The 57,671-nt window shown below is 21.8% G+C and carries 47 protein-coding genes, 6 tRNA genes, 2 rRNA genes, 1 other RNA gene and 1 pseudogene (1 of these 57 cut by a window edge); 30 read left to right on the top strand and 27 right to left on the bottom strand.

Annotated features, from left to right (window positions below):
* The first annotated feature begins 46 nt into the window (after positions 1-46).
* The 3 genes from GJT81_RS00015 (at position 47) to murB (ending at position 4,219) form a co-directional block, all read left to right on the top strand.
* Positions 47-2,983 (top strand): 23S ribosomal RNA (locus GJT81_RS00015).
* A 49-nt stretch (positions 2,984-3,032) separates the two neighbouring features.
* A 5S ribosomal RNA gene (rrf, locus tag GJT81_RS00020) occupies positions 3,033-3,148 on the top strand.
* A gap of 27 nt (positions 3,149-3,175) precedes the next feature.
* Positions 3,176-4,219 carry a UDP-N-acetylmuramate dehydrogenase gene (gene murB, locus GJT81_RS00025; RefSeq protein WP_169785324.1) on the top strand — a complete coding sequence of 348 codons (1,044 nt, stop codon included), beginning with the start codon at positions 3,176-3,178 and terminating at the stop codon, positions 4,217-4,219.
* 89 nt (positions 4,220-4,308) lie between these two features.
* Here murB and aroQ read toward each other — a convergent pair whose 3' ends face one another.
* Complete coding sequence (gene aroQ / locus GJT81_RS00030; protein ID WP_169785325.1) at positions 4,309-4,752, bottom strand: type II 3-dehydroquinate dehydratase; 444 nt, start codon at positions 4,750-4,752, stop codon at positions 4,309-4,311.
* Positions 4,753-4,909: 157 nt separating this feature from the next.
* On the opposite strand from aroQ, the gene GJT81_RS00035 reads away from it, so the two are divergent.
* The 3 genes from GJT81_RS00035 (at position 4,910) to GJT81_RS02515 (ending at position 7,317) form a co-directional block, all read left to right on the top strand.
* A complete protein-coding gene (locus tag GJT81_RS00035; protein ID WP_169785326.1) occupies positions 4,910-5,959 on the top strand; it encodes a rod shape-determining protein in 1,050 nt (349 codons plus the stop codon).
* Between the two features lie 23 nt (positions 5,960-5,982).
* Positions 5,983-6,798 (top strand): rod shape-determining protein MreC, encoded by an 816-nt coding sequence (mreC, locus tag GJT81_RS00040; protein WP_169785327.1) that lies wholly within the window; start codon positions 5,983-5,985, stop codon positions 6,796-6,798.
* A 333-nt stretch (positions 6,799-7,131) separates the two neighbouring features.
* The gene (locus GJT81_RS02515) at positions 7,132-7,317 is read left to right on the top strand and encodes a metallopeptidase TldD-related protein (protein ID WP_169785734.1); all 186 of its coding nucleotides are present in this window, start codon (positions 7,132-7,134) and stop codon (positions 7,315-7,317) included.
* A 481-nt stretch (positions 7,318-7,798) separates the two neighbouring features.
* On the opposite strand, the gene GJT81_RS00050 is transcribed toward GJT81_RS02515, so the two are convergent.
* Both GJT81_RS00050 and GJT81_RS00055 read right to left on the bottom strand, forming a co-directional pair.
* Entirely contained in the window at positions 7,799-8,092 is a 294-nt protein-coding gene (locus GJT81_RS00050; protein ID WP_169785328.1) for a TusE/DsrC/DsvC family sulfur relay protein, read from the bottom strand.
* A 56-nt stretch (positions 8,093-8,148) separates the two neighbouring features.
* Positions 8,149-8,233, bottom strand: a tRNA-Ser gene (locus GJT81_RS00055).
* A 101-nt stretch (positions 8,234-8,334) separates the two neighbouring features.
* Between GJT81_RS00055 and rsmI the strand changes: the two genes are divergently transcribed.
* Both rsmI and rnpB read left to right on the top strand, forming a co-directional pair.
* Positions 8,335-9,195 carry a 16S rRNA (cytidine(1402)-2'-O)-methyltransferase gene (rsmI, locus tag GJT81_RS00060; protein ID WP_169785329.1) on the top strand — a complete coding sequence of 287 codons (861 nt, stop codon included), beginning with the start codon at positions 8,335-8,337 and terminating at the stop codon, positions 9,193-9,195.
* A gap of 32 nt (positions 9,196-9,227) precedes the next feature.
* Positions 9,228-9,583, top strand: an RNA gene (gene rnpB, locus GJT81_RS00065) — RNase P RNA component class A.
* A 26-nt stretch (positions 9,584-9,609) separates the two neighbouring features.
* On the opposite strand, the gene folD is transcribed toward rnpB, so the two are convergent.
* The gene (gene folD / locus GJT81_RS00070; protein WP_169785330.1) at positions 9,610-10,461 is read right to left on the bottom strand and encodes a bifunctional methylenetetrahydrofolate dehydrogenase/methenyltetrahydrofolate cyclohydrolase FolD; all 852 of its coding nucleotides are present in this window, start codon (positions 10,459-10,461) and stop codon (positions 9,610-9,612) included.
* A gap of 90 nt (positions 10,462-10,551) precedes the next feature.
* Between folD and GJT81_RS00075 the strand changes: the two genes are divergently transcribed.
* Positions 10,552-10,625: transfer RNA gene (locus GJT81_RS00075), tRNA-Arg, on the top strand.
* Positions 10,626-10,664: 39 nt separating this feature from the next.
* On the opposite strand, the gene metB is transcribed toward GJT81_RS00075, so the two are convergent.
* From metB to GJT81_RS00090, 3 genes are all read right to left on the bottom strand, one after another.
* Entirely contained in the window at positions 10,665-11,828 is a 1,164-nt protein-coding gene (gene metB, locus GJT81_RS00080) for a cystathionine gamma-synthase (protein WP_169785331.1), read from the bottom strand.
* Between the two features lie 176 nt (positions 11,829-12,004).
* Positions 12,005-12,077, bottom strand: a tRNA-Lys gene (locus GJT81_RS00085).
* Positions 12,078-12,084: 7 nt separating this feature from the next.
* Positions 12,085-12,157 (bottom strand) — tRNA-Val (locus GJT81_RS00090).
* 145 nt (positions 12,158-12,302) lie between these two features.
* Between GJT81_RS00090 and gltX the strand changes: the two genes are divergently transcribed.
* Positions 12,303-13,721 (top strand): glutamate--tRNA ligase, encoded by a 1,419-nt coding sequence (gltX, locus tag GJT81_RS00095; RefSeq protein ID WP_169785332.1) that lies wholly within the window; start codon positions 12,303-12,305, stop codon positions 13,719-13,721.
* A 66-nt stretch (positions 13,722-13,787) separates the two neighbouring features.
* On the opposite strand, the gene hspQ is transcribed toward gltX, so the two are convergent.
* Positions 13,788-14,108: a heat shock protein HspQ gene (hspQ, locus tag GJT81_RS00100; protein ID WP_169785735.1), complete on the bottom strand. Its 321-nt coding sequence runs from the start codon at positions 14,106-14,108 to the stop codon at positions 13,788-13,790.
* 231 nt (positions 14,109-14,339) lie between these two features.
* Between hspQ and alr the strand changes: the two genes are divergently transcribed.
* The 5 genes from alr (at position 14,340) to GJT81_RS00125 (ending at position 20,791) form a co-directional block, all read left to right on the top strand.
* Complete coding sequence (alr, locus tag GJT81_RS00105; RefSeq protein WP_169785333.1) at positions 14,340-15,437, top strand: alanine racemase; 1,098 nt, start codon at positions 14,340-14,342, stop codon at positions 15,435-15,437.
* A 134-nt stretch (positions 15,438-15,571) separates the two neighbouring features.
* Positions 15,572-17,434 (top strand): ABC transporter ATP-binding protein, encoded by a 1,863-nt coding sequence (locus GJT81_RS00110; RefSeq protein WP_169785334.1) that lies wholly within the window; start codon positions 15,572-15,574, stop codon positions 17,432-17,434.
* A gap of 12 nt (positions 17,435-17,446) precedes the next feature.
* Complete coding sequence (gene gsiB, locus GJT81_RS00115) at positions 17,447-18,988, top strand: glutathione ABC transporter substrate-binding protein GsiB (protein ID WP_169785335.1); 1,542 nt, start codon at positions 17,447-17,449, stop codon at positions 18,986-18,988.
* 24 nt (positions 18,989-19,012) lie between these two features.
* Positions 19,013-19,933 carry an ABC transporter permease subunit gene (locus GJT81_RS00120; RefSeq protein ID WP_169785336.1) on the top strand — a complete coding sequence of 307 codons (921 nt, stop codon included), beginning with the start codon at positions 19,013-19,015 and terminating at the stop codon, positions 19,931-19,933.
* Positions 19,934-19,975: 42 nt separating this feature from the next.
* A complete protein-coding gene (locus GJT81_RS00125) occupies positions 19,976-20,791 on the top strand; it encodes an ABC transporter permease subunit (RefSeq protein WP_169785337.1) in 816 nt (271 codons plus the stop codon).
* 12 nt (positions 20,792-20,803) lie between these two features.
* On the opposite strand, the gene metG is transcribed toward GJT81_RS00125, so the two are convergent.
* The 6 genes from metG to ftsY form a co-directional block, all read right to left on the bottom strand.
* Positions 20,804-22,450: a methionine--tRNA ligase gene (metG, locus tag GJT81_RS00130; protein ID WP_169785338.1), complete on the bottom strand. Its 1,647-nt coding sequence runs from the start codon at positions 22,448-22,450 to the stop codon at positions 20,804-20,806.
* Between the two features lie 101 nt (positions 22,451-22,551).
* Positions 22,552-23,082 carry a metal-dependent hydrolase gene (locus tag GJT81_RS00135; RefSeq protein ID WP_169785339.1) on the bottom strand — a complete coding sequence of 177 codons (531 nt, stop codon included), beginning with the start codon at positions 23,080-23,082 and terminating at the stop codon, positions 22,552-22,554.
* A gap of 25 nt (positions 23,083-23,107) precedes the next feature.
* Positions 23,108-25,048, bottom strand: coding sequence for an exoribonuclease II (locus GJT81_RS00140; RefSeq protein ID WP_169785340.1), 1,941 nt, complete (start codon positions 25,046-25,048; stop codon positions 23,108-23,110).
* A gap of 66 nt (positions 25,049-25,114) precedes the next feature.
* Positions 25,115-25,639 carry a single-stranded DNA-binding protein gene (gene ssb / locus GJT81_RS00145; RefSeq protein ID WP_169785341.1) on the bottom strand — a complete coding sequence of 175 codons (525 nt, stop codon included), beginning with the start codon at positions 25,637-25,639 and terminating at the stop codon, positions 25,115-25,117.
* A 72-nt stretch (positions 25,640-25,711) separates the two neighbouring features.
* Positions 25,712-26,578 (bottom strand): RNA polymerase sigma factor RpoH, encoded by an 867-nt coding sequence (gene rpoH / locus GJT81_RS00150; protein ID WP_169785736.1) that lies wholly within the window; start codon positions 26,576-26,578, stop codon positions 25,712-25,714.
* A 45-nt stretch (positions 26,579-26,623) separates the two neighbouring features.
* Positions 26,624-27,592 (bottom strand): signal recognition particle-docking protein FtsY, encoded by a 969-nt coding sequence (gene ftsY, locus GJT81_RS00155; RefSeq protein WP_169785342.1) that lies wholly within the window; start codon positions 27,590-27,592, stop codon positions 26,624-26,626.
* 157 nt (positions 27,593-27,749) lie between these two features.
* Between ftsY and rsmD the strand changes: the two genes are divergently transcribed.
* Positions 27,750-28,310, top strand: coding sequence for a 16S rRNA (guanine(966)-N(2))-methyltransferase RsmD (gene rsmD, locus GJT81_RS00160; RefSeq protein ID WP_169785343.1), 561 nt, complete (start codon positions 27,750-27,752; stop codon positions 28,308-28,310).
* A 7-nt stretch (positions 28,311-28,317) separates the two neighbouring features.
* Here rsmD and GJT81_RS00165 read toward each other — a convergent pair whose 3' ends face one another.
* Positions 28,318-28,599, bottom strand: coding sequence for a sulfurtransferase TusA family protein (locus GJT81_RS00165; protein WP_169785344.1), 282 nt, complete (start codon positions 28,597-28,599; stop codon positions 28,318-28,320).
* Positions 28,600-28,691: 92 nt separating this feature from the next.
* Here GJT81_RS00165 and recA point away from each other — a divergent pair.
* From recA to GJT81_RS00190, 5 genes and pseudogenes are all read left to right on the top strand, one after another.
* Positions 28,692-29,681: pseudogene (gene recA / locus GJT81_RS00170) on the top strand (recombinase RecA); the annotation flags it as partial.
* An 87-nt stretch (positions 29,682-29,768) separates the two neighbouring features.
* A complete protein-coding gene (gene alaS, locus GJT81_RS00175) occupies positions 29,769-32,405 on the top strand; it encodes an alanine--tRNA ligase (RefSeq protein ID WP_169785346.1) in 2,637 nt (878 codons plus the stop codon).
* A gap of 166 nt (positions 32,406-32,571) precedes the next feature.
* Positions 32,572-32,757 (top strand): carbon storage regulator CsrA, encoded by a 186-nt coding sequence (gene csrA / locus GJT81_RS00180; protein WP_169785347.1) that lies wholly within the window; start codon positions 32,572-32,574, stop codon positions 32,755-32,757.
* Between the two features lie 80 nt (positions 32,758-32,837).
* Positions 32,838-32,929 (top strand) — tRNA-Ser (locus tag GJT81_RS00185).
* 10 nt (positions 32,930-32,939) lie between these two features.
* A tRNA-Arg gene (locus GJT81_RS00190) sits at positions 32,940-33,013 on the top strand.
* A 41-nt stretch (positions 33,014-33,054) separates the two neighbouring features.
* Here GJT81_RS00190 and metE read toward each other — a convergent pair.
* The 9 genes from metE to hisS form a co-directional block, all read right to left on the bottom strand.
* Positions 33,055-35,349, bottom strand: coding sequence for a 5-methyltetrahydropteroyltriglutamate--homocysteine S-methyltransferase (gene metE, locus GJT81_RS00195; protein WP_169785348.1), 2,295 nt, complete (start codon positions 35,347-35,349; stop codon positions 33,055-33,057).
* Between the two features lie 128 nt (positions 35,350-35,477).
* Positions 35,478-36,302 (bottom strand): 2,3,4,5-tetrahydropyridine-2,6-dicarboxylate N-succinyltransferase, encoded by an 825-nt coding sequence (gene dapD, locus GJT81_RS00200; protein WP_169785349.1) that lies wholly within the window; start codon positions 36,300-36,302, stop codon positions 35,478-35,480.
* 87 nt (positions 36,303-36,389) lie between these two features.
* Positions 36,390-38,408: an NAD-dependent DNA ligase LigA gene (gene ligA / locus GJT81_RS00205; protein ID WP_169785350.1), complete on the bottom strand. Its 2,019-nt coding sequence runs from the start codon at positions 38,406-38,408 to the stop codon at positions 36,390-36,392.
* A gap of 38 nt (positions 38,409-38,446) precedes the next feature.
* Positions 38,447-39,862 (bottom strand): cysteine--tRNA ligase, encoded by a 1,416-nt coding sequence (cysS, locus tag GJT81_RS00210; RefSeq protein ID WP_169785351.1) that lies wholly within the window; start codon positions 39,860-39,862, stop codon positions 38,447-38,449.
* 85 nt (positions 39,863-39,947) lie between these two features.
* Positions 39,948-41,363: a replicative DNA helicase gene (gene dnaB / locus GJT81_RS00215; RefSeq protein ID WP_169785352.1), complete on the bottom strand. Its 1,416-nt coding sequence runs from the start codon at positions 41,361-41,363 to the stop codon at positions 39,948-39,950.
* A 77-nt stretch (positions 41,364-41,440) separates the two neighbouring features.
* Positions 41,441-42,415: a tRNA dihydrouridine(20/20a) synthase DusA gene (gene dusA, locus GJT81_RS00220; RefSeq protein ID WP_169785353.1), complete on the bottom strand. Its 975-nt coding sequence runs from the start codon at positions 42,413-42,415 to the stop codon at positions 41,441-41,443.
* A 49-nt stretch (positions 42,416-42,464) separates the two neighbouring features.
* Positions 42,465-43,850, bottom strand: coding sequence for a ribosome biogenesis GTPase Der (gene der / locus GJT81_RS00225; protein ID WP_169785354.1), 1,386 nt, complete (start codon positions 43,848-43,850; stop codon positions 42,465-42,467).
* Positions 43,851-43,884: 34 nt separating this feature from the next.
* Positions 43,885-45,102, bottom strand: coding sequence for an outer membrane protein assembly factor BamB family protein (locus GJT81_RS00230; protein ID WP_169785355.1), 1,218 nt, complete (start codon positions 45,100-45,102; stop codon positions 43,885-43,887).
* Positions 45,103-45,264: 162 nt separating this feature from the next.
* Positions 45,265-46,551 (bottom strand): histidine--tRNA ligase, encoded by a 1,287-nt coding sequence (gene hisS, locus GJT81_RS00235; protein WP_169785356.1) that lies wholly within the window; start codon positions 46,549-46,551, stop codon positions 45,265-45,267.
* A 434-nt stretch (positions 46,552-46,985) separates the two neighbouring features.
* On the opposite strand from hisS, the gene tadA reads away from it, so the two are divergent.
* The 3 genes from tadA to GJT81_RS00250 are packed head-to-tail and all read left to right on the top strand — an operon-like array spanning position 46,986 to position 49,318.
* Entirely contained in the window at positions 46,986-47,450 is a 465-nt protein-coding gene (tadA, locus tag GJT81_RS00240) for a tRNA adenosine(34) deaminase TadA (protein ID WP_169785357.1), read from the top strand.
* A 24-nt stretch (positions 47,451-47,474) separates the two neighbouring features.
* A complete protein-coding gene (gene glyA / locus GJT81_RS00245; protein WP_169785737.1) occupies positions 47,475-48,728 on the top strand; it encodes a serine hydroxymethyltransferase in 1,254 nt (417 codons plus the stop codon).
* A 29-nt stretch (positions 48,729-48,757) separates the two neighbouring features.
* A complete protein-coding gene (locus GJT81_RS00250) occupies positions 48,758-49,318 on the top strand; it encodes a DJ-1 family glyoxalase III (protein ID WP_169785358.1) in 561 nt (186 codons plus the stop codon).
* A gap of 116 nt (positions 49,319-49,434) precedes the next feature.
* Here GJT81_RS00250 and nusB read toward each other — a convergent pair whose 3' ends face one another.
* From nusB to ribD, 3 genes are read right to left on the bottom strand one after another with little or no spacing between them, the layout of a single operon-like run.
* Positions 49,435-49,854: a transcription antitermination factor NusB gene (gene nusB, locus GJT81_RS00255; protein WP_169785359.1), complete on the bottom strand. Its 420-nt coding sequence runs from the start codon at positions 49,852-49,854 to the stop codon at positions 49,435-49,437.
* A complete protein-coding gene (gene ribH, locus GJT81_RS00260) occupies positions 49,854-50,348 on the bottom strand; it encodes a 6,7-dimethyl-8-ribityllumazine synthase (RefSeq protein ID WP_169785360.1) in 495 nt (164 codons plus the stop codon). The genes nusB and ribH overlap by 1 nt, the downstream gene beginning before the upstream one ends.
* Positions 50,349-50,375: 27 nt before the next feature.
* A complete protein-coding gene (gene ribD / locus GJT81_RS00265; RefSeq protein WP_211080529.1) occupies positions 50,376-51,479 on the bottom strand; it encodes a bifunctional diaminohydroxyphosphoribosylaminopyrimidine deaminase/5-amino-6-(5-phosphoribosylamino)uracil reductase RibD in 1,104 nt (367 codons plus the stop codon).
* Between the two features lie 366 nt (positions 51,480-51,845).
* Between ribD and leuA the strand changes: the two genes are divergently transcribed.
* The 6 genes from leuA to dapA all read left to right on the top strand — a co-directional run.
* Positions 51,846-53,402 (top strand): 2-isopropylmalate synthase, encoded by a 1,557-nt coding sequence (leuA, locus tag GJT81_RS00270; RefSeq protein ID WP_169785361.1) that lies wholly within the window; start codon positions 51,846-51,848, stop codon positions 53,400-53,402.
* A 29-nt stretch (positions 53,403-53,431) separates the two neighbouring features.
* Positions 53,432-54,526: a 3-isopropylmalate dehydrogenase gene (gene leuB / locus GJT81_RS00275; RefSeq protein WP_169785362.1), complete on the top strand. Its 1,095-nt coding sequence runs from the start codon at positions 53,432-53,434 to the stop codon at positions 54,524-54,526.
* Between the two features lie 8 nt (positions 54,527-54,534).
* Positions 54,535-55,932 (top strand): 3-isopropylmalate dehydratase large subunit, encoded by a 1,398-nt coding sequence (gene leuC, locus GJT81_RS00280; protein ID WP_169785363.1) that lies wholly within the window; start codon positions 54,535-54,537, stop codon positions 55,930-55,932.
* A 1-nt stretch (position 55,933) separates the two neighbouring features.
* Complete coding sequence (gene leuD, locus GJT81_RS00285) at positions 55,934-56,536, top strand: 3-isopropylmalate dehydratase small subunit (protein ID WP_169785364.1); 603 nt, start codon at positions 55,934-55,936, stop codon at positions 56,534-56,536.
* A gap of 15 nt (positions 56,537-56,551) precedes the next feature.
* Positions 56,552-57,208: a nucleoside monophosphate kinase gene (locus GJT81_RS00290; protein WP_211080530.1), complete on the top strand. Its 657-nt coding sequence runs from the start codon at positions 56,552-56,554 to the stop codon at positions 57,206-57,208.
* A 94-nt stretch (positions 57,209-57,302) separates the two neighbouring features.
* Positions 57,303-57,671, top strand: partial view of a 4-hydroxy-tetrahydrodipicolinate synthase gene (gene dapA / locus GJT81_RS00295; protein ID WP_169785365.1) — the start only. It continues 510 nt past the right edge of the window; only the first 369 of its 879 coding nucleotides appear in the window; it begins with the start codon at positions 57,303-57,305; its stop codon lies beyond the right edge, outside the window.

A 57,671-nucleotide genomic window follows, 5' to 3' on the forward strand; every position in this document is an offset into this window, starting at 1 on the left:
TATTAATTATAATATAAAATTATTTTAGACGATTGTGGTGTTGTAAGGTTAAGTAAATAAGCGTATATGGTGGATGCCTTGGCAGTCAGAGGCGATGAAGGACGTACTAATCTGCGAAAAGCATCGATGAGCTGATTTGAAGCGTTATTAGTCGATGATATCCGAATGGGGAAACCTAATGTATATTTTATACATTATCGTTATTTGAATTCATAGAATAACGAAGTAAACCAGGAGAACTGAAACATCTAAGTAACCTGAGGAAAAGAAATCAACTGAGATTTTCTTAGTAGCGGCGAGCGAAAAGGAAAAAGCCCAGAGAACTAATCAATTATTATATTAATAAAAATGTCTGGAAAGTCATACGAAACAGGGTGATAGTCCCGTATATTAAAATATATTAATTGTAATCTCGAAGAGTAAAACGGGACACGTAATATCTTGTTTGAATATAGGGGGATCATCCTCTAAGGCTAAATACTACTGACTGACCGATAGTGAACTAGTACCGTGAGGGAAAGGTGAAAAGAACCCCGGTTAGGGGAGTGAAATAGAACCTGAAACCATATACGTACAAGCAGTAGGAGCATTTGTTATTTAAAAATGTGACTGCGTACCTTTTGTATAATGGGTCAGCGAGTTATATTTTGTAGCAAGGTTAACTGTATAAGGGAGCCGTAGGGAAACCGAGTCTTAAAAGGGCGTTAAGTTGCAAGGTATAGACCCGAAACCCGGTGATCTAGCCATGAGCAGGTTGAAGGTTAGGTAATACTAACTGGAGGACCGAACCGACTAATGTTGAAAAATTAGCGGATGACTTGTGGTTAGGGGTGAAAGGCCAATCAAACCGGGAGATAGCTGGTTCTCCTCGAAAGCTATTTAGGTAGCGCCTCGTGTTATTCATATTCGGGGGTAGAGCTCTGTTTCGGTTAGGGAGTCATCCAGGCTTACCAATCCGATGCAAACTTCAAATACCGAATAATGTTATCACGGGAGACACACAGCGGGTGCTAACGTCCGTTGTGGAAAGGGAAACAACCCAGATCGCCAGCTAAGGTCCCTAAGTTATAATTAAGTGGGAAACGATGTGGAAAAGCATAAACAGCCAGGATGTTGGCTTAGAAGCAGCCATCATTTAAAGAAAGCGTAATAGCTCACTGGTCTAGTTTTTCTGCGCGGAAGATGTAACGGGGCTAAATTATACACCGAAGCTGCGACAATAGATTTATATTTATTGGGTAGGGGAGCGTTCTGTAAGTCGTTGAAGATAAATTGTGAAGTTTATTGGAGATATCAGAAGTGCGAATGCTGACATGAGTAACGATAAAATAGGTGAAAAACCTATTCGCCGAAAGACTAAGGGTTCCTGTCCAACGGTAATCGAGGCAGGGTAAGTCGACACCTAAGATGAGGCTGAAAAGCGTAATCGATGGAAAACAGGTTAATATTCCTGTACTCAGTGTTATTGCGAAGGGGGGACGAAGAAGGTTAGATTATCCAAGTGATGGTTGTCTTGGTTCAAGCGTGTAGATGAATTATCTAGGAAAATCCGGATAGTTAATAATAAAACATTGAGGCGTGATGACTAAGTGCTTTATTGTACTTAAGTAATTAATACCATACTTACAAGAAAATCCTCTAAGCTCTAGATAACATAGAATCGTACTCCAAACCGACACAGGTAGTCAGGTAGAGAATACTAAGGCGCTTGAGAGAACTCGGGTGAAGGAACTAGGCAAAATAGTGCCGTAACTTCGGAAGAAGGCACACTGATTGTAAGTAATAAAATTTACTTTTAAAGCTGAAATCAGTCTAAGATAACAGCTGACTGCAACTGTTTATTAAAAACACAGCACTGTGCAAACACGAAAGTGGACGTATACGGTGTGACGCCTGCCCGGTGCCGGAAGGTTAATTGATGAAGTTATCGTTTTACGAAAAGCTTTTGATCGAAGCCCCGGTAAACGGCGGCCGTAACTATAACGGTCCTAAGGTAGCGAAATTCCTTGTCGGGTAAGTTCCGACCTGCACGAATGGCGTAATGATGGTCAGACTGTCTCCACCCGAGACTCAGTGAAATTGAAATCGCTGTGAAGATGCAGTGTACCCGCGGCAAGACGGAAAGACCCCGTGAACCTTTACTATAGCTTGATATTGAATATTGAATATTAACGTGTAGGATAGGTGGGAGACAATGAAATATTGGCGCTAGTTAATATTGAGTCAACCTTGAAATACCACCCTTTAACATTTACTATTCTAACCTAGATCCGTTATCCGGATCAGGAACAGTGTCTGGTGGGTAGTTTGACTGGGGCGGTCTCCTCCTAAAGAGTAACGGAGGAGCACTAAGGTCAGCTAATCACGGTCGGAAATCGTGAGGTTAGTGCAAAGGCATAAGCTGGCTTAACTGTAAGAATGACGGTTCGAACAGATGCGAAAGCAGGTCTTAGTGATCCGGTGGTTCTATATGACAGGGCCATCGCTCAACGGATAAAAGGTACTCCGGGGATAACAGGCTAATACCGCCCAAGAGTTCATATCGACGGCGGTGTTTGGCACCTCGATGTCGGCTCATCACATCCTGGGGCTGAAGTAGGTCCCAAGGGTATGGCTGTTCGCCATTTAAAGTGGTACGCGAGCTGGGTTTAGAACGTCGTGAGACAGTTCGGTCCCTATCTGTCGTGGGCGCTGGAAGATTGAAAGGAGTTGCTCCTAGTACGAGAGGACCGGAGTGAACGCATCTCTGGTGTTCGGGTTATCATGCCAATGGTATTGCCCGGTAGCTAAATGCGGAAAAGATAAGTGCTGAAAGCATCTAAGCGCGAAACTTACCTTAAGATTATTCTTCCCAGGATATATTTGTTATTTAAATATATCCCTGAAGGGACGTTAAAGACTATAACGTTGATAGGCTGAATGTGTAAGCATAGTAATATGTTGAGCTAATCAGTACTAATAACCACCCGTGAGTCTTAACCTTACAACACCAGAATCGTTTTGAATAACTATTTATTATTAGTAATTTTAATCCTGGTATCAATAACGCAATGGTACCACCTGAATCCATTCCGAACTCAGAAGTGAAACATTGTAGTGCCGATGGTAGTATGAGATTTACTCATGTGAGAGTAGGAAAATACCAGGATTAATTAATGTTTTATAAAATAAATTAATGATTATTTATAAAAATTCTCTAAAAAGTTTTAATACTTTTGGTTTAGATGTTACTGCTTTAAAAATTATAAAAATAACAAACATTAACGAATTATATTATATATGGGAAAAATATTGTCAAAAATCTATACCATATATTATTTTAGGTAATGGGAGTAATGTTTTATTTTTAAATCATTTTAGAGGTATTGTCATAATAAACAGATTAAAAGGTATTTATATTAATGAAACTCAAAATCATTGGAATTTACATGTGAATTCTGGAGAAAATTGGCACCAATTAGTTAAATATACTATAAAAAAAGGTATTTTTGGACTAGAAAATTTAGCATTAATTCCTGGTTGTGTTGGTTCTGCTTCTATACAAAACATTGGTGCTTATGGTGTAAGTTTACAAAATTTTTGTAAATATGTAGATATAATGAATCTTTTAAATAAAAAAATAACACGTTTATCATGTATAGAATGTAATTTTCAATATAGAAATAGTATTTTTAAAAATTTTTATATGCATAATTATATTATTATTGCTTTAGGTATAACTATTTCTAAAAAATGGAAACCAAATATAAGTTATAAAGATTTAAATCACTTAAATTTGTATACAATTACTCCTCATGAAATTTTTAGTTATATATGTACAATAAGAAAAAAAAAAATTCCAAATCCTAAAATATATGGTAATGCTGGAAGTTTCTTTAAAAATCCTTTAGTATCTAATAAATTAGGAATACAATTATTAAAAACATTTCCTAATATGCCTTATATATTAAAAAATAATATATTTAAAATTTCAGCAGCATGGTTAATTGATCAATGTAATTTAAAAAGATATATTAAAGGTGGTGCTATGATTTATTCTAAACATTCATTAATAATTATTAATAAATGTAAAGCAAAAAGTAAAGATATATTATATATAGCAATAAAAATATATAATTGTGTAGGAAATAAATTTGGAATTTGGCTAGAACCTGAAGTAAGATTAATAGGATCTTTAGGAGAAGTTCATCCATCAAGTATTTTTTTTCATAATCATTAAAGAAATTAAATATATTAATCATTAAAAGTATTTATTTTATATATAAAATAATATATCTATAGATATAAATAAATATTTAATATAATATATTATAATTTTTTGATTATAAAATCTAAAGCTAAAAAATATCCATCTATTCCTAAACCAGATATTATTCCTCTTGAAATATCAGAAAAATAAGATTTTTTTCTAAAAGATTCTCTAGAAAAAATATTAGTTATATGTATTTCTATAAAAGGAATATCTATTGCTAATAAAGTATCACGTAATGCAATACTCGTATGTGTAAATGCTGCTGGATTAAAAATAATATAATTTACTTTTTTAGTAAAACTTATTAAATAATCTATTAATAAATGTTCAGAATTAGATTGAAAGTGACTTAGTTTTAAATTATTATTTTTAGCTTTTTTTATTAAATTATTGATTATTTTATCTAAAGATAAATATCCATATTTGTTAGGTTCTCTTTTACCTAAAAGATTTAAATTTGGTCCATTTAATATTAAAATATGATTTTTATATTCTACCATTTTTTTTCACTCATAAAATTTATATAAATAATTTACATAATTTATATTATATCTTTATAAAAGATATCTATATTTATTTTTAAAATAAATGTATATTAAATCAATAATTAATTTTTTATAATTATATAATAAAAATTTAAAATTAGGATTTTTTTATATGTTAAAGAAATTTAGAGGAATGTTTTCTAATGATTTATCTATTGATTTAGGAACAGCAAATACTTTAATTTATGTTAAAGGCAAAGGAATAGTTTTAAATGAACCTTCAGTAGTTGCAATTAGACAAGATAGATCAGGAACTTCTAAAAGTGTTGCTGCTGTAGGATACAGTGCAAAACAAATGTTAGGCAGAACTCCAGGAAACATAGCTGCAATTAGACCTATGAAAGATGGTGTAATAGCAGATTTTTTTATTACTGAAAAAATGTTACAACATTTTATAAAACAAGTTCATAGTAATAGTTTTATGCGACCTAGTCCTAGAGTACTTATATGTGTTCCTGTAGGAGCAACTCAAGTTGAAAGAAGAGCTATTAGTGAATCTGCTCAAGGTGCTGGAGCCAGGAAAGTTTTTTTAATAGATGAACCTATGGCGGCTGCTATTGGTGCTGGACTCCCAGTTTCTGAAGCTACAGGTTCAATGGTTATTGATATAGGTGGCGGAACTACTGAAGTAGCTGTAATTTCTTTAAATGGGGTTGTATATTCTTCTTCTGTAAGAATAGGAGGTGATAAATTTGATGAAGCTATTATTAATCATGTACGTCGAAATTATGGATCTTTAATTGGTGAAGCGACTGCTGAAAGGATAAAACATCAAATTGGATCTGCATATACAACTAATAATGATGAAGTATTAAAAATTGAAGTTAGAGGTCGTAATTTAGCTGAAGGAGTTCCAAGAAGTTTTACATTAAATTCAACTGAAATATTAGAAGCATTACAAGAACCATTAACAGGAATTGTTAGTTCTGTTATGGTTGCATTAGAACAATGTCCACCTGAATTAGCTTCTGACATTTCAGAAAGAGGCATGGTATTAACTGGTGGTGGTGCATTGTTAAGATATTTTGATAAATTACTTATAGAAGAAACCGGAATTCCTGTTTCTATTGCTGAAGATCCATTAACTTGTGTAGCTAGGGGTGGTGGTAAAGCATTAGAAATGATTGATATTCATGGTGGAGATTTATTTAGTGAAGAATAAATTATTATTTAAATAAAAAAATTATGAAAATTCTGTTTAGTAAAAAAATATCTTTAAAAACAAAACTGATTAGTGCTATATTATTTTTAGTATTTATATTAATAATAAATTATTTTATTAATTTAAAGTCTTATTTTAATACATTTATAAATCCTGTATATATATTTTTAAATAAATCTTATTTTATATTTAATAATATGATTGAAAATAAAAATATTAATAGCAATTTAAAAAAGCAAAATAAATATTTATTTATTCAATTATTAAAAAATAAATATGAAATTTTACAATTAAAACAATTAAAACATGATAATAAAGAATTGAGGAAATTATTAATTTTACCAATTGTAAATAAAGATAATATAAAAACAATATTTGCAGAAAAATTACCGATTTATTTTAATTTTGATTCTGATGAAATATTAATTAACAAAGGAAGTATAAATAACATTCATGTAGGACAATTAGTAATTAATGATCTTGGACTTGTTGGTCAAGTCATTTCTATAAATAAGTCAACAAGCCATGTCCGTTTAATATGTAGTACACAAAGTTTTATATCAGTACAATCAATTAAAACTAATATTAAATTTGCTATTAAAGGTAATGGTTGTAAATATAGTTTAATGTCAGAAATATTACCAAAAAATATCAATATAAATAAAGGAGATATATTAGTAATATCTGCATTATATGATAATTTGTTACAAGGATATCCTGTTGCTATAGTAACAACATCATCAAATACAAATTTTAAAAATATAAGATTAAATTATGTAAACGTTAGTCCTTTATTTAAAATATCAGAATTAAAATATTTATTACTTATATCTGATTAAATTAAAAATAATAATTAATTTTTATATTATTTATATTTTTATAATTCATTAAGTATGAAATATTAATTACAAATATTAAAATTTATTTTAAATATTATGTTTATAAAATTTTAATTTACTTTTTAAAAAGTATTATTTAATACTATTTAGTTTTTAAAATAATAAAAGGTAAAACAAATTATAATTCTATTATATTTATTGATAATAATAATCAAAAAAAATATATTAATATATATCATCTATACTATTATTATAGTAGCGGTAAATAATTTAAATTTAATTTAAGCACCATCTAGATTAATTACAGTTATATTAAGATATAGTTTTCCTTGAATATTATTACATGAAAATATAGATCATGGATTAGAAAAAGATTATAATTATTATAAAACTTCTTTTTTTAGTAATAAAATAGAAAAAAAATTTGCTTCAGAAATATGTACTATAGTAGATAATGAAACATTAAAAAATATAAATGGTTCACTTAATATTGACGATGAGGAGAGTACATCTACTTAATGTATAATATATTAGTTAAAAATGGTATATTAAAATAATATATAATAATTATTAACTTATTATAAAATAAAATCAATAGTAATTCAAGAAGATTTTTCTTACGATTTTTTTACCTATTCTTAAAATAACAAATACATATTTATTAAATGATAAAACAAAAACTACTAATATAATTAATATCGTTGAATAATACGGATTATATGTTTTTTTATTAAGCGAAGGTGTAAAGATATACTTCAGGAAATTTTATTTTTTCAACTTTTGAAGCTTTTTTAATTAAAAAATAAAATTTATAAAAAATACAACATTAATAAGATTTTCAAAAAATATTATGAAACAGATATCAATGATAGGAAATGATTTCAGTTTTAATGATAGAATATGAACATGTATAAAAAATAGTCAACCTATATCAGTAAGTGTAGGGTAAAATACTTTGAAAATAGATAAAATAGTTGTTGAAGATACTAAAAACATTTTATTATAAACATATATTAGTTTTAGGTAGTCCAGCAATCTTTGATGCTTGTTTTATTGGTCCTTTAGGAAATAAGTTAAATATATAAGTACTATCAAATTTTAAAAATCCGTATTTTTTATTTAAAGAAATCACTAACATTCGTAAATTAGGTACAGTATTAAATTTTTTATATAATATACGTAATAAATATATTATTTCCCAATGTTTTGTCGTTAATATTATACCTTCTTTAAAAGCTATTTTTTCTGCAAATTTTTCATTCCAAATAAAATATTTATGTTTTTTTTTATACATAATTTAAATATTTTCACTTATAATAACATATATATTATACAATAATTATTTATTTACGGAGGAAGAGAGATTCGAACTCTCGAATAGTTTCCTATTGCCGGTTTTCAAGACCGGTGCCTTTAACCACTCGGCCACTCCTCCAATATATTATTTTATTTTTTATAAAATAAAATTAACCAATTATACATTTTTTTAAAATTAAAAGTAAAGTTTTTTTAAAAAATATAAATCAGTGTGAATATATGAAAAAAAATCAAATAATATTAGGTAATTTATATATAGTTCCAACTCCAATAGGTAATTATAATGATATGAATCATCGATCATTAATGATATTAAAAAAAGTAGATTTAATCTTATCTGAAGATAAAAGAAAAACAGGAATTTTATTAAAATATTTTAATATTAAAAATAAATTATATTCATATCATGAATATAATGAAAAAAAAAAATCTAAAATAATTCTTGATAAAATAAAAAATGGTTATAATATAGCATTAGTTTCAGACGCAGGAACACCATTAATTAATGATCCTGGTTATAGAATAGTAAAATTATGTCGTTTAGAAAATAATACTATTAAAATTATACCTATCCCTGGGCCTTGTGCTGCTATTCTAGCATTATCTGCTTCTGGATTACCATCAAATAAATTTTGTTATGAAGGTTTTTTACCAAATAAAAAAAATAAAAGATTAAATAGATTAAATGAATTAAAATTGGAAAAAAGAACTTTAGTTATTTATGAAACTAAACATAAATTATTAAATAGTTTGTATGAAATTGAAAATATTTTTGGATCAAATAGATATTTAGTTTTAGCAAGAGAAATAACAAAAAAATGGGAATGTATTTATGGTAATACTGTTAAAAAAATTATCTTATGGATTAAAAATGATATAAATAGATTAAAAGGAGAAATAGTTTTAGTTATTGATGGATTTCATAATAATATTGATAAAACAATATCTAAAGAATCTTTTACAACATTACTAATGCTGAAAAAATATTTACCTTTAAAAAAAGCTATTAATATTACAGCTAATATTTATAAAATTAAAAGAAATATATTGTATACTTTTTTTTTAAAAAATAAATATTGATTATTATTTTATAAAAAGTATAATAATCTCATAAAGTTGATTGAATAGTCGCTTTTATTTTTATGTATAAAAGAGGAAAGTCCGGACTCCATAGGATTATGGTGCCAGGTAACACCTGGGAAGTGTAAACTTACGAAAAGTGCAACAGAAAAAATACCGCCATAATAAAATATTTGTGGTAAGGGTGAAAAGGTATGGTAAAAGCATACCGATATATTAGTAATAATATATGACAATGTAAACTCCACCAGGAGCAAGGCTAAATAAGGTTTGTATTAATCCGTACTGTTATAAAAACCTAGGTAAGCTGCTTAAAAATAATAAGTGATTATTATAATAGATAAATGACTGTTCAAGACAGAATCCGGCTTATAGATCAACTTTATTGATGATATAATTATTATGTTAAAATTTTTATTTTTTATAAATTTCATAGGCTTGTAAAGTATTTTGCATTAATGTAGCGACAGTCATTGGACCTACTCCTCCCGGAACGGGAGTGATATAAGAAGCTCTTTGTATTGCTGAATTAAAATTTATATCACCTATAATTTTATTATTTACTCTATTAATTCCTACATCTATTACAATAGCACCTAATTTTATCCATTCACCAGGTATAAAATTAGGTTTACCTATAGCTACTATTAATAAATCAGCATTTTTTATATAACTTTTTAAGTTTATAGTAAAACGATGAGTAATAGTAATAGTACAACCAGATAATAATAATTCCATACTCATAGGGCGACCTACTATATTAGAAGCACCTACAATAACAGCATTTAGACCAAAAATATTAATCCGATAATATTTTAATAATTTTATTATACCTAAAGAAGTACATGGACGTAATAAAGGTATACGTTGACATAATCTTCCTATATTATATGGATGAAATCCATCTACATCTTTACTAGGAGATATTCTTTCTAATATTTTACTTAAATTTAAATTTTTAGGTAATGGCAATTGAATTAATATTCCATCTATATTATTATTATTATTTAATGAATCAATAATTTTTATTATAGTATATTCATCTATATTTTCAGGTAAATTATAATCATAAGAAACAAAACCTAAATTTTTACATACTTTACGTTTATTTTGTATATAAATTTTAGATGCTATATTATTGCCAATTAAAATAACTCCTAATCCTGGTGGTCTATATCCTTGAAATAATTTATTATTTATTTTATTTATTATTTTAGTATATATTTTTTTAGCAACCATTTTACCATTAATGATTTTAGCTTGCATTTTAAAGAAAACTCATTTTTTTAAATAATTTTATTATTATGTTTTAAATTTATTTTAAATAATATAATATTGTGATAATATTAAGTTTTCGCGCTCTTAGCTCAGTAGGATAGAGCAATAGCCTTCTAAGCTATTGGTCACAGGTTCGAATCCTGTAGAGCGCATAAATTTTTTGATTTAATTTTATTTATTATATAAAAAGTTTAACGGTATTTATTAGCATAAAAAAATGCTTTATCTAAGTCCGATATTAAATCTTTTGAATCTTCAATACCTACTGATATTCGCAACAATAAATCAGAAATATTTGCTTGTAACATTTCTTCTTTTGTAATACATGCATGTGTCATAGTTGCCGAATGAGAGATTAAACTTTCTACACCACCTAGTGATTCTGCTAAAGTAAATAATTTTAATGAATTTAAAAATAAACTTAGCATTTTTTTAGAACCATTAAAATCAAAACTTAATATAGCTCCAAATCCTTTTTGTTGAATTTTTGCTATATTATGTCCAATATTACTACTAATTGATGGATGATATATTTTTTTTACTAATTTTTGAGTTTTTAAATATTTAATAATTATTAAAGCATTTTTTGCTGCGGTTTTTAATCTAGGATATAATGTTTTAATACCTCTAAGTAATAAATAACTATCAAAAATTGAACTAGTTACTCCTATATTATTACTCCACCAAGATAATGTTTCAATAAATTTTATATTTTTAGATATAATTGCACCTGCTATCATATCAGAATGACCATTTAAATATTTGGTACATGAATGAACTACTAAATCAGCTCCTAAACTTAATGGATTTTGAAAAACAGGACTAAGTAGTGTATTATCAATTACACTAATTGCTCCTGAATTACGTATTTTATTACAATAATCAGTAATATCAATTACATTTAATAATGGATTACTAGGACTTTCTATAAAAATCATTTTAGGTTTTTCTAATAATGCAGATAGTAATGCATTTTTATCATACATAGTAATAAACTTAACTTTATATATTCCTTTACTTAAAAAACTTTTAAATAATCTATAAGTACCACCATAACAATCGTTAGGACAAATTAATAAATCACCTGGATTTAATATTGATGTAATTATTAGATAAATTGCAGACATACCACTATTAGTAATAATTGATCCTGATCCATCTTCTAAAGACGAAATAACATTTTGTAATATATCTCGTGTAGGATTACTTTTTCTAGAATAATCATGTTTTCTAGGATTATTAAAACCATTAAAATTATAAGTAGTAGATAAATATATTGGAGGAATAACAGAACCATATTGTTTATCTGTATTTAAACCATTATGTATGGATACAGTTTTTTTATTATAATGCATAATTTTTTATAAATAATTAAAATTATTATTCAATGATTAATAATTTTAATCTAACATAAATTTAAATATAAATAAATGTAACTTATTTATGTATGTACTTTAAATATTTAATAAATATAATTATTTATAAATAAATTTAATAAATTTAAAATAATAAATTTTATTTAATAAATTTTTGGGTCGTGCAGGATTTGAACCTGCGACCAATTGATTAAAAGTCAACTGCTCTACCAACTGAGCTAACGACCCTTTATTATGGGTGATGACGGACTTGAACCGCCGACAACCTCCTTGTAAGGGAGGGACTCTACCAACTGAGCTAATCACCCTAATAAATAATATTTTATATTTTAATTAATAATAAAAATAAGTAGATATACTTTAATAAAAATTTAATAAAAAATCAAATTATATTTATTTATATAATATAATAATTAAATATTATAACTATAGTAACTACAAAATAAAATATTTATGATAATAAAAACTCGTTTTGCACCTAGTCCCACAGGTAATTTACATATTGGAAGTATTCGTACAGCTTTATACTCTTGGTTATTTGCTAAAAATAATTTAGGTAGTTTTATTCTAAGAATAGAAGATACTGATATTAAAAGATATAAAGAAAATTCTATTGAAAACATTATCAATGGATTAAAATGGTTAAATATTGATTGGGATGAAGGTCCTTATTTTCAAAGTAAAAGAATTGACAGATATAACCATATTATTAATAATATGATTAAAAAAAAATTAGCGTATAAATGTTATTGTTCTAAAGAAGAATTAGAAAAAAATAAAATAGAACAGACATTAATAGGAAAAAAAATAAAATATAATGGTAAGTGTAGAAATTTAACTAATTTTTTTAATAAAGATAATAAATCATTTGTAGTAAGATTTCGTAATCCTGATCATGGTATAGTAAAATTTAAAGATAAAATTCGTGGAACTATTATATTCAATAATAATGAATTAGATGATTTAATAATAAAAAGAACTGATGGTATACCAACGTATAATTTTTGTGTAGTTGTTGATGATTGGGATATGGGAATTACACACGTTATTAGAGGAGAAGAACATATAAATAATACTCCTCGACAAATTAATATCATTAAAGCTATAGGGGCTCGAATACCAATATATGCACATGTTTCTATGATTGTTAATAAATCAGGAGAAAAAATTTCCAAAAGATTTAATAATATAGATATTTTACAATATAAAAAATCAGGTTATTTACCAGAAGCATTATTAAATTATATTGTACGTTTGGGTTGGTCTTATGGTAATCAAGAAATTTTTTCATTAAATGATATGAAAAAGTTATTTAATTTAAATAATATTAGTAAGTCACCTAGTATATTAAATGTTAATAAATTAAATTGGTTAAATAAATATTATTTAAGTAAATTACCCAAACAATACATGATTAATTACTTAACTAATTTTTTTAAAAAAAAAAATATTAATATAAATAATGGTCCTAAAATAAATGATTTATATAATATATTTCATAATAGATGTAATACTTTAAAAGAAATAAATAATTTATGTTATATTTTTTATAATACTCCTAATTATTCAAAAGTTAATTTAATTAATAAATATTTAAATTTGGAAACAAAAGAAATTTTAAATAAGTTATTAAATAAATTTACATTAATTAATATTTGGTCACTATTAATCATTAATACTTCTATAAAAGAAATATCTATAGAATTAAATTTAAATTTTTCTGAGATAGCTATGCCATTAAGATTAGCTATAACAGGTATGGTTAATAGTCCTCCTATTGCTTATATAATATATTTAATGGGTCAAAAAAAAGTTTTAAAATATATTAATAACGCAATAAAATTTATATTAATAAATAATAAACATTATTAATTTTTTATTATAAAAATGATAGGCGGTATATTTTTCCGCTTATCTTTATCTCTTGATATTTTTTAATTAATTCCTTAATCTAGGTGTTATTAATTGTTTTTTAATAGAAGCTGCTAATTCATCTAATGATGAATGTTCAGGATGTTCATATTCTAATGGTTCTCCTGAAAGTTGTACTTCTGCTAAATATGTATGTATAGGTTGTCCTGTATCATCTTCCATTACTACATGATACCATGGTTTTTTACGTAATGTTATGCTATCAGCAACTTCATCAACTTTAGGATCTCTTAGTGAATATTCAGGATCAACATCAATTATTACTCCCAAAAAACCTAATAATTTATGTCTAACCTGTTGACCAATACCAAATTTACTGGTAATCATCATTGTAGCTCCTAATAAATATTTAAATAATTATTAACTTTATCAAAATATATTATAAATGTTTTTTAAGTTTATTTATCTTCAATAATAATTTTATTAAATTAACAAATTATAACTATATTGAAATCAAATTTATTTTAATATAACATATATATTTGTATTATTTAGATAATTTAAACTAATAAATATATTAATTTAATTTTTTTAATAAATTTTTTAGAGATATTATGAATGACTAGACCTATTTTTGCTGTTATCAACACTAATGCGTTAAAACATAATTTACAATTAATTAAAAATATAACATCTAAATCAAAAATCTGGTCAGTAATTAAAGCTGATGCATATGGACATGGTATTAAAAATGTTTGGAAAAGTTTAATACAAACAGATGGTTTTGCAGTATTAACTTTAGATGAAGCTATATTATTAAGAAAATATGGTTGTAATAAACCTATCTTATTATTAGAAGGAATTTTTCATCTGAAAGATTTAGATATAATATATAAATATAATTTTACAATTACTATACATAGTTATTGGCAATTAAACATGCTAATCTTAAATAAACCAAAATATCCAATTGATATATATATAAAAATTAATAGTGGTATGAATAGGTTAGGATTTAATATTAAAAATATTTCTAAAATAATAGATATTATTAAAATAATTAAAATAAAAAATATTACTTTTATGGCACATTTTGCTAATACATCTTATAAAAATTATAAAGTAATTAATAATATTATTAATACTATAAATAATAATATTATTAATACTATAAATAATAATATTATTAAATATAATTTTTTACGTTCATTTGCTAATTCTGCTGCCATATTATGGCATCCACAAACATATTATGATTGGGTTAGACCGGGAATAATATTATATGGCGCATCTCCTACTGGTAATTGGAATGACATAAAAAAAAATAAAATAATTCCTGTAATGACATTAAATAGTGAAATAATTAGTATACAAAAATTATTACCTGGAAATACTGTAGGATATAATGATGTATACCATACTAATAAATATCGTCGTATAGGAATTATAGCATGTGGTTATGCTGATGGATATCCAAGAAATATATCTAATAATACGCCAATATTAGTAGATGGACATGTTACAAAAATTTTAGGTGATATTTCTATGGATATGATTGCAGTAGATTTGATAAATATTCCAAATGCAAATATTGGAAGCAAAGTAGAATTATGGGGAGAAAATATTAAAATAGATGATATTGCTCAATCAGCAAATACTATTGGATATGAAATCATGTGTTCTTTATCTAAAAGAGTTCCTATTTTTATAAAATAGATATTTTTTTTATCTTTTTTAATAAATTCAATTATTTTATTAAAAAATCAATTAATAAAAATTAATTTAATATCTAAATATTTTAATTAAAATATTGTTAAAATAGATATTTCAATACTATTTTTAGAGGATATATGAATATTATTAGTGCATATAAAAATAAATGTGTACTAGAAGTAAAAAATCTTAGTGTTAATTTATTAAATAATAATAATAATTTAATTAAAGTAATTCATAATATATCATTTAATATTCATTCAAATGAAATACTAGCTATGATTGGTGAATCAGGTTCAGGAAAATCTATTACTTCATTATCTATAATGCGTTTAATTGAATTTTATGGAGGTAAAATTATTAATGGTAAAATTATTTTACATACAAAAAAAAATAAAAAATTAGATCTAATCAAATTAAAACCATTTGATTTATCTAGAATTAGAGGATCAGAAATATCTATGATATTTCAAGATCCTTTTAGTAGCCTCAATCCTTTATTTAAAATAGGAGAGCAAATAACAGAAGTAATTAAATTACATCAACATAAAAATTATAGTTCTTCATTAAAAGAAGCTAAGAGAATGTTAGATTTAGTAAAAATTTCTAATATTAATAATATTATTAACTATTATCCTTATCAATTATCAGGAGGAATGTTACAAAGAATATGTATTGCTATAGCTATATCATGTAATCCAACAGTTTTAATTACTGATGAACCAACTACTGCTTTAGATACTATATTACAAAAACAATTATTAAAATTAATAAAAGATATTAAAAAAGAAAAAAATATAGGAATAATTTTTATTACACATAATTTAAGTTTAATTAATTTAATAGCAGATAAAGTTATTATTATGTATAGAGGAAAAATAGTAGAAAAATCTTCTGTACAAAAAATTTTAAATAATCCTAAGCATAATTATACACAATATTTATTAAAAAATTATCCTAAATTTATTTTGAATAACAATAAAAAATTTTTTTATACTATAAAATATAGTTCATTATATAATAAACATGCATCTAATAAAACTATAATTAAAAAAAATATACCTCTTTTAATAATAAAAAATATTGTTACTCGTTTTGATATAAAAAAAAATTTTTTTAATAAAACATTAAATCAAATATATGCTGTAGAAAAAGTTTCTTTACATTTATATAAAGGAGAAACATTATCTATCATTGGTGAATCTGGATGTGGCAAATCTACAATAGTAAAATCTATTTTTAATCTAGTTAAAAGTAAAATTAAATTATTTTACTTAAATAATAAAAAAATAAATTTATCTAATAAAAAAGATTTGTTCTTTATTAAAAAAAATATACAATGTATTTTTCAAAATTCATATACATCTCTTAATCCTCAAAAAACTATTGGTTATTCTATAATGGAACCATTATTAGTACATAAGATATTATTAACATATAATGAATTAATAGAACGTGTAAAATATTTACTTAAATGTGTAGGATTAAAATCTGATTATATAAATTATTATCCTAAGGAACTTTCCGGGGGACAACGTCAAAGAATTTGCATAGCTAGAGCATTAGCTGTTAACCCAAAAATTATAATAGCAGATGAATCATTTTCCTCTTTAGATATTATATTACAGTCTAAAATATTTAATTTAATACTTAAATTGCAAAATAAATTTAATATATCATTTATCATAATATCTCATGATATTGCAATGATAAAACGTATTAGTCACCGTATAGCAATAATGTATTTAGGACAAATAATAGAAATTGGTCCTTCAAAATTAATTTTTGAAAATCCACAACATAGTTATACTAAAAAATTAATATTATCTACATTTAATATGAATATTAAAAAAAAACAATATTCTGATATATTGTTTTTTTCTGATAATTTTACCAAAAATAATATTTTTCCTATTGGAACTATATTACCAACAAAAAATTTTATTCAAGTCGGAAAAGATCATTATATAATTCAAGAATCTAATAATGATTACAACTAAGGTAAATAAATAATGATAATAAAACATAATATTAAATATATATTATTTTTTATTTTTTTTATGTTTAATAGTACATTGTTCGCTAATACAAAAAATGTAATAATAGCAATTGGTTCAGATATAACTACTCTAGAACCATATGATGCAAATGATACATTATCACAAAATGTTTCTAAATCATTTTATCAAGGATTATTTGAATTTGATAAAAATATGCATATAAAAAATGTATTAGCAAAAAGTTATAAAATAGAAAAATCTGGATATATTTGGATTATTTATTTAAAATCTGGTATTAAATTTCATGATAATACTAATTTTAATGCTAATTCAGTAAAAATTAATTTTGATCGTTTTAAAGATAAAAATAATAATTTTAAAAGATATAGTTTATTTAGTATAATTAATCAAGTTATAGTTGTAAATGACTTAACAGTAAAATTTATTTTAAAACAACCAATTTCTTCATTTATTAATATCTTAGCACATCCAGCATCAGTAATAGTATCACCTAGTGCTATTAATAAATATGGTAAAAATATTAAATTTCATCCTGTTGGAACAGGACCGTATATTTTTATAGAATGGTCTGAAAAAGAATATTTAAAAGTTAAAAAATGGAAAAATTTTTGGAAAAAAAATTATCCTAAATTAGATAGTATTACTTGGTTGTCAATATTAGATAATAATAGTAGAGTAATAATGTTAAAAAATGGAGAAGTAGATTTTGCTTTTCCTATTTCTTATGAACAAATTAAATTTTTAAAAAATAAATCTTATAATATTAAAATATCTGTAATTACTTCAATTATGCAAAGATATATTAGTTTTAATATTACTAAACCTCCTTTTAATAATTTAAAAGTTAGAAAAGCAATTAATTATGCCATTAACCGTCATATTTTAATTAAAGTAGCTTTTTCTGGATATGCTATACCTTCTTATGGTATCATTTCTCCTTTAATAAAATATTCAATAAGTTATCCAACTATAAAATATAATATTAAAAAATCAAAAGAACTTTTAAAACAAGCTGGATATCCTAATGGTTTTAATACTATATTATGGTCATCACATAATAATAATACATCATTAAAAGCATTACAAATTATTCAACAACAATTATTATTGGTTGGCATTCATATCAAAATATTTGCTTTAAATACAGAACAAAGAGTTACACAAGTGGAATCTAAGAATAAAAATAATAGTGAATTATTAATGTTATATACAGGATGGTCTCCATCTACAGGAGAAATTAATTGGGCTTTAAGTCCATTATTCTCAACATCATCTTTTCCTCCAGAATTATTTAATACATCTTTTTATAGTAATAAAATTGTAGATACAACATTAATCAATGCTAATAAAACAAATAATATAAAAATTAAAAAAGAATTATATAAGAAAATACAAGATATTATTTGGAATGATAAACCATGGGCTCCTTTAGTAATAGAAAAATTAATTTGTGCTTATAATAAAAATTTAATTAATTTTTTTATACAACCTGATGGAGGTTTTGATTTTAATGAAGCTGATAAAGTATATTAATTAATAATATTAAAATTTATGTTAATGTTTATATTTAAAAAATTTATAGAAACAATTATTTTAATATTTATACTTATTTCTATTGTATTTATAATATCTCATATATTACCAGGTGATCCAGTTAGTTTAATGAGTAATTCTGAAGTTAGTAATATTACTATCAAAAACATTCGTACTGAATTAGGATTAGATCAAAACTTAATTAAACAGTTTATATGTTTTTTAAAAAATATTATACATGGTAATTTAGGTTATTCATTTATTTCTAAAAAACCTGTATTAGAAGAAATTTCAAAAAAATTTTTAAATACATTTTTTTTAACAATAATAAGTATTTTAATAGGATCTATTACTGGTATTTTATTAGGCATATTTAGTTGTATAAAAAATAATAGTTATATTGATAATATAATCAATATATTTACTATTGCTGGAATATCATTTCCTTCTTTTACAATTGGATTATTATTAATAGAATTTTTTTCCATAAAAAATAATTTTATTTTAATTTATAGTAATAGTTATTGTGCATATATTTTACCTTCTATTACTCTTAGTATTACTATTATGTCCATTATTAGTAGAATTACTAAAGTCTCTTTAATGAATATTATACAAGAAAATTATATTTATAGTGCTAGAGCCAATGGTATTAGTGAATGGACAATTTTTACGAAATATGCATTACGTAATGCTATGATTCCAATTATCACTATGATTGGTTTACAATTTGGATTTTTACTTAGTGGATCTATTACAATAGAAATAATTTTTAACTTACCAGGAATGGGTAAATTATTATTAGATGCTATAGAAATGAGAGATTATCCTATAATACAAGCTTCAATAATGTTGTTTTCCATAGAATTTATTATTATTAATTTAATTTTAGACTTTATTTATAAATTAATTAATCCTAAACTTAATAATAAATTTATTATATAATAAGATATATAAATTCAATCAATATATCAGGTTTTTTTATTCATGAAAAAATTAAATTTTAGTTTTATAATATCGATTTTATTTGTTATATTACTTATTTTTATATCTATATTTCATTCATTAATCACACCTTTTGACCCTGAAAATTATTTTGACTATAATCATCTTAGTGCGGGACCTAGTAAACTACATTGGTTTGGATTAGATTCTTTAGGAAGAGATATATTTAGTAGAATATTATATGGAACTCATATTACACTTTTAACCAGTATAATTTCTGTAATTATAGGAGCCATAATTGGATCTTTTTTAGGATTATTAACAGGATATTACCAAAATAATTTTGATATTTTAATCATGAGAATATGTGATATATTACTTGCATTGCCTAGTATATTATTAGCTGTAATAATATCAGTTATTATTAAGAATGGAATTTTAAATGTTATATTTACTATAACTATTATAAATATTCCAATTTTTATTAGATTAGTAAGAAGTAATACTTTAATAATAAAAAATCAAGATTTTATTTTAGCATCTCAATGTATTGGATTATCTAATATTAAAATAGTGTTTTATCAAATTTTTCCTCTTATTATTAATTCTATTATAATATATTCTACTATGAGAATAGGTACTTCTATTATTACTGCCACAAGTTTATCTTTTTTAGGTTTAGGGATACAAGCACCAACTCCTGAATGGGGTTTAATGGTAAATGAATCTAGATTTGAAATGTTAACATCACCACATCTAATAATTTTTCCTAGTTTAGCTATATTTATAACTGTTTTGTCATTTAATATTATAAGTGATAATATTAAATATTTCATAACTTTAAATAAAAAATATTAATTTTTATTTAAATTAATATTTAGATAACTTTATTAATTTATTTAAATTGTTAATATCAATTCTTTTAAATAAGATTTTAAATTGTTTTATTTCACTACCTAAAAGTGGATAATATAAATTATTAAAATTTAATTTTTTTTTTAAAAAAATTTCACTTTTTTTGGATAATATAGGCATAATTGGTTTTATATAAGTTATAATTACACGAAACATATTAATACCCATAGAACAAATGTTTTGTATATTTAAATCTGTAATATTTTTTTTAGCTAATAACCAAGGTTTTTCATCATCAATATAACGATTAGCAATATCTGCTAATTTTAAAATTTCTTTTACAGCATGACTAAATTGTAAATTTATAAAGTAATTATGAATAATTTCTGATTTTTTAACAAAATTTAAATATAATTTTTTATCAATATTATCTGATAATTTATTATTAAAAAAATGATTTATAAAATATGATGTACGAGATGCTAAATTAACTATTTTATTAACAATACCATTATTAATTTGTATTACAAAATCATCTAAATTTAAATCAATATCATCTGTATTTAAAGATAATTTTGAAGCATAATAAAAACGTAAACTATCAGAATCTACATATTTTAACCAATTTTTTGCAGTAATAAATGTACCTTTTGATTTGGACATTTTATTACCATTTAATGTTACATGACCATGAACAAACAATTTAGTAGGTTTTCTAAAATTACTTCCTTCTAAAATAGCTGGCCAAAATAAACTATGAAAATAAATTATATCTTTTCCTATAAAATGATATAATTCTGTTATGGAATTAATATTCCACCATTCATAAAAATTTAATTTTTTGTTTTTATTACATAGATTTTTAAATGTACTAATATATCCAATAGGTGCATCTAACCAAACATAAAAATATTTATTTATTGTTCCTGGTATTTTAAAACCAAAATACGGTGTATCTCTAGTTATATCCCATAATTTTAATCCAGATATAAACCATTCTTTAACTTTATGTTCTACTGATTTTTGTAAAACTCCTGAACTGATCCATTTTTTAATTTTATCAGTAAATTGAGGTAAATCAAAAAAATAATGTTCAGTAATACGTAATTCTGGAATTGTATTAGATAAAATAGAAATAGGTTTTATTAAATCAATACTATTATAAGTTGATCCACAAACTTCACAATTATCACCATATTGATTTAAAGTTTTACATTTTGGACATGTACCTTTAACAAATCTATCTGGTAAAAATAGACCATAATTATGATCAAATAATTGGCTAATTATTTTTTTTTTTATAAAATTTTTTTTTTTTAAACGTAAATAAATAGAATTAGATATTAAACGATTTTCATCACTATGAGTAGTATAATAATTATTATAACTAATATTAAATTTTTTAAAATCTGATATGTGTTGTTTATGTATTTGAGAAATCATTTTTTCTGGAGTGATATTTAATTCTTGAGATTTTAACATAATAGCAGTACCATGAGCATCATCTGCACATATGAAATATATTTCATTAGAATAATATAATTTATTATGTCTTACCCAAATATCTGCTTGAATATGTTCTAACATATGTCCTAAATGAATAGGACCATTTGCATATGGTAAAGCACAGGTAACTAATATTTTTTTTTTATACTTCATCATAATTTTATTTATAAAATGAAACAATTTTTATGTTTTACTTTAAAATAGTATCATTTTATTTTTGTTAAAAATAGTAAATAGTAAATTTATTTAAAAATAATTTAATGAGATACATTATTATATAATCTTATAATAAAATTATTTCCTATAGGAAATAATAAATATAAAGATAATATTAATAATACATAACAAAAAATTTCTTCTTTAAAAAAATTATTTTTTATAATAGGTAATGAAAATTTTTTTTTGTATGGCCATAATAATGGTACTCCATAAGGAGTTAACATATCAGAACATATATGACTTGAATAACCTATTATAAATCCTATTTTTATATCAATAGGAATAATATTAAAACTATAATAATTTAAAAAAATTATAATAATAATTAAAGATAATAAACTATGTGTAAATCCTCGATGACCAAATATTTTAGATATTATATATGAAAATATCTTTATTTTATTTCCTAAAAAAGATTTAGGATGATCAATATCTGGCAATAAACATGTAATTATTGATGCTGGAATTATATGCCACCAATCATATTGGATTATATATTTATTTAAAATAAAATGTTGAATTAAAATGCTACTAGATATAGCAAAAATTATATGTCCTTTAAATTTCATTTATATAACCTAAAATAAATCTATTCTATTTTGCTAATTTAACAATTATATTATACGTATCAATATTAATTTCTTTAATAATAACTTTAATTTCATCACATAATTTAAATGTTAACTTGTTTTTAATATAAATTAAACCTTTTTCTGAATTAATATTAATTTCATTAATAATTGGATATAAAAATTTTTTGGGTATAAAAGCATATGCACCATTCTTTATTAAACGTACACGTATTCCAATATATAATATATCAATTATTTTAGATATAAAAACTTCTTTTGTATAAATACTATTTTTTAAAAATTTATAATATAACCAAGAAGATAAATCTTTGGAAGCTTGTTTATTTAAACATTTTATTTTATTCATCAAATAAAATATTTTATTTGATGGTTTATTAATTATTTCTTTTCTAATTATAGATTTTAATAATCTATGATTAATTATATCTCCAAACTTTCGAATAGGAGATGTCCAAGTAGCATAACATTTAACACCTAAATAAAAATGAGGTGCAGGTTTTACATGGAATATTGTCATTAATTGATATTTTTTTAAACGTTGTTTTAATAATTGTAAATTTTCTAATTTATCATTTATTTTTTTAAATCCTTTTAAATTTATTAAAAATGATACATTACATTCAATATTATATTCTTTTAATAAAGATATTACTTTATTTATTTTATTATAATTAAAACCATTATTTATATTATAAACTCCAAAACCTAATTTTTTTTTTAATATTTTTGCTGCACATATATTAGCTGCTATCATTGTTTCTTCAATAATTTTATGTGCAATACGTTTTTCCTCTATTATTATATTTAATATTTTTCCTTTATGATTAAATATAAATTTATAATCTTTATTATTAAATAATAATACATTTTTATTTTTCCATTTAATACGATATTGATAAAATTTATATAATAACAATATTTGTTGCTTTACATCATTATTTTTTGGATTCCAATTTCCTATATTTTCTAACCAATTAGATACATTATAATAACTTAATTTAGCTTTGGATTGTATCCAAGCTATAGAAAAATCTATTTGTTCTAATAAAATACCATGATTATTAATTTGCATTTTACATATTAATGCTGACCTGGTTTGATTAGGATTTAAAGAACATAAATTTTCTGATAAAAATTTAGGTAGTAAAGGAACAGTAAAACCAGGTAAATAATTAGTAAACATACGTTTTAATGCAATTTTATTTAATTCACTATCTTCAGATATATAAGATGTAGGATCAGCTATAGCTACATAAATAATTAATTTTTTTTCAGACATTTCTTTTATAAAAATAGCATCATCTATATCTTTAGTATCATTATTATCTATTGTAATAAAACATAAATCTGTAAGATCTTCTCTATATAAATTTTTGTCTAAAATATGTATATTTTTACATAAATCATCACTTGGAGGATCAATTTCAAGATTATATTTAGAAAGTATTGTCCACCATGGAATTAAATAATTATTATTTTTAGTTATATGTTCTAAAATTTCTGCAATAAAAACGTTTTTTTGTGTTTTTAAAGGATGATTAACTATAGTTGCAATTACTTTTTCTTTATTTTGAAAAATATGTTTAATATTTTTTTTAGAAAAACATTCTATAATTATATTGTGTAAAAGTTTATTTTCTGGAATAACAAATAATTTATTATTATTTATTTTTATGTTTCCTATAAAAAAATTTATTGATGATTTTAATAACTTAATAGGAATAGCTACTAATTTATTATTAATATGTTTAATACTAGCAATTACATAATCGTCATGGATTACGTATTTTATATATAAATTAGATATTTCATATATTTGATTTGATTCTGTTTCTAATATACCAAATTTTTTATTAAAAATTTTAATATTACCTTTTACTAGAAAAGATTTATTAGAAAATTTTTCTTTTAGTGATAGTAATACTTTATTATTATTTAACATAAGATAAAATCTTTTAATTATATTAATAATACAAAAATATTTTTATTATAAAATATACATTTATAATTAAAATGGAATATCATCTTCAAAATCAATAATATTTTCATGTTTATCTGATAATAATGATTGATTATTTTCTTTATTTATTAAATCATTATCTGTTTTTGAATTCCAATGATTATTTTCTAATTTATTTTTATTATTAATTGGTTGTTTATTCATTATATTTTCATTTTGACGATTATTTCCTAACATTTGCATAGTACCTCCTATACTAACTATTACTTCAGTAATATAATGATTTTGTCCATTTTGATCTTGCCATTTTCTTGTTTGTAAATATCCTTCTATATATACTTGAGATCCTTTTCGTAAATATTCATTAGCGATTTCTGCTAATTTACCAAAAATTACAATTCTATGCCATTCTGTTTTTTCTTTATTTTCTTTAGTTTGTTTATCTTTCCAATTTTCTGAAGTAGCCATTATAATATTAACAACAGCATTACCATTCGGCATATAACGAATTTCAGGATCTTTTCCTAAATTGCCTATTAAAATTACTTTATTAATACCTCTTTTACTAGACATAATATGTTCCTTTTTTTAAAAAAATAAATTATTAAAAATAATTTAAAAAGTTTTATATAAAAATCAATTAAGTTAATAATGTTCTATTGATAAACGTAACTTTTTCATAGCATTTTTTTCTAATTGACGAATTCTTTCAGCAGAAATACCATAATAATTAGCTAACTCTTGTAATGTAGTTTTATTTTTATTTTTATTTAACCAACGAGAATATATTATATTTCTACTACGTTGATCTAATTTTAATATGGCATTGGATAACTTATGTGAAATATAATCTTTCCAATTATTTTGTTCAATATCGTAAGCAAAATTAGATTGTTTATCTTGAAGATAATATGTAGAATTAGTATTTTTATTATTTTTAATATTATTTTGTATCGGAAAATCAAATGTCATATCCTGTGATGACATTCTTGATTCCATTTCTTTTACATCTTTAATTGATACTCCTAATTCTTGAGCTACCATATTAATTTCTTCTATATTAAACCAACCTAATCTTTGTTTAGCTTTACGTAAGTTAAAAAATAATTTTCTTTGTGCTTTAGTTGTTGCTACTTTTACTATACGCCAATTTCGTAATACATACTCATGTATTTCTGCTTTTATCCAATGAACAGCAAAAGAAACTAAACGAACACCTATTTCTGGATTAAATCTACGAACAGCTTTCATTAAACCAATATTGCCTTCCTGTATAAGATCAGCTAACTGTAATCCATAACCAGAATATTTTTTAGCTACATGTACAACAAAACGTAAATGAGATAAAATTAATTTTTTTGCAGATATAATATCACCTTTATAAAACAATTTGTTTGATAATTCTTTTTCTTCTTTATGAGTTAGCATAGGCCATATATTAGTTATATATATATATGACTCTAAAGTTCCTAATGGAGTTATGGATGATGTTAACATCATATCTTTAATCATCATATCCTCTTAAAGTTTTAACAAAACTTAATTTTTTAATAAATTTTAATTTTTATAAAAAATAGCATTAATAAATTCTTTAGCATTAAATAAATGTAAATTAGTAATCTTTTCTCCAGAACCAATATACCTGATTGGTATACCAAATTCATTAGCTAAAGAAAAAATAATTCCTCCTTTAGCTGTTCCATCAACTTTAGTAACAGTTATACCTGTAACTCCAATACTATCATGAAATATTTTTAATTGATTAATAGAATTTTGTCCAATATTAGCATCTAATATTAACATGATCTCATCAGGGGGAGATTGATTATTAACTTTTTTAATTACGCGAACAATCTTTTTTAATTCTTCTATTAAATTTAAATTATTATGTAATCTACCTGCTGTATCTGCTATTAATATATCAATATTTTTATTTTTAGCTTTATAAAAAGCATCAAAAATTACAGATGCACTATCTTTTTTTTTATAGTTATTTACAATATAACTATGACTTTTATTACTCCAAAAAGTTAATTGTTTATCAGCACCAGCTCTAAAAGTATCTCCAGATGCTAAAAGTACTGATTTATTATTTTTATAAAAATAATAAGCTAATTTTCCTATAGTAGTTGTTTTACCAACACCATTTACACCAATAATTAAAATTATAAATGGTTTCTTATTACCAATAATTAATGGACGTTCTACAGGAATTAATATATTTAACATTTCATGTTTTATATAATCATATAATAAAAATGAACTTTGTAATTTTTTTTTATCTGCATATTTAGATACTAAATTAATAATTTTTTTAGTTGTTTTTAATCCTACATCAGCAGTAATTAAAGTTTTTGTTAAAGAATTAAATAGTTTTTCATCTATAATATTTTTATTACTAAAAATCTTAATAATTTCTTTACCAATATTTCTACTAGTTTTTAATAAACTATTTTTTAAATAACTAAAAAATCCTTGTTTTTTTTTAACTATTGCAGCAGGAATAGATATTTTATTTTGTGTCATAATGTTTTATTGTATATATATAATTTTATAATTTTAATTTGATAAAAGATACTTAATATTAAGTATAATAAATATTATTTAATTAATATATAAAAAAATAATATTTCAATTTATTAATTAAGATTTAATGTTTTTATATATAGTCAATATTATTCATATGAACAAAATAAATATTATTTCAGGAAAATGGAAAGGTAAAAAAATATATGTGATTAAAGATAAAAATTTAAGACCTACAATGAATTTTATTCGTGAAAATTTATTTAATTGGTTATCTAAAAATCTATATATGCTAAAATGTTTAGATTGTTATGCTGGTACTGGAGCTCTTAGTTTTGAAGCTTTATCAAGAAATGCTTTATCTGCTACTTTAATTGAAAATAATTTTAAAATTTTTCAACAATTAAGAAAAAATTCTATTTTATTACAAACTAAAAAAATAATGTTAATTTATAAAAATACTTTGGATTATTTATCTACACGTGGGAATCAATATGATTTAATTTTTATAGATCCTCCATTTTCTAAAAAAAATATATTAATTGAAAAAACTTGTTTTTTATTAGAAAACAATTATTGGTTAAAAAATAATGCATTAATTTATCTTGAATATAAAATAAATAGTACAAAAATTGTATTACCAAAAAATTGGTTTTTATATCGTAAGAGAAAATTAAGTATTGTAAATTATGAATTATATAAAAGAAATTATATTTAATATACAATTATTTATTAAAATTTTTTATTACAAATAAATAAGGAATAGAATTTATTTTTTTTTTAATAATTTTATATTTCATAAATAAACAAAATTGTTTTATATCTAAATAAACTAAGTTATTATCAGTAATAATAAGTAAAGTTTGATTTTTTATCATATTGCGAGTTTTTTTTTTAATCATTATTAATGTTTCAGGACAATGAAAACCTTTTATATTTAAAATATAAGTAGGATTACTATAAAATTTTTTAATTCCATAATTATTAATTATATTATTATTATTCAAAATAAGACTATTTATATATATTCATAAAATGTTTTATATTAACATACAATATAAAAAAATTGTATTTAAAGATATATTTATAAGGAAACTTTGTGAATTTAACAAAAGAAAAACAAAAAGTTCTTGATGATGCTATTTCTCAAATAGAAAAACAATTTGGAAAAGGTTCTATTATGAGACTAGGTGATAATAGAACTATGGATATAGAATCTATATCAACAGGATCTATAACTTTAGATATAGCTTTAGGTATAGGTGGATTACCTATTGGTCGTATTGTAGAAATATATGGTCCAGAAGCTTCAGGAAAAACTACATTAACATTACAAGTTATAGCTGAAGCTCAAAAAGCCGGTAAAATATGTGCTTTTATTGATGCAGAACATGCTTTAGATCCTATATATGCTAAAAAACTTCATGTTGATATTAATCGTTTATTATGTTCTCAACCTGATACAGGAGAACAAGCATTAGAATTATGTGATGCATTAGCTAAATCAGGTATAGTAGATGTTATTATTGTAGATTCTGTAGCAGCATTAACACCTAAAGCAGAAATTGAAGGAGAAATAGGAGACTCTCATATAGGATTAGCTGCTAGAATGATGAGTCAAGCAATGCGTAAATTAGCTAGTAATTTAAAACAATCTAATACATTATTAATTTTTATAAATCAAATACGTATGAAAATAGGTGTATTATTTGGTAATCCTGAAGTTACCACTGGTGGTAATGCTTTAAAATTTTATTCTTCTATAAGATTAGATATTCGTAAAATTGGTAATGTTAAAAATGGAGATAATATTATTGGTAGTGAAACAAGAGTAAAAGTAGTAAAAAATAAAGTTGCTGTACCTTTTAAACAAGCAGAATTTCAAATTATATATGGAGAAGGAATCAATATTTATGGAGAATTATTAGATTTAGGTGTTACACAAAAATTAATAGAAAAATGTGGTTCATGGTATAGTTATAAAAATGAAAAAATAGGACAAGGAAAATTAAATGCTATAAATTTTTTAAAACAAAATAAAAAAAAAGCAAATGATATTGAATCAAAATTAAGAGAAATTTTATTAAATAAAAATATTTTTTAAAAACTATTACTATTTTTTAATAAATTGTAAATTTTAAAAAAAATAAACAAATAAATTAAAGGTTTTTTATCCATGGTAAAAACAACTAATGAAATTAGTAAGATTTTTCTAAATTATTTTTCTGATAAAAAACATATTATCATGAAAGGTAGTTCATTAATACCACAAAATGACTCATCATTATTATTTACAAATGCTGGAATGAATCAATTCAAAGAATTTTTTTTAGGAAATAAACAATCTAATCAATCACGTATAGTTACAATACAAAAATGTATACGTATTGGAGGAAAACATAATGATTTAGAAAATGTAGGTTTTACAAATAGACATCATACATTTTTTGAGATGTTAGGCAATTTTAGTTTCGGAGATTATTTTAAAAAAGAAGCTATTTATTATGCATGGGAGTTATTAACTGATTCAAAATGGTTTAATTTGAATAAAAAAAAAATATTTGTTACTGTATATTATACAGATAAAGAGACTTATAATATTTGGTATAAACATATAGGAGTTTTAAAAAAAAATATTATTTTAATCGGAGATAAAAATAATATTCTTTATAATTCTGATAATTTTTGGCAAATGGATAATACTGGTCCTTGTGGACCTTCAACTGAAATTTTTTATGATTTAGGAGAACATTTATCTGGTGATATTATTAATAATACTGGAAATCGTTTTATTGAAATATGGAATATTGTATTTATACAATTTAATAAAACTTCATATGGAAAATTAATTCCATTAAATATAAAGTCAGTTGATACAGGTATGGGATTAGAACGTATTAGTTGTGTTTTACAAGGATTTGATTCTAATTATCAATTAAATATATTTAAAAAATTAATTAAATATATAGCTACAATTACTAATACAACTAATTTAGAAAATAATTCTTTAAAAGTAATAGCAGATCATATTAGATCTACTGTATATTTAATATATGAAGGAATATTACCTAGCAATGAAAATAGAGGTTATGCTTTACGAAAAATTATAAGGAGAGCTATAAATCATGGAAAAATGTTAGGACAAAAAAAACCTTTTTTTTATAAAATAGTAAAAATATTTATAGAAAACATAAGTATTGATTCCAAAATAATAAAATTAGATGAAAAATGTAAGTTTATTGAAAAAATTATACAAAATGAAGAAAAAAACTTTGAAAAAATTTTAAAAAATGGAACAATATTATTAAATAAAGAAATTAAAAAATTAAAAACAAATATTTTAAGTGGTAAAAAAGTATTTTATTTATATGATACTTTTGGAGTATCAATAGATTTAATAAAAAGTATATGTAAAAAAAAAAATATTGATATAAATCAAAAAGAATACAATCAATATATGGATATACAACGTAATCTTGCTAGGAAAAATAATTTATTTAAAAATAATCAAAAGTCACATTATATAAATAAAAAATCAAAATTTGAAGGATATTGTAAATTTGAAACTAATAGTCGTATATTAGATATATATATAAATAATAAACTAACAAATAAAATTCATAAAGGTGAAAAAGGAGTAATAATATTAAATATTACCCCATTTTATGGAGAATCAGGAGGACAAATAGGTGATATAGGTTATTTAGAAAAAGATCAGAATAATTTATTTAAAGTTTGTAATACCAAAATTAATAAAGACTTAATACTTCATATAGGAGAAATGATTTCAGGTACATTAGTTGTAAATGATAATTTAAAAGCTAAAATAAATATTGATTTTAGACAAAATATTAGTAGAAATCATTCTGTAACACATTTATTACATGCTTGTTTACGTAAATTATTAGGAGAACATGTACAACAAAAAGGATCTTATATTACAGACACTTATTTACGTTTTGATTTTTCTTATTTTAAGAATTTAGATTTTTTATTCTTATTAAAAATAGAAAAAATGATAAATAATTATATATTTGATAATATTCCTGTTAAAATATACACAATTAATAAATATATAGCTAAAAAAAATGAAAACATAATATCATTATTTGATGAAAAGTATGGTGATATTGTTAGAATTGTGGAAATAGAAAAAATTTCTAAAGAATATTGTGGAGGAACTCATATATTAAATACGAATCAAATTGGTTTTTTTATAATTAAAAAATTTAGTAATATATCACATGGAATTAAAAGAATACATGCTATAACTCATGATTATTCATTACAATATATACAAAAACAAAATGAAAGATTAAAATTAATTATTGATATTTTTAAAACTAATAAAGCTCATTTAATTGAAAAAATTTTAATATATAAAAATAAAAGAAGTATTTTAAAAAAATCTTTAAATAATTTAGAACAATATTTTATTGAGAATGAAAGTAAAATATTATTATCAAATAATATTTTTTCACAAAATATTAATTTTATAATAAGCAATATTTATAATTTTCATCCTAAATTATTTCATTTATTCTTAAAGAATTTAATTAGTAAAATAAATAATTTTATAATAATATTATCTACTAAATGGGATAATAATTATTATATAATGATAAAAATTTCTAATAATTTAGCAAATAATATTAATGTTATTAAAATTATTAATAAATTATGTGATAAAAATCATTGTAAAATTGGAGGATGTGTTACCATAGCACAAATAAATTGTGATTTTAATGAAATACAATTTAATTTATTTTTAACTAAAATTAAATCATTTTTTTTAAATTATATAAAAAATTAATATTTAATATATAAACATTTTTTATTAATAGAAAATTTAAAACATTGTTTTAATGTAAAAATTTTATGAAAATATTTTAATTAATAATTTTTAATTAAATATTACTTAATTTTAATTTTAATTTTAATTTTAATTTTTATTTTTTATTTTTTTCAAGGAGAAAAAAATGCTTATTCTTACTCGCCGAGTAGGCGAAACACTTATGATAGGTGATGAAGTTATGGTAACAGTCTTAGGAATTAAAGGAAATCAAGTTCGAATTGGTGTTAATGCTCCTAGAGAAATATCTGTTCATCGTGAAGAAATTTATCAACGTATTCAAGCAGAAAAAAATCAGCAAACAACTTGTTAAATAAATAAAATAATTTTGTATAAAATCTTAAATAATTAATTTGACTTATTTTTTTATAAAATATAGTATAATTTTTATATGGTGAGATGGCCGAGTGGTTGAAGGCGCACCCCTGCTAAGGGTGTATGTGGTATGAACTATTACATCGAGGGTTCGAATCTCTCTCTCACCGAATTTAAAGGGCATCCGTAACTCAGTGGAATAGAGTACTCGGCTACGAACCGAGCGGTCGGAGGTTCGAATCCTCCCGGATGCAAATTAGTTATAAATATTTTTAAAAAATTTATTTAATCACTATTAAAAATTATTATATTTTTTTCTTAAAATTTTTGTTGCTTTAACCATATTATATAAACTTTGTTTTACTTCTTCCCAAGTTCTTGTTTTTAATCCACAATCAGGATTAACCCAAAAATTTTTAAAAGAAATATTTTTTAATGCTTTAATTAAAAATTTTTTAATTTTATTTATAGATGGTATATTAGGTGAATGTATATCATATACTCCTAGTCCTAATTCATTAGGATAATTTAAATTCTTAAATAATTTAATTAAATTATCACCAGAACGAGATGTTTCAATACTAATAACATCAGCATCTAAAGCTATTATATCATGTATAATATCTTTGAATTCAGAGTAGCACATATGAGTATGAATTTGTGTTACATCTTTTGTAGATGATATTGTTAAATGAAAAGATTCTTTAGCCCATTTTAAATATGAATTCCATTCAGATTTTTTTAATGGTAATCCTTCTCTTAAAGCAGGTTCATCTATTTGTATAATTTTAATGTTAGCTTTTTCTAAATCGTATATTTCTTCTTTTAGAGCTAATGCAATTTGTTTAGTAATTTCTATAGGAGAAATATCATCTCTAGGAAAAGACCAAAGTAACATTGTTATAGGTCCAGTTAACATTCCTTTAACTATTTTTTTTGTTAACGATTGTGCGTATTTAGACCAATATACTGTTATAGGTTTTTTTCTACTAATATCTCCAATAATAATTGGAGGTTTTACACAACGAGAACCATAACTTTGAACCCAACCATTTTCAGTTATAACAAAACCATTAAGATTTTCTCCAAAATATTCAACCATATCGTTTCTTTCAGGTTCACCATGTACTAATACATCTAAATCTAAATTTTCTTGAATATTAATTATATTTTTAATATGTTTTTTCATATTTTTTTTATAATTATCATAGCTAATAAATCCTGATTTAAAATCAGATCTTAATTTTCTAACATCTGAAGTTTGTGGAAATGATCCTATTGTAGTAGTTGGAATAAATGGTAATTTTAACTTTCTCTTTTGTAACAGTGATCTTGTATTATAATTTTTACGATTATTTATAATATGATTTCCAATTAATAATATTTTTTTTTGTACTTTTATATTAGTTATATCTTTGAAAAATTTTCTAGAATATATAGATTCACTCCATTGAACTAATTCACTATAATCATTATTATTTATAGCTTTAGTTATTAAAGATAATTCTTTACATTTTTGTATTGAAAAAGAAAACCAATTTTTAATTTTTTTATTTAATTTAAATTCTAAATTCAAATCTACTGGACTATGTATTAATGAACAAGAACTACCAATCCATAATAATGGTCTACTTTTTTTTATAGATAATAAAATATCATACCATTTTTTTAAATTAGTTTTCCAAATATTTCTACCACTAATAATTCCAAAAGATATAATCCATTTTTTAGAAATATTATTATTGATATATTCAATATTATCTTTTCCATTAACTAAATCTATATGTATTCCATGTACAGGCAACATTTTAATTAATTCAATATTATGACTAATACTACCAAAATATGTAGTTAATAATATATTAATATTATTAATATTATCTCTTAAAATATCATAAGCATTTTTAAACGCTTGTAACCATTTTTTTGGTAATTCTAGTGCTAAAATAGGTTCATCTATTTGAACCCATTGAATATTTCTTTTTTTTATTTCTAATAATATTTCAATATATACTGATAAAATATTTGTTAATAATTCTAAACGACTAAAATGATTATTTTGTATTTTATTACCTAACCAAAGATATGTAATAGGACCTATTAATATAGGTTTAATATTATTAAAATTCATTTTAATAGCTTCATCTAATTCATTTAATAGTTCTTTTGAGGAAAAATGAAAAGATTGATTTTTATAAAATTCGGGAACTATATAATGATAATTAGTATTAAACCATTTAGTCATTTTACTAGCATTTAATGATTTTTTATCATGAAGAGAACCTCTAGCAATATAAAACATTGTATCTATATTTATAATATTATTAATTTCTTCTTTAAACCTTATAGGAACATTTCCTAGCATTAAACTAATATTAAGTACATGATCGTACCATGCAAAATCACCTATAGGTAATAAATCAATATTATTAACTTTTTGTTCGTTTAAGTTAAATTTTCTAATATTATAACCAATATCAAATAATTTTTTTTTTGTAATTTGATTATTCCAATATTTTTCTTGAGCTTTTTTTAATTCACGATAGGGACCAATTCTAGGAAAACCTAATGTATGACTTAATACTTTCATATTTATAAATACCTATTTAAAATTATAATTTATACAAATATTTATTTTACTATAAATATAATTTTCAACTAAAAAAATTTTGTTATTTATAATTATAAATATCTAAATTACTAAAATTTAGAGACAATTTAATTATTTTCACGTAAAATATTATTAATTTCAATTTTACTTAGAGTTTTACAATCTACTTTTTTAACTATTACAGCACAATATAAACTATATTTATTATTTTTATCTGGTAGATTACCAGGTACTACAACTGAACCACTAGGAACTTTACCAAAGAAAACTAATCCTGTTTCTCTATCATATATTTTAGTACTTTGACCAATATATACACCCATAGAAATTACTGTACCACTCTCAATGATAACTCCTTCAACTATTTCTGATCTAGCTCCAATAAAACAATTATCTTCTATAATTGTTGGATTAGATTGAATAGGTTCTAAAACACCACCTATACCAACTCCACCAGATATATGAACATTTTTACCAATTTGTGCACATGATCCAATAGTAGACCAAGTATCTATCATAGTACCATTACCTATATAAGATCCTATATTTATAAAAGAAGGCATCAAAATAACGTTTTTATCTAAAAAAGATCCATATCTAACAGTAGTTGGAGGAATAATACGACAATTTAATTTATTAAAATTATCTTTACTCATATTATTAAATTTTGAAGGTATTTTATCATAATAATAATTATATTCACCTTTGATGAAAAAATTATCACTAATTTTAAAATATAATAAGATTGCTTTTTTTATCCATTGATGTGTTATCCAATTATTTTTTATTTTTTCTGATACTCTTAATTTTCCTTTATCTAACATTTCAATAATTTTATGAACAGCATTAATTAACTCTTTATCTTTTAAAAATTTTGTATTATTAATTTGTTTAGAAAAATAATATTCTATTATATTTTGATATTTTATCATAATAATTTATTTATTAATAAATAATATTTTATTAAATATATTAAAGATATCATTTATTATATAAATAAACAATTTATATATATAATACTAAAATGAATATTTATTAATTAATTTTATTAATTGTTGTTCATTTATTATCATTATATTAAATTTTTTTGCTTTAAATATTTTAGAGCCAGGTTTTTCTCCTATAATAATTATATCTATATTTTTAGATATATGATCATAAATTATACCACCTAAATTTATTAATTTTTCTATTATATTAATTCTTTTAATAGAACTTAATTTACCTGTTAATACTATTTTTTTTTTATAAAAAAAATTTTTATTTATATTATAATTTATCCAATTAATACCAATTTTATTAACTAATTGATTAATTACATATAAATTATTTTTATTTTGAATAAAATTATATATATTGTATGCAATTTTTTTTCCTATTCCAGGTACACAATAAAAATCTTTTAATTCTGCATTTAATAAGTTATTCAAATTTTGAAAATAATTATTTAAATTATTTGCAGTAACTAAACCTACTTCATCAATACCTAAAGAAAATAAAAATTTAGTAAAAGTAGTTTTTTTTGATATTTCTAGTGATTTTAATATTTTTAAAATAGATTTATTTCCTAAATAAGAAATTTTATTTAAAATATTCATATTTAATTTAAATAAATCTATAGTGTTTTTTACTAAATTAGCATCTACTAATTTATCAATTAATTTGTTACCTATATAATTAATATTCATTGCATTACGTGATATAAAGTGTTTTAAATATCCTTTTAATTGAGATTTACAATCTAATCCAGATAGACAATATAATATTGTTTTATTATGACTTTTATTTTTTAAAATAGATTTACAATCTGGACATATTTTAGGAATAATAATATTAGTTATAATATTATTTACTCTTTCTTGTTTTATATTATTTATTATTTTTGGTATAACATCACCACAACGTTGTACTATTATTACATCACCTATTTTTAAATCTAATTTTTTTATTTCATTAATATTATATAAACTAGCATTACTAATATTTACTCCATTTATTTTAATGGTTTTAAACTTTCCTACAGGAGTAATTAATCCTGTTCTTCCTATTTGAAAAATAACATTTTTTAATATTGTTGTTTTTTCTTGTGGAGGAAATTTATATGCAATAGCCCATTTTGGTGCATGTGAAGTACATCCTAAAATTTTTTGTATTACAAAATTATCTATTTTAATAACTATACCATCAATATGATATGGTAAATTATTTCTTTTTTCTTTTATTTTTTTATAAAATAATAAAATTTCTTTTAAAGAAGTACAAATTATTGTATAATCAGAAGTTGGTAAGCCAAATTTTTTTAATTTTTTTAATGTTTCTAATTGACTATATAATTTTTTTTTACTTTTTATAAAACCTATACCATAACTAAAAAAATTTAATAATTTATTATTAATATTATTATAAATGTTTTTTAAAAATAAAGCACTTACTACTGCACTACGAGTGTTTGAAAATTTTTTATTTAAAATATTTTTTTTATTTAAAATTTTTAAATTTTTTTTTGTCATAAACATTTCTCCTCTAACTTCTAATATAGAAGGAAGATTATTTCCTTGAAGTTTATGAGGAATATCATGTATATATAATATATTATCAGTGATATTTTCTCCTATTATTCCATTACCTCTAGTAGAGGCTTGTATTAATTGACCATTTTTATATAGTAAATTTACTGCTATTCCATCAAATTTTAATTCACAACAAAAACAATTTATGTCTTCATTAAAATAATTTTTTATAGGTTTAAAAAATTTTAAAAATAAATCATCTTTATTAAAAACATTATTCAATGATAACATAGGTATCATATGATTTATTTTTTTAAAATCTTGTAAAAAAATACCTCCTACCAATTGAGTTGGAGAATTATTAGTTATTAAATAAGGAAACAAATTTTCTAATTGTTCTAATTTATATAATAATTTATCATATTCATGATCTGGTATTTCTGGTTCATGTAATACATGATACTTATAATTATGATATTTTATCTTATTACATAAATTTATAATTTTTTTTTTAAATGACTTTTGCATAAAATTATATATATAAAAATATATATTTATAATAAATATTATTTATTTCTTTTCCATATAGTTCCAAACTGTGAATCTTCTAAAAGAATATTTTTATTATTTAATAAATTTCTAATAGAATCTGCTTTTTCCCAAAATTTATTTTTACGTGCATTATTTCGTATTTTAATTAATTTTTCAATTTGATATTTATCATAATAATATAATTTCTTTTTTTTAAAATAATTTTGAGGATTATAAAATAAAATTCCTAAAATATTTCCTAAATCTCTTAATTTTAAAATTAAATTATTTGCATATAAAAATTTCTTTTTATTATTTAAAATATTAATTTGATATGACATATTAAACAATATACTATAAGCTCTTGGAGTATTAAAATCATCATTCATTGCTTCGTAAAATTTTTTTTCAAATAAAATATTTTCTTTATCTTTTTTATAATTTTGATTATCTAAATCTATTTTAGATGAAATATTGTTTATATAATAAATTGATGTATATAATCTACTTATAGAAGCTTCAGATTGTTTTAACACATTTTCATTATAAATGATTGGACTCCTATAATGAGTTGAAGTAAAAAAATATCGAATAATTTCATTATTATATTTAGATAAAATATCTCTTAATTTCAAAGAATTATGTAATGATTTAGACATTTTTTTATTATCTATCATAATCATACCACTATGAATCCAATAATTTACATGAAATGATTTATCTAAACAATATGATTGTGCTATTTCATTTTCATGATGAGGAAAAATTAAATCATTACCGCCACCATGTATATCAAAAAAATTACCAAAATACTTATTATGCATAGCTGAACATTCTATATGCCATCCAGGTCTTCCATATCCCCAAGGAGATAACCATCCAATTTTTTTATTTTTAGATATTTTCCATAAAACAAAATCTATGTGATTTTGTTTTATATCAAAATATATTTGTTTTTTTTTTAATTTATTTAATTTTTGTCTAGATAATTTACCATAATTTAAATAGCTATCAATAGAAAACATCACATCTCCATTTTTAGCAATATATGCATTATTATTTTTAATTAAATGTTTAATTATAATAATAATTTCATTAATATGATTTGTTGCTCTTGGTTCTATATTTGGTTTTAAAAGATTAAGTTTCTTAAAATCTAATTGCATTTCAGAAATCATTTTATTTGTAATACATTTAATATTTTTTTTTTTTTTATTAGCTATTTCTATAATTTTATCATCAATATCTGTAATATTTCTTATATATTTTACTTTATATCCTAAATTTTTTAAATATCTTATAATTAAATCAAATATAACAAAAGTTCTTCCATGCCCAATATGACATAAATCATATGTTGTTACGCCACATACATAAATTTTAACTTCATTATTATGAATTGGTTTAAATATTTCTTTTTTTTTACTTAAAGTATTAAAAATTTTTAACATTAATAATTTCACTATAAACTAATATAAATTATATTATAATCTATTATTATAAATAATAAAATTAATTATTTAATTAAATTATGGATTAATAGTCAATATTAGAATTATTATAATAATTTGAATAATTATCAAATCGAGCTATTTTATTATTAAAAGTCAATCTTATAGTACCGATTGGACCATTACGTTGTTTTCCTATAATAATTTCTGCAATACCTTGTAAATTACTATGTTCATTATATACTTCATCTCTATAAATAAACATTATCAAATCTGCATCTTGTTCTATAGATCCAGATTCTCTCAGATCAGAATTCATTGGACGTTTGTCTGATCTTTGTTCTAAAGATCTATTTAATTGTGATAGAGCTAATACAGGAACATGTAATTCTTTTGCTAATGCTTTTAATGAACGTGATATTTCAGCTATTTCTAATGTTCTATTAAAAGATAATGAAGGAACTCTCATTAATTGTAAATAATCAACCATAATTAAACTTAATCCATTATATTCTCTAAATATTCTACGTGATCTCAATCTTACTTCAGTAGGAGTGAGTTCAGAAGAATCGTCAATATATATATTTTTTTTCTTTAATAAAAGACCCATTGTATTTGAAATTTTTTCCCAATCATTATCATTTAATTGTCCTGTTCGAATACGTGTTTGATCAACTCTTGAAAGAGAAGATAACATACGCATCATAATTTGTTCACACGGCATTTCTAAACTAAATATTAATACTGGTTTATCTTGTGATATAGCTGCATTTTCACAAATATTCATTGCAAAAGTTGTTTTACCCATTGATGGTCTAGCTGCAATAATTATTAAATCTGATTTTTGTAATCCAGCTGTTTTTTTATTTAATGCATGATATCCAGTATCTACTCCTGTAACACCATGTTTTGTTGATTTATAGAAAGATTCAATTTTAGAAATTGTTACTTCTAAAATTTCATCAACTCCTTTAGGTTTAGTATCTTTATTTATACGTTTTTCTGCTATTTGAAAAATACGAGATTCAGCCAAATTTATTAGTTCTTCACTATTTCTTCCATTAGGAAAATATCCTGCTTCAGCAATCTCATTTGAAGCTAATATCATTTCTCTAATTATTGCTCTTTCTCGTACAATATCAATATATGCATAAATATTAGATATACTAGGAATATTTTTTGATAATTCAGCTAAATATGCAAATCCTCCTACATCATTTAACTTTCTTTTGTTTGCTAAAGATTCTGATAGAGTGATTAAATCAATAGGTTTTCCGGTATCTATTAAAAACTGCATTTCATTAAAAATAATCCTATGAGCAAATGTAAAAAAATCTTGTACAATAATTTTTTCTATAACATTTTCCCAACGATTATTATCTAACATTAATCCTCCTAATATTGATTGTTCAGCTTCTAATGAATGAGGAGGTAATTTAATGCCTTCTATGTCAAAATCTTTTCTAAATTTAGATTTTTTTATTAAATTATTTACTATCATAAATTAACATTTGTAAGATATAAATATTGATATAATATTTAATTATATAAAATTATATTTTAAATATTATTATAATGTTATATATTTTTAATATAAGATAATGCTTTATCTAATACTTGAATACTATTATTATTTAAATAATTATTTTTATTATTAATAAATTTTTTAAAATTTGCAGAACCATTTGTACCATTAAAAATATTTAGTACAGAAGAAATAATTTTTTTAAAATGTATACCTTTTTTTAATTCTTCTTCTATATAAGAATACATGGATTTAATAATAGTTAAAGGAGTAGATGAAATATATCTTTGGCAAAAAATTTCTTCATCAATTTTCATTAAAAATTTAGGATCATTAAAAATTTTTCTACCCATCATAACTCCATCAACATGTTTTAAATGATTTTTTACTTCTTTTAAATGTTGAATACCTCCATTTATTGACATTTTAATATTCGGAAATGTTTTTTTAATTCTATATACAACTTTATAATTTAAATTAGAAGCTTTAAGATTCATTTTAATTTTTGACTTATTAAAAAGAAATGCTTTGCGAGCATGTATAATAAACATATTACATCCACTATTAGATAAAATTTCTATAAAATTACATAAAAATGCATAACTATCATCGTCATTTATACCAATACGAGTTTTAATTGTAATTGGTATTGAAACACTGTCACTCATGGATTTAATACAATCAGATAAAACATTATATTGTTTCATTAAACATGCACCAAAATTACCTTTTTGAGATTTGATAGATGGACACCCTACATTTAAATTAACTTCTTTATATCCTAATTTTTCTGCTTGTTTTGAACATAAAGATAGTATTTTATAATCATTTCCTGCTAATTGTAATGCAATATTATTTCCATAATTATTTAATAAAAGTACTTTATTATTAATAATAGCATTAGAATGTATCATTTCAGTATATAAAAGAGAATGTCTTGTTAATTTTCTATAAAAATAACGACAATATTTATCGGTTCTTTTTAACATAGGTGCAACTGAAAATCTATAATAAGGAATTTTATTCATTTGAAAATTGATAAATTAAGTAATAATAATTATTATTATAATTAATTAATTAATTAATATAATTTTTATTATAAGGATTTTTATTTTCTTTAAATTTTAAAAAAATAGGAATACCAAAAAGTTTTAAATTTTTATATAAAAAATTTGACAAATAACGTTTATAATTATTTTCTAATTTTGTAACTTGATTTCCATGTATAATCAAAGTTAATGGATTATATTTTCCTACATGTATATATTTTAACTTTATACGATGTTTTTTAATCATAGGTGGTGGAAAATTATTGACTGCTAAATACATAATTTTCATTAATTTTGAAGTTTTAATTTTTTGATTAGTTAGATTATATACTTTAAATAAAAATTTAAATAAATTTTTTAATCCGACACCATATTTAGCTGATATAAATATTATAGGAATAAATGGAAATTTAATTTTAATTATTTCTTTTATTTGTTTTATTTTTTTTATATTAATTAAATCATATTTATTAATTGCTATAATAATGGGTTTTCCTTGATTAATAATGTAGTTTACAATAATAGTCTCTTGACTAAAAAATGTTTCTTTAGATCCATCAATAATAAATAAAATTATATTTGATTTTTTTATAGATTTAAAAGAATTTTTAATTATATTTTTTTCTTTATTTTTTACTTTACTTTTTTTTTTAATACCTGCATTATCAACAATAATTAAATTTCTAAAATATTTTGCTACAATACTATTAGTATTTGTTATTGGTATAGAAATACTATCTCTAGTTGTTCCGGAAATATCATTTACAATCATTCTTTCTTCTTGAAGAATTTTATTAATTAAAGTTGATTTACCAACATTAGGAATACCTATAATTGATAATGTTATATTATTATTTTTAATATCATTAAAAAATTTAAAATTTATATTTTTCGTTATTTTTTTTTTAAAATAAATATCTTTTATATAAGGTAATAATAATATAGATAATTTATTAATATAATTAATATCAGTTAAATTAATATTTAATAGTCTATATCCTAAAGAATAAAATTCTTTTTCGTAAAAATTACTATGTTTTCTATTCAAAATGATTATAACTTTTTTTTTATATAATCTTATTTTATTTATAATTTCATAATCTGTACTTGTTAAATACAAGCCCTTTATTATAAATAAAATTAAATCTGCCTCTTTAATAGCTTGAAAAGTTTGTTCATTTACTGAAAAATTAATTAATTTTATTTTTTTTTTTTGTATATTATTTATTATACTACCTGTATCAATACAAATAAATTGATATTTATTTATTTTTACATATCCATAATTTCTATCTCTTGTAAATCCAGGAATATTATTAACTAATGATTTATTAGTTTTAGTTAATAAATTATACAAAGTAGATTTGCCTGAGTTTGGTGATCCTACTATAGTAACTATAGGATAATTTAACATTATTTTACTCTCATTGTATTACATAATTAATAATTTATAATTTAAACATATAAATCATACCATTATAAGTTTGTAAAATTAGTTTATTATTAACTAATAATGATGATTGTATGTAATCATTAAATTTTTTAATAGATTTATGACTGATAATATTTCCATTATTAGCATCTAAAAAATAAATTTTACCTTTTCTATCTATAATTATAATATTATTTTTATAATAAATTGGAGTTATAGTTTTTTTATATATAAATTTATTTTGTGACCAAAAAATATTTCCTGTATTAACATTCAATGATAAAAGATTTTTATGTATATCAAAAAAATAAATACTATTATTGTTAATAATAAAATCACCAGATACTTTATATAATTTATTCCAAATAATATTACCATTAGAAAGATCTAAAGCATTAAAATTTCCATTATAAGAAACTACATAAACTACTCCATTTGAAATTATTGGTTGAGTATCAATATCATTAAAATTTAAAGAACTAAATGAATTAGGAATTATTGTTAAATCTCTTTGCCAAATTATGTGACCATTATTTAATATACAAGAACTAATAATACCATTATCACTACCAGTTATAACATTATCAAAAAATACTGCAGGTTTTGATGTACCTCTAAATGAATATAATTCTAAAGGACCTAAACTTATTGTCCATAAAATATGACCATTATTTTTATCTAATCCTTGTAAAATATTATTATTATTATGTACAATTAAAACATTTTTTGAAATAACTGGATCAGATAATACTTCACTAAAAACATCTTTTTCCCATATTTTATTACCATTTTTATTATTTAAAGCAATAATTTTACCTTTTTCACTTCCTAAATATAAATAATCATTTGATATAACAGGACCACTAGATAGTTCTTCCGATAAACAATATGATAATATACAAAAATTTTTTTTAGAAAGATTTGTATTCCATATTATTTTACCATTTTTTAAATTAATACATTTTACTATACCATTTTTATTTGCAATATATATTAATCCATTTTTATATGCTAAATGTAATTTTGAAAAACTATTACCTGATTTTTTAGTTATTTTAATAAACCAAATTAATTTAGGATTTATTTGATTTTTTTTAAAAATTTTTAAATTATTTTTATAATGTTTTAATATTTTTTTGTGATCTTGAGAAGAATAATCACTATAATTTGAACATCCAGTTAATATAAAAGAACAAAAAATAAAAAATATTAATATTAATTTTTGTAATTTCATGACTTCCTCTTTAAGAGAATTATATAAAATTTTGTTAAAAATAAAAAAATTGTTTTTTATCTTCATACAACTATAAATAAATTTTAAAAAATTTATTTATAAATATATAAAAAAAAACTTATTTTTATCAACATCTAATAAAATTTTATAAACAAATTATTTTTAATAATTCAAAATTTCTAATAATTTAAATATTAGTTCTTTTTCAAGAAAAGTTATTTGTTTTTTTAAAAATAGATCTTTTATTGTTAATTGATTATTATCTATTTCTTTTTTTCCAATAATTAAAAGGAAATGAACTTTTTGCTTAATTGCCTTAATAATTTGTTTTTTTAAATTACTAAAATAATAACTAATAACTGTTTTTAATAAAGGAAACTTTTTTCTAATAATTTCACGTAAACAAATAGCTTTATGTAAAGTTACATCAATATCCATAGGAATAAGATAAATATCTATTAAATAATTTGTTTGTAATTTTATTGAATTAATCTTCTTAATTAATAATATTAAACGTTCTATTCCAATAGCACATCCTATACCATTAATATTATTTTTTTTACTTAATTTTTTAACTAATTTATCATATCTACCACCACCACAAATAGTTTTATGAGAACCTAATTGATTAGTAATCCATTCAAATACAATATCATTGTAATAATCTAATCCTCTGACTAAACGATAATTTATAGAAAAATTAATTTTTACCATGTTTAGTATATCACATAATTTATTTAATTTTACAATACAATTTTTACTAAGAAAATTTTGTAATTTAGGAGCTTTATTTAATAATTCTTGAATATCAGGATTTTTACTATCTAATATCCTTAAAGGATTTGTATATATTCTTCTTTTACAATCTTCATCTAATAAATGAAAATTTTTTTCTAAATATGTTATAAGTTTTTTAATATATTTTTCTCTATCTTTAATAGATCCAATAGAATTAATTTCTAAAAAAACATTATTTATAATATTAAGTTCTCTCCAAATATTATTTGTCATTATAATTATTTCAGAATCTATATAAGGTGATTCTAATCCTAAAACTTCAATACCTATCTGATTAAATTGTCTATATCTTCCTCTTTGTGGTCTTTCATAACGAAACATAGGTCCATTATACCATAATCTTTGATTTAAGAAAGAAAAAGTATTATGTTCTACTACTGCTCTAATACACCCAGCAGTTCCTTCTGGCCTTAAAGTAAGACTTTCACCATTTCTATCATTTAAATTATACATTTCTTTTTCTACAATATCTGTCATTTCACCTATTACTTGTTTAAATAAAATACTTTTTTCTAAAATAGGAATTTTAATTTCTTTATAACCATAATTAATTAATATACGTTTAATAATGTTTTCAACATGTTCCCATAATAAAGTATCTGGAAAAAAATAATCATGCATACCATGAACTGCAGTGATGTTTTCAATCATTATAAATATCTCTTATTAGTAATTATAAATTTATATTTTTTACATTATATATAAATAAATATTTATTTATGAATAATAAATTTATTATAAATTAAATCTTAATAAAATTTAAAATAATATTTTTTTATCTTTTCAAATAATTTAATATTAAATTAATATTTAATAATAAAAAATATTATTTGGTAATATTTTATATTATGATTTTTATTTTAAAAAATTAACTAAAATTGATTTATTAATATAAATATGTTATATATTTTGATTATATTTTTATTGTTAATTATTATTAATAATAATTTATAGAAAATTATTTATCTTTATCTATTATAAATAGAATTTAATATTGTTATTTTACTTAAAATAGTAAAATTTTTTAAAATTATAATATTTTTAAAATATATTTTGATAAATTAATAAAAAGGTTATAATTCTAAATGAAAAATGATATTTATTGGATGAATTATGCTTTAAATTTAGCAAAATTAGCAATTAAATCTGGTGAAATACCAGTTGGTGCTGTTATTATACAAAATAATAAAATTATATCAGAAGGTAAAAATAATTCTATTAAAAAAAATGATCCTACAGGACACGCTGAAATTATAGCATTAAGAAAAGCAGGTAAACTTTTAAAAAATTATAGATTATTAAATACAACTATGTATGTAACGTTAGAACCATGTTTAATGTGTGCTGGTGCAATTATTATTAGTAGAATTAACCGTTTAGTATATAGTATTAATAATAATAAGTATTATAATATAGGATCTTTCATAGATTTATTAGGATTTTATAATATAAATTATTGCATAAAAATTCATTCTGGCGTATTAGTTAACGAATGTACTAATATTATTAAAAAATTTTTTTATTTGAAAAGAAGAAAGAAAATACATTAATATAATTAGTTTTAGAGGTATTTAATTTTGAATCAAGTTATAAATTATTCAAATTATGATAATGAAATATGGGAATTAATTCAAAAAGAAATTAAACGTCAAGAAGAACATATAGAATTAATTGCATCTGAAAATTATGCTTCACTTTATGTGATGTATGTTCAAGGTTCCCAATTAACTAATAAATACGCAGAAGGATATCCTAATAAAAGATATTATGGTGGATGTAAATATATTGATAAAATAGAAAAAATAGCTATAAATAGAGCTAAAAAATTATTTAATGCAAATTATGCTAATGTACAACCACATTCAGGTTCACAGGCGAATTTTGCTGTATATTCTGCCTTATTAAGTCCTGGAGATAGAATAATGGGTTTAGAAAATTCTCATGGTGGTCATTTAACCCATGGATCTATAGTTAATTTTTCAGGTAAACTTTATAATAATATATCTTATAAAGTTAATAATAAAGGAATTATTGACTATAATGATTTATTAAAATTAGCAAAAATACATAAACCTAAAATGATTATTGGTGGTTTTTCATCTTATTCTGGTATATGTGATTGGAAAAAAATGAGAGAAATAGCTGATCTTGTAAAAGCATATCTACTTGTTGATATGGCACACATAGCAGGATTAGTAGCTACTGGGTTATATCCTAATCCAGTACCATACGCTCATATAGTAACCACTACAACACATAAAACTTTAGCAGGACCTAGAGGTGGATTAATTTTAGCCTCAGAAAATATTAATAACCTTTTTAATAAATTAGATTCTTCTGTATTTCCTGGTACTCAAGGTGGTCCTTTAATGCATGTTATTGCAGCTAAAGCTGTAGCATTAAAAGAAGCTTCAGAACCAAAATTTTTAATATATCAAAAACAAGTTTTAAAAAATGCTAAATTAATGGTTTCTATTTTAAAAAAACGTAATTACAAAATTGTTTCAAATTACACATACAATCATTTATTTTTAATTGATTTGTCTATTACAAATTTAACTGGAATTCAAGCTGAAAAATTATTAGGAAAATATAATATCATTGTAAATAAAAATAGTATACCAAATGATTTAAAATCTCCTTTTATTACTTCAGGAATAAGAATAGGTACTCCTGCAATAACTAGAAGAGGTTTAAAAGAATATGAAGTATCATTAATATCAAATATGATCGCTGATATTCTTGATGCAAAAAATGAAAACATTTTATATATTAAAGAAAAAATATTAGAAATATGTATTAATTTCCCTGTATATAGAATTAAATAAAATTTTCTTTAAAAAAGGATATAGTAAAAATGTCAAAATGTTATTCTATTTTAATTTGTATTACTGATGGTATAGAAGAAATAGAAACTGTTTCATCTATTGATATTTTAAATAGAAGTAATATGAACGTTACTGTAGTAAGTACAACTAATAATTATCATGTTTCTTGTGCTCATGGTACAAATTTAACTTGTGACATTCTTTTAAAAGATTTAAAAAATAACGATGATTGTATTGCTATGGTTATTCCTGGAGGATTACAAGCAGCTAAACATTTTCAATCGAATAATTTATTATTAAAATATATTTATAAATTTAAAGATGATCAAAAAATTATAGGTGCAATTTGTGCTACTCCTGCTATTACAATAGCATCAAATAATATTTTTCCTGAAGCAAAAATGACTGGATATTTAGAATTTAAAAACTTAATTCCATCTAAACAATGGTCAGAAAATCCAATATGTTGGGATAATAAATATAAATTATTAACAGCTCAAAGCGTTAAATATTCTATTGATTTTAACTTAAAATTAATTAGTATTATTTTAGGAGAAAATATCTCAAAAAAAATTGCTGCTCAATTATAAATAATTTTCTTTAAAAATTTTTATATATAAAATATTATTTAATAAATATTATTAATATATCTTTTAATGTTTTAAATGAAAAATATATTTAATACATAATAAACTTAAAATAATATTTAAATTCTTACTTTAGTAACTATTTTATCTAAAACACCATTTATAAATTTATAACTATTATCTACTCCTCCAAAACATTTTGCTAAACAAATACCTTCATTAATAATAACTTTATAAGGAACATCTAAACGATTAATTAATTCATATAAAGAAATTCTTAAAATAGCTTTTTCAACTTGTCCTAATTCAAATAATTTACGTGATAAGAAAGGTTTCATGAAATTATCTAAATATACACTATTTATTATAACTCCATTTATCAATTCATTAAAATAATTAATATCAATATTTCTTAGATCTTGTATAGATTCATTTAAAAAATAATATTGGATGTCACTAAAAGTGTTTTTAGATATTTGCCAAGAATAAATTGCTTGTAGAGCATATCTACGAGCTTGATATCTATCTGTAAATTTCACTATAATTCCTTTTTTATACTTAAAGATTTAATTTTTTTAGATATATTTATCATTTCCAATAATGTTAAAGCTGATTCAGTTCCTCGATTACCTATTTTACTACCAGATCGTTCTATTGCTTGTTCTATATTATTAGTAGTTAATACTCCAAAAGAAATAGGTATTTGATATTTTATAGATAAATGTAATAATTGTGAACATACAGATTGAGATAAATATTTAAAATGTAAAGTACTTCCTTTAATAATTGTTCCTATAGTTAGGATACCATCATAAATTTTTTTCTTTATTATTAATTTAGTTATTAATGGTAATTCATATGATCCAGGAACCCATATTACAGTTATATTTTGTTTTTTTATCATTCCTATTCTTTGTAATGTATCAATAGCAGCATATAATAAATTTTTATTAATAAAGTCATTAAATCTAGCAATAATAATTGCTATAGATACTTCTTTTGATACTATTAACATCTCATTAATGATTTTCATAAAATATCTCTAAAAATAACATTAAATTTATAAAGGTTTTAATTTTAATCGTAAATCTTTACCTATTTTTTTTATATTAGTGAAATTAAATTTTAAAACATCATTCATATGATAAAATTCATCAAGATTACAAAAATTTAATGCAATATTACCTAATAATTTAGGTGCTAAATAAATTATTAATTCATCTACTAATTTATTTTTTAGTAAAGATCCAGCTAATATACTTCCAGATTCTATAAGAATATTATTTATTCCTTCATTCCCTAATTGTTTAAATAAATATTTTAAATTTAAAAAACCATTTTTTTCTGGAATAATGATTTGTTTAACATAATAAGGCCATTTTTCAAATGTATATTTTAATCTGATTAAAAATATTTTACCTGGAAATAATATAAATTTATCAGTAGGTTTTATTAAATTACATCTGTCTAAAATAATCCTGATTGGTTGTCGTAATAAATTTTCAGGATATATTTTTTTTATATGATTATTTAATTCATTCCAACGAACTAATAAAGTAGAATTATCTTTTAAAACTGTGCGACTTGTACTTAAAATTGCAGAACTTTGTGCTCTAAGTGTTTGAACATCCATTCTAGATTCTCTAGAAGAAATCCATTTACTTATTCCATTATAAAGACCTATTTTACCATCTAAAGATGTTGCTAATTTTAACTGTATCCAAGGTATACCTGTACGCATTCTTTTAAAAAAACCTAAATTTAACTGCTCAGCTTCTTTATACATAAAATTATATTTAATTTTTATTCCAAATTTTTTTAATAATTTTAATCCATATCCATTTATTTTAGGATTAGGATCTTTAGTTGCTATTACAACACGATTAACTTTTGCTTTTATTAAAGCAATACAACAAGGGGGAGTTAAATTAAAATAATTACATGGTTCTAATGTTGTATAAACAGTAGAATTTTTTGCATATTTCCCTGCCATATTTAATGCATTAATTTCTGCATGATGCTGACCGGATTTTAGATGATATCCAGTGCCAACAATTTTATTATTATTTACTATTACGCAACCTACATTAGGATTAGGAGTAGTTGTAAAAATACCTAACTTTGCCAATTCAATCGCATATTTCATATAAAACTTATCTATCATTATAATATTCACTTTATAAAACATTTATATATTAAAATTTATATATTTTAAAAAATTTAAAAAAATTTTTATAAATATATAAATTATTTAATAAATTTTTAAAAAAATTTATTAATTTTATGAAAAATATGCTTAAAATAAATTTAGCTATATATTTATTTAAATTATAGCTTATAAATATACATATTTTATAAAATCAAATATTTTTATGATTATAAATCATATAATTTATATATTAATATAAAATATTTTTAATAATTAATAAACAATTTAAATGATTATAATATCGTTAATTACATTATATTTATTAAAATAAATTTATAAAATATTTAACTAAAATTTTTATTAAAAGAGATTTATATTTTTATGAAAGAAAAAATTATTATTTTTGATACAACATTAAGAGATGGAGAACAATCTTTAAAAAAAAGTTTAAATACTCAAGAGAAGCTAAAAATAGCTTTAGCATTAGAATTAATGGGTATTGATATAATAGAAGTTGGTTTTCCAATTTCTTCTCCTGAAGATTTTAAATCTTGTCAAAAAATAGCAAAAGTTATAAAAAATAGCAAAATATGTGGTTTAGCTAGATGTAAAGAAAAAGATATTGATGTAGCTTATGAAGCTTTAAAAATATCCTCTAATTTTAGAATACATATTTTTTTAGCAACATCACCAATACATATCATTACAAAATTAAAAAGTACTTTAAACAAAATAATTGAACGTATTATTTTTATGATAAAATATGCTAAAAAATATACTGATGATATTGAATTTTCTTGTGAAGATGCTGGAAGAACTCCTATAAAAGATTTATGTTTAGTTGTTGAATCTGCTATAAAAGCAGGGGCAACAACAATTAATATACCTGATACAGTAGGATATACTTTTCCTAATGAATATAGTAATTTAATTTATAATTTAAAAAATAATGTCTCTAATATTGATCAATGTATTATATCTGTACATACACATAATGATTTAGGTATGGCAGTTGGAAATGCTATTACTGCTATTAATTCTGGAGCTAGACAAATAGAAGGTACTGTTAATGGAATAGGTGAAAGAGCTGGTAATTGTTCTTTAGAAGAAGTAATAATGGCATTATATACTCATAAAAAAGATATAAATTTTTTTACTGATATTAATCATTATAATATATATAATACAAGTAAAATTGTTAGTAAAATATGTAATATTCCTATAGCTTTTAATAAAGCTATTGTAGGAAAAAATGCTTTTTCACATTCTTCAGGTATTCATCAAGATGGAATAATAAAAAATAAATATACTTATGAAATTTTAAATCCTAAAATAATAGGTTTAAATAAAACAGAACTTAATCTAACTTCTAAATCAGGAAGAGCTGCTATAAAATATCATATGGAATTAATGGGATATAAAAATAATAATTATGATATAAATAAATTATATAATGATTTTGTTAAATTAGCAGAAAAAAAAGGACAAATATTTAATTATGATTTAGAATCTTTAGCATTTAATAGTAAATTTGAAAATTCAACTGAATATTACTCTTTAAAAAAATTTTGTCTTCAATCTAAACATAATTTAACTACAACTACAACTACAACTATAAATTTAAAATTAAAATGTGGTAATTTAGTAAAATCAGAATCAGCAATAGATACTAATCATATAAAAGCAATATGTAAAGTTATAAATAAAATTACAAATTATAATTTTTATATTATTAAATATAAATTTCATACTCAACATTATAATAAAAAAATTATTAATCAAGTTAATATAAAAACATTATATAAAGGAAAAATTTTTAATGGATTAGAATTTTCTAAAGATATAATAAAAGCTTCAGTTGCTGCTATAATTAATATTATTAATAGTATATGGAGATTTAATCAAGTTGAAAATAAAAACATAAAAAAATATAAATAAATTTAGTTATTTTTTTGGATAAAATTATTATGTCTAATATATTTAAAATTGCAATTTTACCTGGAGATGGTATTGGTCCTGAAGTAATGAAACAAGCAATTAAAGTATTAAATAAAATAAGACATTTTTTAAATATAGAAATTGTTGTTAAAAAATATTTAGTAGGTGGGTCTGCTATTGATAAATATGGTGATGCTTTACCTACAAAAACATTATTAGGTTGTGAAAAATCTAATGCAATATTATTTGGATCAGTTGGAGGACCTAAATGGGACTATTTACCATTAAATAAAAGACCAGAAAAAAATTCTTTATTAAAATTAAGAAAACATTTTAATCTTTTTATTAATTTACGTCCTGCATATATTTATAATAATTTACATATGTTAAGTCCTTTAAAAAATAATATTATTAATAAAGGATTTAATATACTTTGCATAAGAGAATTAACTGGAGGAATATATTTTGGTAAACCTAATGGAAGAAAAGGAAATGGTATAAATGAATATTCATTTGATACAGAAATATATTATAGATTTGAAATAGAAAGAATAGCTCATATGGCTTTTAATTTTGCTCTACAAAGAAATAAAATGATATGTTGTTTTGATAAAGCTAATGTATTAAATACATCTATTATGTGGCGTGAAATTTTAAAAAAAATATCTTACCAATATTCAAAAGTTAAATTAAAATTTATGTATATTGATAATGCTGTAATGCAATTAATGAAAAATCCATCACAATTTGACGTAATATTGTGCGCTAATTTATTTGGAGATATTATTTCTGATCAATGTGCTATGATTACAGGATCTATTGGAAACTTACCTTCTGCTAGTTTAAATAATAAATTTTTTGGTCTATATGAACCAGCTGGTGGTTCTGCTCCTGATATTGCGGGTAAAAATATTGCTAATCCTATTGCCCAAATTTTATCATTATCAATGATGATAGAATATAGTTTAAATAATAAACATATTACAAAAAAAATAGAAAAAGCAATTGAAAAAGTTTTAAATAAAGGATATAGAACAAAAGATTTATATACTAATCAATTAAATGAAAAAATAGTAACAACAGAAGACATGGGTACATTAATTACTGAATCTATAATATTATAGGAAATTTTATGGGAAAAACATTATACGAAAAAATATATGATCGTCATGTTATTTGTAAATTAAAAAATAATATAAAAATATTGTATATTGACAGGCATTACATTCATGAAGTAACTTCTCCACAAGCTTTTCAAGCATTACGTGAGAAAAAAAGAATAGTTTATAGACCTAATAAAACGTTTGCAACAATGGATCATAATGTATCTACAAAAATCAAAGATATTAATGGTTCTGGTATTATAGCAAAAAAACAAATGGAAATATTAATCAAAAATTGTCAAGAATTTAATATTGAATTATATGATATAAATCATCCATATCAAGGAATAGTTCATGTTATTGGTCCAGAACAGGGAATTACTTTACCAGGAATGATTATTGTTTGTGGAGATTCACATACTTCAACTCATGGTGCATTTGGAGCATTATCTTTCGGAATAGGTACATCAGAAGTCGAACATGTTTTAGCAACACAAACTTTAAAACAAAAACGTTTTCATAGCATGTTAATAAAAATTATTGGTAAAATACCCAAAAAAATTACTGCAAAAGATATTATTCTTTCTGTAATTAAAAAAATAGGAATTAGTGGTTGTAATGGGTATATTGTAGAATTTTCAGGTAATGTTATAAAAAAATTAAGTATGGAAAGTAGAATGACAATATGTAATATGACTATTGAAATGGGTGCTAAATCAGGTTTAATTGCTCCAGATAATATTACTTTTGAATATTTAAAAAATAAAAATTTAGCTCCTAAAGGAATTTTATGGAAAGAAGCTATAAATTTTTGGAAAACATTATATAGTGATCATGATGCAATTTTTAATAAAATTATTACTATTGATATTTCTAAAATTGCACCTCAAGTTACTTGGGGTATTAACCCAGAACAATCCATAGATATAAATAGATCTATTCCTTTAATTAATTCATTTAAAGAATTATCTAAAAAAAAAACAGCAAAAAAAGCTTTAAAATATATGGATTTACAAGAAGGTATGAAATTAACTGATGTTTATATTGATAAAGTATTTATTGGCTCTTGTACAAATTCTAGAATTGAAGATTTAAGATTAGCTTCTAAGATAATTAATGGATATAAAATATCAAATAATGTTAAAGCAATAGTAGTACCAGGATCTAATATGGTTAAAAAACAAGCAGAATTAGAAGGATTAGATAAAATTTTTATAAATTCTGGATTCGAATGGAGATTACCTGGATGTTCTATGTGCTTAGGAATGAATGGTGATATTTTATTTCCTGGAGAACGTTGTGCTTCTACAAGTAACAGAAATTTTGAAGGACGTCAAGGAAGAAATAGTCGCACTCATTTAGTTAGTCCTACTATGGCAGCTGCAGCAGCTATATGTGGACATTTTATAGATATAAGATATTTTTAAAATGAAAAATTATTCTTTACAATATAGTGGTATTGTTGCTCCTTTTGATATGTCAAATATTGATACAGATGCAATTATACCAAAACAATTTTTACAAAAAAATGAAAAAATAGGATTCGGAAATCATTTATTTCATAATTGGAGATATATTGATAATGATGGATATTTTCCTAATCCAAATTTTATTTTGAATAAGAAACAATTTCAAAATGCTACCATTTTACTAACTAGAGATAATTTTGGTTGTGGTTCATCACGTGAACATGCTCCATGGTCATTAATAGATTTTGGTTTTCACACAATTATTGCATCAAGTTATGCTGATATATTTTATAATAATGCAATAAATAATAAATTATTATTAATAGTATTAGATAATAAAATTATTAATGAATTGTTTTATATAACACAACAACATCCTGGTATTACTTTTATTATAGATTTACGGTCTCAAAAAATTATTTCTGGTGTACAATCTTTTAATTTTAAAATTAATAAATATTTAAAAGATTATATCATAAGTGATTTAGATCAAATAGATTTAACTATGAAACATATTAATAAAATAATCATGTTTGAAAAAAAATATTTTAATTTTTTTTAAAAAATTTGAGAATCTATGATGCGTATAATTTTATTAGGACCACCAGGATCAGGTAAAGGTACTTATGCTAAATTTATATCAGAAAAATATAATTTATCAAATATTTGTATAGGTAATATATTACGTAATTACATTATAAATAATAATTCTATTTTATCTAATAAAATAAAAAAGTTTATTAATCGTGGATTAATGATTCCTGATAACATTATAATTGAAATTATTAAAAAAAAAATACTAAGTTCAAACTGTAAAAAAGGATTTTTATTGGATGGTTATCCAAGAAATATTATACAAGCTAATATATTACAAAAAGAAAATATAAATATAGATAAAGTAATAGAATTATATATTCCAGAAAGTAAAATTATAGAAAGAATAATTGGTCGTAGAATTCATGAATCTTCAGGTAGAACATATCATATAATTTTTAATCCACCTAGAATACCAGGAAAAGATGATATAACAGGCGAAAATTTAATTATGAGAACAGATGATAATAAAAAAACAATTATTAATCGTTTAAAAGAATATATTAAAAAAACAAAACCATTAATTAATTATTATATTAATAAATCATTAAGTAAAAAATTTTTTTATATTAAAATAGATAATACCGATTGTATTTTAAATGTTCAAAACAGAATAAATTTATTTTTACAAAAAAAATAATTTTTTTTAATTAAATGAATCTATTAATATAGTTTATTTTTTTAAAATTTTTTAGTATAATAAACTATTATTTATTTTCAATGGATTATTTATAATGTTCACCGGAAATATTGTAGCTCTTATTACACCAATGGATATTAAAGGTAATATTTGTAGAATAAGTTTAAAAAAACTTATTGAATATCATATTAAAAGTGGTACAAAAGCTATAGTTATTATGGGTACTACAGGTGAATCTGCTACATTAAATTATAATGAACATATAAAAATGATAATGCTAGCAATAGATTTTGCAAAAAATAGGATTCCAATTATAGCGGGAACAGGATTTAATTCAACATCAAAATGTATATCAATTACATCAAAATTAGAGAATTCAGGTATTATAGGTTGTCTCAGTGTAACACCATATTATAATCGTCCTACACAAGAAGGTTTATATCAACATTTTAAAGTTATTGCA

The organism is Enterobacteriaceae endosymbiont of Plateumaris consimilis (assembly GCF_012563145.1).
Taxonomy (GTDB): domain Bacteria; phylum Pseudomonadota; class Gammaproteobacteria; order Enterobacterales; family Enterobacteriaceae.

Excerpts from the sequence above, each read along its gene's own strand:
- murB (WP_169785324.1), top strand. The coding sequence starts at position 3,176 with ATGATTATTTATAAAAATTCTCTAAAAAGTTTTAATACTTTTGGTTTA.
- aroQ (WP_169785325.1), bottom strand. The coding sequence starts at position 4,752 with ATGGTAGAATATAAAAATCATATTTTAATATTAAATGGACCAAATTTA.
- GJT81_RS00035 (WP_169785326.1), top strand. The coding sequence starts at position 4,910 with ATGTTAAAGAAATTTAGAGGAATGTTTTCTAATGATTTATCTATTGAT.
- mreC (WP_169785327.1), top strand. The coding sequence starts at position 5,983 with ATGAAAATTCTGTTTAGTAAAAAAATATCTTTAAAAACAAAACTGATT.
- GJT81_RS00050 (WP_169785328.1), bottom strand. The coding sequence starts at position 8,092 with ATGTATAAAAAAAAACATAAATATTTTATTTGGAATGAAAAATTTGCA.
- rsmI (WP_169785329.1), top strand. The coding sequence starts at position 8,335 with ATGAAAAAAAATCAAATAATATTAGGTAATTTATATATAGTTCCAACT.
- folD (WP_169785330.1), bottom strand. The coding sequence starts at position 10,461 with ATGCAAGCTAAAATCATTAATGGTAAAATGGTTGCTAAAAAAATATAT.
- metB (WP_169785331.1), bottom strand. The coding sequence starts at position 11,828 with ATGCATTATAATAAAAAAACTGTATCCATACATAATGGTTTAAATACA.
- gltX (WP_169785332.1), top strand. The coding sequence starts at position 12,303 with ATGATAATAAAAACTCGTTTTGCACCTAGTCCCACAGGTAATTTACAT.
- hspQ (WP_169785735.1), bottom strand. The coding sequence starts at position 14,108 with ATGATTACCAGTAAATTTGGTATTGGTCAACAGGTTAGACATAAATTA.
- alr (WP_169785333.1), top strand. The coding sequence starts at position 14,340 with ATGACTAGACCTATTTTTGCTGTTATCAACACTAATGCGTTAAAACAT.
- GJT81_RS00110 (WP_169785334.1), top strand. The coding sequence starts at position 15,572 with ATGAATATTATTAGTGCATATAAAAATAAATGTGTACTAGAAGTAAAA.
- gsiB (WP_169785335.1), top strand. The coding sequence starts at position 17,447 with ATGATAATAAAACATAATATTAAATATATATTATTTTTTATTTTTTTT.
- GJT81_RS00120 (WP_169785336.1), top strand. The coding sequence starts at position 19,013 with ATGTTTATATTTAAAAAATTTATAGAAACAATTATTTTAATATTTATA.
- GJT81_RS00125 (WP_169785337.1), top strand. The coding sequence starts at position 19,976 with ATGAAAAAATTAAATTTTAGTTTTATAATATCGATTTTATTTGTTATA.
- metG (WP_169785338.1), bottom strand. The coding sequence starts at position 22,450 with ATGATGAAGTATAAAAAAAAAATATTAGTTACCTGTGCTTTACCATAT.
- GJT81_RS00135 (WP_169785339.1), bottom strand. The coding sequence starts at position 23,082 with ATGAAATTTAAAGGACATATAATTTTTGCTATATCTAGTAGCATTTTA.
- GJT81_RS00140 (WP_169785340.1), bottom strand. The coding sequence starts at position 25,048 with ATGTTAAATAATAATAAAGTATTACTATCACTAAAAGAAAAATTTTCT.
- ssb (WP_169785341.1), bottom strand. The coding sequence starts at position 25,639 with ATGTCTAGTAAAAGAGGTATTAATAAAGTAATTTTAATAGGCAATTTA.
- rpoH (WP_169785736.1), bottom strand. The coding sequence starts at position 26,578 with ATGATTAAAGATATGATGTTAACATCATCCATAACTCCATTAGGAACT.
- ftsY (WP_169785342.1), bottom strand. The coding sequence starts at position 27,592 with ATGACACAAAATAAAATATCTATTCCTGCTGCAATAGTTAAAAAAAAA.
- rsmD (WP_169785343.1), top strand. The coding sequence starts at position 27,750 with ATGAACAAAATAAATATTATTTCAGGAAAATGGAAAGGTAAAAAAATA.
- alaS (WP_169785346.1), top strand. The coding sequence starts at position 29,769 with ATGGTAAAAACAACTAATGAAATTAGTAAGATTTTTCTAAATTATTTT.
- csrA (WP_169785347.1), top strand. The coding sequence starts at position 32,572 with ATGCTTATTCTTACTCGCCGAGTAGGCGAAACACTTATGATAGGTGAT.
- metE (WP_169785348.1), bottom strand. The coding sequence starts at position 35,349 with ATGAAAGTATTAAGTCATACATTAGGTTTTCCTAGAATTGGTCCCTAT.
- dapD (WP_169785349.1), bottom strand. The coding sequence starts at position 36,302 with ATGATAAAATATCAAAATATAATAGAATATTATTTTTCTAAACAAATT.
- ligA (WP_169785350.1), bottom strand. The coding sequence starts at position 38,408 with ATGCAAAAGTCATTTAAAAAAAAAATTATAAATTTATGTAATAAGATA.
- cysS (WP_169785351.1), bottom strand. The coding sequence starts at position 39,862 with ATGTTAAAAATTTTTAATACTTTAAGTAAAAAAAAAGAAATATTTAAA.
- dnaB (WP_169785352.1), bottom strand. The coding sequence starts at position 41,363 with ATGATAGTAAATAATTTAATAAAAAAATCTAAATTTAGAAAAGATTTT.
- dusA (WP_169785353.1), bottom strand. The coding sequence starts at position 42,415 with ATGAATAAAATTCCTTATTATAGATTTTCAGTTGCACCTATGTTAAAA.
- der (WP_169785354.1), bottom strand. The coding sequence starts at position 43,850 with ATGTTAAATTATCCTATAGTTACTATAGTAGGATCACCAAACTCAGGC.
- GJT81_RS00230 (WP_169785355.1), bottom strand. The coding sequence starts at position 45,102 with ATGAAATTACAAAAATTAATATTAATATTTTTTATTTTTTGTTCTTTT.
- hisS (WP_169785356.1), bottom strand. The coding sequence starts at position 46,551 with ATGATTGAAAACATCACTGCAGTTCATGGTATGCATGATTATTTTTTT.
- tadA (WP_169785357.1), top strand. The coding sequence starts at position 46,986 with ATGAAAAATGATATTTATTGGATGAATTATGCTTTAAATTTAGCAAAA.
- GJT81_RS00250 (WP_169785358.1), top strand. The coding sequence starts at position 48,758 with ATGTCAAAATGTTATTCTATTTTAATTTGTATTACTGATGGTATAGAA.
- ribH (WP_169785360.1), bottom strand. The coding sequence starts at position 50,348 with ATGAAAATCATTAATGAGATGTTAATAGTATCAAAAGAAGTATCTATA.
- ribD (WP_211080529.1), bottom strand. The coding sequence starts at position 51,479 with ATGATAGATAAGTTTTATATGAAATATGCGATTGAATTGGCAAAGTTA.
- leuA (WP_169785361.1), top strand. The coding sequence starts at position 51,846 with ATGAAAGAAAAAATTATTATTTTTGATACAACATTAAGAGATGGAGAA.
- leuB (WP_169785362.1), top strand. The coding sequence starts at position 53,432 with ATGTCTAATATATTTAAAATTGCAATTTTACCTGGAGATGGTATTGGT.
- leuC (WP_169785363.1), top strand. The coding sequence starts at position 54,535 with ATGGGAAAAACATTATACGAAAAAATATATGATCGTCATGTTATTTGT.
- leuD (WP_169785364.1), top strand. The coding sequence starts at position 55,934 with ATGAAAAATTATTCTTTACAATATAGTGGTATTGTTGCTCCTTTTGAT.
- GJT81_RS00290 (WP_211080530.1), top strand. The coding sequence starts at position 56,552 with ATGATGCGTATAATTTTATTAGGACCACCAGGATCAGGTAAAGGTACT.